43 protein-coding genes (1 of these 43 only partly in view) are annotated in these 57,671 nt (G+C 40.3%); 20 read left to right on the forward strand and 23 right to left on the reverse strand.

Features of this window, described 5'->3' with window-relative positions; all coding sequences use genetic code 11:
* Positions 1 to 66 precede the first annotated feature (66 nt).
* The gene (locus H5161_RS00255; protein ID WP_182768476.1) at positions 67 to 3,507 is read left to right on the forward strand and encodes a PAS-domain containing protein; all 3,441 of its coding nucleotides are present in this window, start codon (positions 67 to 69) and stop codon (positions 3,505 to 3,507) included.
* A 132-nt stretch (positions 3,508 to 3,639) separates the two neighbouring features.
* On the opposite strand, the gene H5161_RS00260 is transcribed toward H5161_RS00255, so the two are convergent.
* The 4 genes from H5161_RS00260 to H5161_RS00275 form a co-directional block, all read right to left on the reverse strand.
* Positions 3,640 to 6,285 carry a DUF2339 domain-containing protein gene (locus H5161_RS00260; RefSeq protein ID WP_182768477.1) on the reverse strand — a complete coding sequence of 882 codons (2,646 nt, stop codon included), beginning with the start codon at positions 6,283 to 6,285 and terminating at the stop codon, positions 3,640 to 3,642.
* 126 nt (positions 6,286 to 6,411) lie between these two features.
* Positions 6,412 to 7,773, reverse strand: coding sequence for a hypothetical protein (locus H5161_RS00265; protein ID WP_076925304.1), 1,362 nt, complete (start codon positions 7,771 to 7,773; stop codon positions 6,412 to 6,414).
* Positions 7,774 to 7,937: 164 nt separating this feature from the next.
* Entirely contained in the window at positions 7,938 to 8,843 is a 906-nt protein-coding gene (locus H5161_RS00270) for a GGDEF domain-containing protein (RefSeq protein WP_182768478.1), read from the reverse strand.
* 98 nt (positions 8,844 to 8,941) lie between these two features.
* Complete coding sequence (locus H5161_RS00275; RefSeq protein ID WP_002961545.1) at positions 8,942 to 9,526, reverse strand: YqaA family protein; 585 nt, start codon at positions 9,524 to 9,526, stop codon at positions 8,942 to 8,944.
* A 552-nt stretch (positions 9,527 to 10,078) separates the two neighbouring features.
* Here H5161_RS00275 and H5161_RS00280 point away from each other — a divergent pair.
* A complete protein-coding gene (locus tag H5161_RS00280; RefSeq protein ID WP_182768479.1) occupies positions 10,079 to 11,314 on the forward strand; it encodes a TMEM143 family protein in 1,236 nt (411 codons plus the stop codon).
* Positions 11,315 to 11,390: 76 nt separating this feature from the next.
* On the opposite strand, the gene H5161_RS00285 is transcribed toward H5161_RS00280, so the two are convergent.
* The 5 genes from H5161_RS00285 to H5161_RS00305 form a co-directional block, all read right to left on the reverse strand.
* Positions 11,391 to 14,528, reverse strand: coding sequence for an efflux RND transporter permease subunit (locus tag H5161_RS00285; protein WP_182768480.1), 3,138 nt, complete (start codon positions 14,526 to 14,528; stop codon positions 11,391 to 11,393).
* An 8-nt stretch (positions 14,529 to 14,536) separates the two neighbouring features.
* A complete protein-coding gene (locus tag H5161_RS00290) occupies positions 14,537 to 15,784 on the reverse strand; it encodes an efflux RND transporter periplasmic adaptor subunit (protein ID WP_182715582.1) in 1,248 nt (415 codons plus the stop codon).
* Positions 15,781 to 17,043 carry a TolC family protein gene (locus H5161_RS00295; protein ID WP_182768481.1) on the reverse strand — a complete coding sequence of 421 codons (1,263 nt, stop codon included), beginning with the start codon at positions 17,041 to 17,043 and terminating at the stop codon, positions 15,781 to 15,783. Before H5161_RS00295 ends, H5161_RS00290 begins: the two co-directional genes overlap by 4 nt.
* A 150-nt stretch (positions 17,044 to 17,193) precedes the next feature.
* Positions 17,194 to 17,502 carry a hypothetical protein gene (locus tag H5161_RS00300; RefSeq protein ID WP_182693098.1) on the reverse strand — a complete coding sequence of 103 codons (309 nt, stop codon included), beginning with the start codon at positions 17,500 to 17,502 and terminating at the stop codon, positions 17,194 to 17,196.
* Between the two features lie 81 nt (positions 17,503 to 17,583).
* Positions 17,584 to 18,402, reverse strand: coding sequence for an AraC family transcriptional regulator (locus tag H5161_RS00305; protein ID WP_182768482.1), 819 nt, complete (start codon positions 18,400 to 18,402; stop codon positions 17,584 to 17,586).
* A 112-nt stretch (positions 18,403 to 18,514) separates the two neighbouring features.
* Here H5161_RS00305 and H5161_RS00310 point away from each other — a divergent pair, with 112 nt between their 5' ends.
* A complete protein-coding gene (locus tag H5161_RS00310) occupies positions 18,515 to 21,601 on the forward strand; it encodes a beta-galactosidase (protein WP_182768483.1) in 3,087 nt (1,028 codons plus the stop codon).
* Positions 21,602 to 21,651: 50 nt separating this feature from the next.
* On the opposite strand, the gene H5161_RS00315 is transcribed toward H5161_RS00310, so the two are convergent.
* On the reverse strand, positions 21,652 to 22,098 hold the full coding sequence (locus H5161_RS00315) for a DoxX family protein (protein ID WP_182693101.1): 447 nt from the start codon (positions 22,096 to 22,098) through the stop codon (positions 21,652 to 21,654).
* Positions 22,099 to 22,581: 483 nt separating this feature from the next.
* On the reverse strand, positions 22,582 to 23,727 hold the full coding sequence (locus tag H5161_RS00320) for an iron-containing alcohol dehydrogenase (RefSeq protein ID WP_002962851.1): 1,146 nt from the start codon (positions 23,725 to 23,727) through the stop codon (positions 22,582 to 22,584).
* 185 nt (positions 23,728 to 23,912) lie between these two features.
* Here H5161_RS00320 and H5161_RS00325 point away from each other — a divergent pair, with 185 nt between their 5' ends.
* Together H5161_RS00325 and H5161_RS00330 are read left to right on the forward strand one after the other, a co-directional pair.
* Positions 23,913 to 24,809 carry an AraC family transcriptional regulator gene (locus H5161_RS00325; RefSeq protein ID WP_182696153.1) on the forward strand — a complete coding sequence of 299 codons (897 nt, stop codon included), beginning with the start codon at positions 23,913 to 23,915 and terminating at the stop codon, positions 24,807 to 24,809.
* Between the two features lie 83 nt (positions 24,810 to 24,892).
* Entirely contained in the window at positions 24,893 to 26,497 is a 1,605-nt protein-coding gene (locus tag H5161_RS00330) for a diguanylate cyclase (RefSeq protein ID WP_182715586.1), read from the forward strand.
* A 218-nt stretch (positions 26,498 to 26,715) separates the two neighbouring features.
* On the opposite strand, the gene H5161_RS20020 is transcribed toward H5161_RS00330, so the two are convergent.
* The gene (locus H5161_RS20020) at positions 26,716 to 26,913 is read right to left on the reverse strand and encodes a hypothetical protein (RefSeq protein WP_259398659.1); all 198 of its coding nucleotides are present in this window, start codon (positions 26,911 to 26,913) and stop codon (positions 26,716 to 26,718) included.
* Positions 26,914 to 27,350: 437 nt separating this feature from the next.
* On the reverse strand, positions 27,351 to 27,770 hold the full coding sequence (locus H5161_RS00340; protein WP_182768484.1) for a VOC family protein: 420 nt from the start codon (positions 27,768 to 27,770) through the stop codon (positions 27,351 to 27,353).
* A 273-nt stretch (positions 27,771 to 28,043) separates the two neighbouring features.
* On the opposite strand from H5161_RS00340, the gene H5161_RS00345 reads away from it, so the two are divergent.
* From H5161_RS00345 to H5161_RS00370, 6 genes are all read left to right on the forward strand, one after another.
* Positions 28,044 to 28,349, forward strand: a complete 306-nt coding sequence (locus H5161_RS00345; protein ID WP_002962854.1) for a hypothetical protein — start codon at positions 28,044 to 28,046, stop codon at positions 28,347 to 28,349.
* The gene (locus H5161_RS00350) at positions 28,346 to 28,735 is read left to right on the forward strand and encodes a hypothetical protein (RefSeq protein WP_002962855.1); all 390 of its coding nucleotides are present in this window, start codon (positions 28,346 to 28,348) and stop codon (positions 28,733 to 28,735) included. Before H5161_RS00345 ends, H5161_RS00350 begins: the two co-directional genes overlap by 4 nt.
* 170 nt (positions 28,736 to 28,905) lie before the next feature.
* Entirely contained in the window at positions 28,906 to 29,388 is a 483-nt protein-coding gene (locus tag H5161_RS00355; protein ID WP_002962856.1) for a DUF3015 domain-containing protein, read from the forward strand.
* Between the two features lie 79 nt (positions 29,389 to 29,467).
* On the forward strand, positions 29,468 to 31,303 hold the full coding sequence (locus tag H5161_RS00360) for a DUF4105 domain-containing protein (RefSeq protein WP_182768485.1): 1,836 nt from the start codon (positions 29,468 to 29,470) through the stop codon (positions 31,301 to 31,303).
* A 206-nt stretch (positions 31,304 to 31,509) separates the two neighbouring features.
* Positions 31,510 to 32,274 (forward strand): ABC transporter substrate-binding protein, encoded by a 765-nt coding sequence (locus H5161_RS00365; RefSeq protein ID WP_182768486.1) that lies wholly within the window; start codon positions 31,510 to 31,512, stop codon positions 32,272 to 32,274.
* A gap of 252 nt (positions 32,275 to 32,526) precedes the next feature.
* Positions 32,527 to 33,624, forward strand: a complete 1,098-nt coding sequence (locus H5161_RS00370) for a polysaccharide lyase family 7 protein (protein WP_182768487.1) — start codon at positions 32,527 to 32,529, stop codon at positions 33,622 to 33,624.
* Here the strand turns inward: H5161_RS00370 and H5161_RS00375 are convergent, their stop codons facing one another.
* Positions 33,625 to 34,026, reverse strand: coding sequence for an NUDIX hydrolase (locus tag H5161_RS00375; protein WP_182768488.1), 402 nt, complete (start codon positions 34,024 to 34,026; stop codon positions 33,625 to 33,627).
* 186 nt (positions 34,027 to 34,212) lie between these two features.
* Here H5161_RS00375 and H5161_RS00380 point away from each other — a divergent pair, with 186 nt between their 5' ends.
* From H5161_RS00380 to H5161_RS00390, 3 genes are all read left to right on the forward strand, one after another.
* A complete protein-coding gene (locus tag H5161_RS00380; protein ID WP_182768489.1) occupies positions 34,213 to 36,096 on the forward strand; it encodes a propionyl-CoA synthetase in 1,884 nt (627 codons plus the stop codon).
* A 175-nt stretch (positions 36,097 to 36,271) separates the two neighbouring features.
* The gene (locus H5161_RS00385) at positions 36,272 to 37,129 is read left to right on the forward strand and encodes an MBL fold metallo-hydrolase (protein ID WP_182696148.1); all 858 of its coding nucleotides are present in this window, start codon (positions 36,272 to 36,274) and stop codon (positions 37,127 to 37,129) included.
* A gap of 216 nt (positions 37,130 to 37,345) precedes the next feature.
* Positions 37,346 to 37,579 (forward strand): hypothetical protein, encoded by a 234-nt coding sequence (locus tag H5161_RS00390; protein WP_182696147.1) that lies wholly within the window; start codon positions 37,346 to 37,348, stop codon positions 37,577 to 37,579.
* Positions 37,580 to 38,096: 517 nt separating this feature from the next.
* Here H5161_RS00390 and H5161_RS00395 read toward each other — a convergent pair.
* From H5161_RS00395 to H5161_RS00425, 7 genes are all read right to left on the reverse strand, one after another.
* The gene (locus H5161_RS00395) at positions 38,097 to 38,771 is read right to left on the reverse strand and encodes a hypothetical protein (RefSeq protein ID WP_182738153.1); all 675 of its coding nucleotides are present in this window, start codon (positions 38,769 to 38,771) and stop codon (positions 38,097 to 38,099) included.
* A gap of 190 nt (positions 38,772 to 38,961) precedes the next feature.
* Positions 38,962 to 40,254 carry a HAMP domain-containing sensor histidine kinase gene (locus tag H5161_RS00400; protein WP_182768490.1) on the reverse strand — a complete coding sequence of 431 codons (1,293 nt, stop codon included), beginning with the start codon at positions 40,252 to 40,254 and terminating at the stop codon, positions 38,962 to 38,964.
* On the reverse strand, positions 40,251 to 40,934 hold the full coding sequence (locus tag H5161_RS00405) for a response regulator transcription factor (RefSeq protein WP_024596691.1): 684 nt from the start codon (positions 40,932 to 40,934) through the stop codon (positions 40,251 to 40,253). Before H5161_RS00405 ends, H5161_RS00400 begins: the two co-directional genes overlap by 4 nt.
* Positions 40,934 to 44,122, reverse strand: a complete 3,189-nt coding sequence (locus H5161_RS00410) for an efflux RND transporter permease subunit (RefSeq protein WP_182768491.1) — start codon at positions 44,120 to 44,122, stop codon at positions 40,934 to 40,936. The genes H5161_RS00405 and H5161_RS00410 overlap by 1 nt, the downstream gene beginning before the upstream one ends.
* A gap of 2 nt (positions 44,123 to 44,124) precedes the next feature.
* Complete coding sequence (locus tag H5161_RS00415) at positions 44,125 to 45,267, reverse strand: efflux RND transporter periplasmic adaptor subunit (RefSeq protein ID WP_182768492.1); 1,143 nt, start codon at positions 45,265 to 45,267, stop codon at positions 44,125 to 44,127.
* Positions 45,264 to 46,625: a TolC family protein gene (locus H5161_RS00420; RefSeq protein ID WP_182768493.1), complete on the reverse strand. Its 1,362-nt coding sequence runs from the start codon at positions 46,623 to 46,625 to the stop codon at positions 45,264 to 45,266. The genes H5161_RS00415 and H5161_RS00420 overlap by 4 nt, the downstream gene beginning before the upstream one ends.
* A gap of 133 nt (positions 46,626 to 46,758) precedes the next feature.
* Positions 46,759 to 47,676, reverse strand: a complete 918-nt coding sequence (locus H5161_RS00425; RefSeq protein WP_220493453.1) for a LysR family transcriptional regulator — start codon at positions 47,674 to 47,676, stop codon at positions 46,759 to 46,761.
* Positions 47,677 to 47,756: 80 nt separating this feature from the next.
* Between H5161_RS00425 and H5161_RS00430 the strand changes: the two genes are divergently transcribed.
* The 3 genes from H5161_RS00430 to H5161_RS00440 all read left to right on the forward strand — a co-directional run bounded on the left by H5161_RS00430 (position 47,757) and on the right by H5161_RS00440 (position 50,577).
* Positions 47,757 to 48,896, forward strand: a complete 1,140-nt coding sequence (locus H5161_RS00430) for an alkene reductase (RefSeq protein WP_024597086.1) — start codon at positions 47,757 to 47,759, stop codon at positions 48,894 to 48,896.
* A 245-nt stretch (positions 48,897 to 49,141) separates the two neighbouring features.
* A complete protein-coding gene (locus tag H5161_RS00435) occupies positions 49,142 to 49,906 on the forward strand; it encodes a DUF6515 family protein (protein WP_182768494.1) in 765 nt (254 codons plus the stop codon).
* 170 nt (positions 49,907 to 50,076) lie between these two features.
* Complete coding sequence (locus H5161_RS00440) at positions 50,077 to 50,577, forward strand: RDD family protein (RefSeq protein WP_002962012.1); 501 nt, start codon at positions 50,077 to 50,079, stop codon at positions 50,575 to 50,577.
* 80 nt (positions 50,578 to 50,657) lie between these two features.
* Here the strand turns inward: H5161_RS00440 and lptG are convergent, their stop codons facing one another.
* Complete coding sequence (lptG, locus tag H5161_RS00445) at positions 50,658 to 51,725, reverse strand: LPS export ABC transporter permease LptG (protein ID WP_182768495.1); 1,068 nt, start codon at positions 51,723 to 51,725, stop codon at positions 50,658 to 50,660.
* Complete coding sequence (gene lptF / locus H5161_RS00450; RefSeq protein WP_002962016.1) at positions 51,722 to 52,834, reverse strand: LPS export ABC transporter permease LptF; 1,113 nt, start codon at positions 52,832 to 52,834, stop codon at positions 51,722 to 51,724. Before lptF ends, lptG begins: the two co-directional genes overlap by 4 nt.
* 309 nt (positions 52,835 to 53,143) lie before the next feature.
* Between lptF and pepA the strand changes: the two genes are divergently transcribed.
* The 3 genes from pepA to H5161_RS00465 form a co-directional block, all read left to right on the forward strand.
* Complete coding sequence (gene pepA / locus H5161_RS00455) at positions 53,144 to 54,655, forward strand: leucyl aminopeptidase (RefSeq protein ID WP_024595639.1); 1,512 nt, start codon at positions 53,144 to 53,146, stop codon at positions 54,653 to 54,655.
* 149 nt (positions 54,656 to 54,804) lie between these two features.
* Positions 54,805 to 55,251 carry a DNA polymerase III subunit chi gene (locus H5161_RS00460; RefSeq protein ID WP_002962020.1) on the forward strand — a complete coding sequence of 149 codons (447 nt, stop codon included), beginning with the start codon at positions 54,805 to 54,807 and terminating at the stop codon, positions 55,249 to 55,251.
* A 53-nt stretch (positions 55,252 to 55,304) separates the two neighbouring features.
* Positions 55,305 to 57,671, forward strand: partial view of a valine--tRNA ligase gene (locus H5161_RS00465; protein WP_182768496.1) — the 5' portion only. It continues 489 nt past the right edge of the window; 2,367 of the gene's 2,856 nt are visible here — the first part of the coding sequence; the start codon lies at positions 55,305 to 55,307; the stop codon falls past the right edge of the window.

Here is a 57,671-nt window from a genome sequence, read left to right on the forward strand (position 1 = left end):
TCTGGTATTGTGTTAATCCCTCATAGGGATGAGGGATTATTTAAAATAATAAGGTTTAATAACAACATGACTGCCGTACTCATTATTGTTGCTTTAAGTTATATAGGTGTGCTGTTTTGGCTTGCCAATTGGGGCGATAAAACAACCCCTTTAGCAAAGCGTATTAGCCATCACCCTTTTGTGTATTCACTCTCACTTGGGATTTACTGTACCTCTTGGACTTATTACGGTTCGGTAGGAACAGCCGCCACCAGCAGTTGGAGTTACTTGCCAATATTATTAGGCCCTGCGTTGCTGTTTTTATTCGGCCAAGGATTTTTACGTAAGCTGGTACTGGTAAGTAAAAAACAAAACATAACCACTATTGCTGACTTTATTTCAGCTCGTTACGGCAAACGTCAAACTACAGCAATAATGGTTACTGTAATCGCATTACTGGCAACCATTCCCTACATTGCACTGCAATTAAAAGCGCTTAGTACAAGCTTTTTACTTTTGCAAAACAGTAATAAAATATCCGGCGATATGCTCGCGCTTTCTGCCACACTAATTATGGCTTTATTTGCTATATTTTTTGGTACTCGCAAAGTTGATGTAACTGAATATCGCTCTGGCTTAATGCTCGCTGTTGCATTTGAATCTATGATTAAACTTATTGCTCTTATTGCCGTTGCGGGGCTTGCAGTATTTACACTTTTTAATTTACCCGAAGCCACCACGAACAAAGTAACTGAGTCTATTTGGGGTCACTGGAGCGATTTTAACTTTTTTAGCTTTAACTTTATTGGCCAGTCTTTAATGGCTGCAGCGGCTATTATATGTTTGCCTCGCCAGTTTCATGTAACCGTGGTCGACAACCAAAACAAACGCCACTTACTTACCGCTCGCTGGGCTTTTCCGCTGTATTTACTACTAACAGCCGCAATGATTTTACCTATTGCGACTGCGGCCATTCATCCTGAAATTGGCAGCGGCTATTCACCCGACAGCTTTGTACTTGCCCTACCGCTAATTAACGACAACGCTTTTTTAACCACCTTTGTATTTATAGGTGGGCTATCGGCCGCCACCGCAATGATAGTGGTAGCAACGCTTACATTAAGCACGATGATCTCAAACGATGTGGTACTGCCGTTAATGCTGCGTAGAAAGTTTAAACGTAACTTAATTACCAGCAGTTATAAGTCTCGTATATTACTTGTAAGGCGCTTTGCTATTGCAGGCATATTAATTTTGGCCTATTTCTATCAGCAATGGTTTGGCCATAGTAGCGCACTGGCCAGTATGGGCTTGGTCGCATTTTCACTTGTTACCCAATTGCTACCCTCTATTGTGGGTGGTTTATATTGGCGAAAAGGTCATGCTTATGGGGTGTATGCGGGTTTGGTAGCAGGCTTTATTTGCTGGATACTATTTTTAATGCTGCCAATACTCGATGCCGGCACAACCCTTGATAGCGAGCTGCAACAAACGCTTATAACGCGTGGAACCTTGATAGCTTTGTTTGCCAATATTGGTTGTTATATTAGTTTTTCACTTGGGGCTGAGGAGCGCTTAATTGATAAAATTCAGGCCGCTGCTTTTGTTAACCCTAAAGATCAGGCTATTTTATCAAGGCGCTTAAATAAAGACGTAAAAGCCACCGTTTACGACTTTAAAATACTACTGCAAACATTTCTAGGTATTCAGCGCAGCCAACAAGTACTGGCCCATTACGCACTCGCCCATCATTTAAGTGATAACAACGCACACCCAGAGCCTGAATTTATAGCCTACTGCGAACGCGCGTTAACAGGCGTGCTTGGTGCATCGTCAGCGCAAGCATTAATACATACGGTATCGTCGGGTAAACGTATGGCGTTTGAAGAAGTTGTAAACTTTTTTGACGAAACCACACAAGCGTTGCAATTTAATCAAAATCTGTTATTTACCTCACTCGAAAATTTAAGCCACGGTATTTCAGTTGTTGATAAAGATTTAAAACTCGTTGCATGGAACAAACGCTACAATGAAATGTTTGGCTACCCTGAAGGCTTTTTAGAAGTAGGCCAACCCATAGAAGACATTATTAGATACAACGCTAACCGTGGTGAATGTGGCCCTGGTGAAATAGAACGCCAAGTAGAAAAACGTGTACAGCATTTAAAATATGGCAGCTCGCATCATTTTATTCGCCACCGTCGTAATGGCCAAGTATACGAAATGATTGGTAATCCGCTGCCCGATGGCGGATTTGTTACCAGCTTTTCAGATATTACAAACCACATAAGTACGCAAAATGCGCTTGAAGAAGTAAACATGGATCTTGAAAACCGCATAGAAGCACGTACTCAAGAAGTGCAAACTATCAATAAAGACTTACAAGCTCAAATAGATAGCCGTGTACAAACTGAGCAAGCACTTACTTTAGCTAAACGAGAAGCAGAGCAAGCCAACGACAGTAAAACGCGCTTTTTAGCACTGGCGAGCCACGACATTTTACAGCCGTTAAATGCAGCACGTTTATACCTTGCCGCTATTGACGAAAAACAGCTCGACAGCACTAACCAAAACAGCTTTGAAAAACTAGGCGACAGTCTCGATTCAACCGTGCATTTAATGTCGGCATTGCTTGAAATAGCTAAGCTTGAGCAAGGCGCTATGACCCCTACCCCTCGCCACTTTTATATTGAAGATATTTTAGCGCCACTACAAAGTGAATACGCTATTTTATCAAGTGATAAAGGCCTTAAGCTTAGTGTGCGTTCAAACCAACAAATTGTGCACAGCGATATAACCTATTTGCGCCGAATTATTCAAAACTTGGTCTCTAATGCAGTTAAATACACCGACAATGGCCGTGTATTAATTGCCTGCAGGAACCGAAAGCACAATTTACGAATAGAAGTATGGGATACAGGCCCCGGTATTAGCGAAGTAGAGCAAGCCAAAATATTTAACGACTTTTACCGTGTGGAGTCGGGCGATAACAAAGGCGTAGGCTTAGGCTTAGGTGTTGTAAAACGTATGGCTGACTTATTAAGTTTGCCGCTTGATGTGCATTCTGAGCCAAATAAAGGTAGCCGCTTTAGCATTGAGGTACCTTATGGTGACGAGCAGTTTGTACAACAAAAAAGTACTACAAACAGCCTAATAGAAAACCGTGCAGCAATTAATATTGTTGCCGTAGACGACGACCCTGAAAATTTAGCAGCAATGGCAAGCTTACTTAAAAAGTGGCAAGCTAATTACACCCTTTTTGATAACGTAGATAATGTACTGACGCATGCTAAAGAAAACGGTGCACCCGATGTTATTTTAATGGACTACCAATTAGGCAATGACTGCGATGGGATAACGCTAATTAAAACCCTGCGCGAAATTTGGCAAAGCCAAGTCCCTGCTATTTTAATTACCGCCGTGCGCGACACCGAGCTTAAGCAAGAAACCAAAGCCGCTAATATTCATTATTTAAGTAAGCCAATTAAACCGGGCAAACTAAAGGCACTGCTTAATCACAGTACATAGTGATCTAGTTAAAAGTGTTCTAGTTAAAAGTGTTCTAGTTAAAAGTGTTCTAGTTAAAAGCTATCAAGTAATAGCGTAAAACAAAAAGCCCAGTATCTTCACTGGGCTTTGCTTTATAAAGTGTTCATAAAATTAAACTGGATTTACTCGGCTTCTAAGCTTTTGGAACAACCAACTTAACCCCACCAACGAAAGCCCTAATCCAATAAACGAAAGCGCTTTAAGTAAGCCCTCCAAGTTAGCCATATCAATTAAAAACACTTTAACAATAACTGCAGCTAGTATGCCTAGGCCTATTTTTTGTATTAATAATTGATTTTTTAAATGACCAAAAATAACAGTACCCGCACCCAATACTAACCAAATAACAGAGTAACTATAAAGCTCTGCATTGCTCGCCCCTTTGGATAAGTAAATATAAGGACCTTGCCAGTACTGACGAATAAAGCTGTTTATTGCCAATAATATAAAGCCACCCGCAACGGCCAATATAAATGGCGTAGCTTTAGCATTTATTGGTTTTACAAGCTTGGCCAGCCAAAGCGTTAATCCTGCAGGAACTAACCACAATAGTAATAACCAGTTAAATATTGGCAGCTCACCTATGTAAAGTGATTCAAATAATGGGTTATCGTCAAGTAGTGTTTTAATAGCAAAAAGCCCTGCTAACCCCGCAAGTGCAAAACCCGCCACTTTATATAACTTAGCTAAAGTACCGGCAAGTTTTGCTCTGTGTAAATACACACACCCTAATGCAAGCCAGTTACAGGTAAGGAGTATTTGTTCGTAAAAGTTAAGTGAATCAAATTGCGGATAATGCCCTACTAGCTGATAACTTGTTTCGGTAGTAATAAAAAGCGCTAAACAATGAAGGGCTGCACCTTCGAGCCATATTTTAAGTTTTGATGAGTCAAAGCACTTAGCTGCGGCAAAAAATAACGCGATACATAACGGATAAACCACAATACTCCAATGCAAACCAAATACCGTTAACGCATCGTAGCTTGGTGTCCAAGGCGCAAGCGTTAAGCGCAGTAATAACGCAGCAACTAAGGCTTTTATAGGCCAATGCGGCATAGGCACGTTATAGCGTTTTATAAGTACGCTTATAAGTAATACTTGTACAGCCAGTGCAATGGTTAGGCCGCTGTCACTTAATAGCATGGTAACTGCTAACGTAATATTGGCATTAGCCCCTACCCAATAAGTAAAACGCTGAAATAGCGTTGTATTATGCTGCGCGAGCTTTATTAAAATAGCCGCCACTACAAACAATGCAACGGCCCAAAGTGGATATGCAGTACTTAACGCAGAATTAGGAATAAGCGTATATAAAGTAGCTATCATTACAAATGCACTAAATGCCCCCGTAATATGAAACGCTAAACGCTTAATCTGTTTTTTACCGTAATAGAGCCCAAAAGCGGTAAGTAACAACCCGAGTAATAAACCCAAACCATACTCATTTTTGAATACAAAGAGGGCGTCATCATATAGATTTGGCGAAAGATGCGTGCGCTCAGCGCCTAATACTAATAGCGTTGAAATAACTAACGCTACGCCCTGCCAAATATCCCAACGGCTATTTTTAAGGACTAAAAACAACACCAATACAATACTTAACACGCCGATTGCTTGCCACTGCATATCAAAGTGACTGATCAACATAGTAAATATTAAGGGCGCAATAAAAGCGAGTAGTAATGCATGATCTGGAAGCACTTTAATTAAGCGTTTTAAACTGTGCGGGCGATGTTCAATAACATTTAGTTTTAGACCTAAGCGCGGTATAGCAATTAACCCTACAATACTAAGTAAAGCAAATGCCCCCATTAACCAAACGGTATTAGCTTTAAGTAGCGTAAAACCAACTAAATACCAGCCAATGTGCCCAACCCATAATAAATACCACAACCAAGCTCGCTGTACTTTATGTGCAACTAACGCAGCCGACAAACTTACAAAGCCAACATACATTAACAGCGCAAATAAGTTACCACTGCCAGTGCTAACCCATAGTGGTACGCTGTAAGCGCCAATAATACCAAGCACGGCCAATAGCGGGCCTAACCTAAGCGCCATCGCGCTTGCACTAATTGCTATAATAGCTAACGCAAAAAATGCCACGGTAGGGCTCAGCATGTCGTAACTGCTGTAAGCTAAAAGCGTTAAAGCAAAACAGGTAATAAACCCGCCGCTTGCAAGCGCTGCGGGTATGTAATTATTAAAGCCTTCAAATACAATGCGTTTATGATGTAAATAAGCCGCGGCTGCAATTAAGCTAAGCCCAAATAAGCCACCTAAACTCAACCTCATTACAGGCGATAGTAATCCAGCTTCTAGGCTGTATTTAGCTAAAAATATGCCCCCAAACGCAAGCGCTATTGCGCCTATCCAGGTCATCCAGTTCTCTTCAAACCCTGCGCGCAATTTATTAAATAGTAATTCTATGGCTGATGCTTTAGCTGGTTTGGCTTTTTTAGGAGGCGCTGATGGCTGATTTATTACAGGTGGTGACGCGCTTTGGGGCGTTAAGTTTGACCGTGCTTTATAAGCGATTGGCTCAGACCTTGAAAGCGCTACCTGAGCAGTAGATGCTTCGCTTTGAGGTTCACTTTGCGATATCGGTTTATGTGTTTGTAGATGTGTTATTTTGGCCCTTAAAACAGCAACTTCTTGTTTTAATCCATTTAACTGCACTAGCGCTATTAAGCCGCAAATAGCACCGGCAACTACAACCAGTATTACTATAACGGCTAACCCAACTAAATCATCCATGGCACACTCTTATTAATTATTATGCCCTGAGTGTACCTAATTATTAATAAGTAGGTAAATTTTGTTCGATAAAAAAGCCTAAGCACTTAAAGTACTTAGGCTTTACGCTACATAATATATTTAGGTTTATTCAACACTATCGGTGATAGTACGCTCTAGGGTCATTTTATAACCTGAGCTTGTTGTTTCATCATGCTCTAAAATCAATATGTAATTACCCTCTTGTGTAAAGTCCATATCGCTTTGTTGAATAAGCACAATTTGCTGACCGTTGTCTTCATATACAGCATAAACAGTGTAAACTTCGTTATCTACAACCTGCTCTTCTTGATCGTATCTATCTAAACCATCAACTACGTTACTGGTGTCGTCTACAGTTTCGCCGTTAAGTGTAAAGTACACATCAACATCTGAAACCGATTGTCCTGCATAGCTTTCAATTAGGTTTACAACCGATACCGTATGGCTGTAACTACTTGGCGTTAGGTTTTCTTCAACGCTCATCATACGTAGACCGTTATCAACGTCGTTATAAAAAATACCCACCGCACTTTGCTCACGCTCTAGCGTCATTAAAAAGTTATCGGCAAGCTTTGTGCCTTCTTCGTCGTACATCGCTACGCTGTAACTATTAGGCGAAAGTTCAACATAGTCTGTATACGAATCACTAGCGACTGTATTTGTTGTATTTACAGTTGTGCCACGTGTAGCCGAAAAGCTAACTGGCGAGTAGTCATCAATCGTATTTATAAAACGTAATTGCCCCAACGCAGATTGGTGCTTAAGCTCAGTAACGTAATTATTATCGGTTACTACATCAAGCGTAATACCGCCTTCTTCTGTTGCATAACTTGGGCGGATCATTGCTACATAGCTTGCTTCGTCGTATAAATAAACAGATGACGACTCGTACACAACATCACTGCTGCCCGCTTGAGTTATATAAATAGTGTAATAACCTTCATCAATGCTTTGCAGGTCTAACTCACTTAAATATTGAGCCGATGAAAAAAGTGTCGCGCTTTCAAATACGCCATCATCAGTTGCTAAGTAAATATCGTAGTTAGTGTCTTCCCCTGCAATATTATAAAACCCTAAGTTAAACTCACCCGTATCGCTTGTGATAGGTACGCTAAGCTCTGTAAATGTAGGTTCATCGAAGTTGCCGCTCATTACTACTAACTGTGTTTTGTCACCTTTAATAGAAATTTCTTGGTCGCTAATTGTTATATAGCTGTCGTTAGCATCTAGGTATTCAAAACTTACATCATAAGTACCTGTACTGTAGTTATGGCGAGTAGTTACATCGGCAAAATCAGCGCCTGAACGCTCTGTTTCTTCAACAAACAAACGCGTGTATGGGCTATTGTAAGAGCCGTTATACAATTGGATGTAACCTGTAGAGCTTGAGCTATCGTCAGAGCCACAGCCCGACAAAATAGTAATTAGACTTAAGGGTAATGCAGCTTTTAAAAGGGAGTTGGTCATTAAGGTTATTCCTTATTATTAATATCTCCATTATGACCCAAACATTCTATTTTAATTTCATGATTTACAAAGCATTACCCTCACTGACACTTCCTTACGAAAACGTTAAAAAGTGTAGTAAATGTGCAAACAATAAGGACGTGTTTTAATATAATTAAAAACGCTTACGGGGCAACTTCAAAATGATCTCGACCATTTTTTTTAGCTAAATATAAAGCTTGGTCAGCGCGCTTCATTACTTTATCTAAAGGCTCATTAGGCGTTTGCATTGCAACACCTATACTTACTGTTAAGTGACGAGAGTTTTGAATATTTATGGTGTGCGCAAGGTCAATTAATTGCTGCGAAAAATCACACGCTTGCGTCATATTATTTGTAGGCAAGTAGCCACCAAATTCTTCACCACCGAGGCGAGCAAATTTGTTTTGGTGCGTAAAAGCATTGTCGTATTTAGTTGCTAGTTCTTTAAGCATTACATCACCAACATCATGACCAAACTCATCATTGATTGCTTTAAAGTGGTCTATATCGATAATTAAAATAACGTAAGGTGAGTGCTGAGCATCTTTAGCGTGCTGATAAAAATAACGTCTATTATGTACCTTGGTTAAATCGTCAATAATGAGCTCACGCGCTAATCGGTTATTAATACTTTGTACAAAGCGCATAGTTTTAAATAAACCATAGGAAGTTAAAAGCATGCCGCTGGTTCTGCATAAGTCCTCAAAATAAATACTTATCCAATAAGGTTGCACAACTAACTCATCAAGCACGTCTGCCGTGGTGCCAATACTCCATAGTAATAAACCAAAACTAGAAAAAATATATGCTTTTTTAGATAGATCAGAGCATTGAACCATCCAAAACAGAAATATAATGACAGTTAAATTAATAAAATCGGTAGTAAAACCGTACACATTGTTTTGAACTTGTAAGGGAGGAAAGCTAGTTAGGGAGTAGGCTGAAAAAATAGCAATATAGATCAATAAAGCTAAACTTAAAACTTTATTGATCAAAGGCATTTTATAAAAGTTAGAAAGTTTAACGGTAAGTTTTACTGTTTCAATCATATTAATTGCTAGGTTTTTCAGTACTTCATTTGAAAACTATAGCACAATAATAAAAACCATCACGAAGATGAAAACCGTAATCCCCCTCAAATTTAAACTTAAACTACGGTACTAAGTCCCCACAATCCCAACACTAAAATAGTAATGCCAATCATCGCTTTAGTTTTATGTTTACTAATAATTCGCTCAGCTTCATTACCGGCATAATAAACAATAATAGCCAGGCCAAAGTAACGAATAGAACGCGCAATACCTGAGGCCAATAAAAATAACCAAATAGAGTACTTAGTCGCGCCCGCTGCAAGCATCGCTATTTGAAACGGAATGGGCACAATACCCAGTGTTATTACAAACCAAAAGCCTTGATCTTGCATTTTTTGTTTAACGTTTTCAAATTGCTCAGGGCTCGAGAGTGTATTAATAATCCAATCGCCTACTGCATCAAATAAATAGTAACCCAATGCATAACCAAACAATGCACCCACTATGCAGCCCAAGGTCGCCATTAATGCTATAAGCCATAGCTTTTCTCGACGAGCCTGCATAAGAGGCACAAGCACTGCTTCAAGTGGAATAGGAACTATGGTTGACTCTAAAAACGACGCCACTGTAATACCGCTAAGCATATGCTTAGAGTCAATAAAATTACGCGTTTTTTCTTTTAGCTTTTTTTGAATGGCCATAGTAAATCCTTTTCACTTATCAGTAAGAACAAGATTATTCAATGAGCTAATAATTACATATTTAGGTTAATACACGCTGAAAACAGTGTAGTAAATCTACAGGTCCTAGGACGTATTGATCTTTGTGGATTGAAATTTGTTCAATCCAAGGAAGATTAAATCGCGACGCGAGGTTTGTAACCTAGTAGGCTCGGTAACTGCTCCTGCGTTACCCTACTGGCTTACATCCATGTAAGAATAAGTAAAAATCGAGCAAAGCTTCCGCGTCCTGCTCACGCCCTTTACCTACATCCATGTAGGCACAAAGAGTTAATCGTCCCTAGAAAGAACCCAGAGGGCAGCGCATTTGGTATTTATGCTGCGTTATCGCCTTATTTATGGGGAATAACGACACTACATAGGCTCTGCCTTGCCTAAAAACCAAACACACAGCTGCAAATTCAACCACCAATGATCAATACGCCCTACTGCATTAACAAATTAGTAATATCCATAAGAATATTTTATTATGTGTCAATGCAGTTAAATACCTACCAAAGCAGTTAAAAACTTATGCAAAGTGCGCGTTTTATTCCTTTTAGAAAGCAAGATATTGTTGATATGTGTAGCGAAGAGCTTAAAAGCAGTACACAAAAAACATCGTTTAAACAATTTTGTGATTTACTAGCAAGCCTTATTCATTACGATTACCACTCAACACTTGAATCACTTAAAAACAACTACGCACCGTTTGATCCCAACAGTGACACGCGATCATTAGCTCCAGTATCGGAGGATCAAAAAGCGCAGTGCCAACGTGATTTTGCTAAAGATTTTGCTAAGGTACTTAATGCAGCTAACTTTGAAGTGATCACCAATGAAGACTTACAAGATGCATTGAACGAAGAGTCACTATTTAAAGTGCGCCTTGAGGTTGAATTTGATGACTTTGAAGAAGTGGTTTTTTATCGCCGTGGCGAGTCGCAACTCACTGAAACCATAACCAGCTTTTGGGGCCTTCGTAAAAAACCGCTGCACTTTACTAATTACGACCGAGTAGCCGTGTTTATTCGCTTTAAAGACAGCGCTTATTTTGAAGCTAAAAATAAAATGCCTTTAGGGTTTGAGCCAAGTTCGACCATAGTTAAGCTGTTTCAAAATGTGCCAAAGGCCGATCTCGAAATGCTATTTCCTAATAGCGAAGTACGCATGCGCCCTATTGATAAAGCAATTATTGGCTCATCGGCTTTAGTTGGCGGTGCAGTGGTACTTATAACTAAGCTTGGCGCATCAATTTTATTGTTATTTGCTCTGTTTGCTTTTTGGGGGGGCTTTAGAAGTGAAGCTGTCGAAATGACGCAACAACACTTTATTACCTTTGCTATTGGCATGGGAGTATTTGGCAGCTTTATTTTTAAAGAGTGGAGTAAGTTTAAAAACCGTAAAATTAAATTTATGAAAGCGCTTAGCGATAACCTCTACTTTAAAAACCTTGATAATAACGCCGGTGTTTTTCACACCCTTATAGACGCCGCCGAAGAGGAAGACATAAAAGAAGCGCTGCTTGCGTATACGTTTTTACTAAAATCAGAAAACGGCTTAACCGCCCAAACGCTTGATGAACAAATAGAGGATTGGTTTAAAAGTAAATATCAGTGCGAACTCGACTTTGAAATTAGTGATGCCCTTGAAAAGTTGGAGCGTATGCGCTTAGTGACGTGTACTAATGATGTGTATAGCGCAATAAATTTGGAACACGCAAAAACTATTTTGGATGAGCGCTGGGATAACCTTTTTCAATATAATTAACCTGCAAAGTTTACTTAACAACAAAAAAGCAGCTGAAACTTCAGCTGCTTTTACGTTATCTAACAGGTGCAATTAGCTAAGCTCTTTGTTGCTTGTTAAATTTTGCATGTACTAGCTTATAAAGTGCAGGCAATATTAATAGCGTAAGTAAGGTTGATGAAATAATCCCTCCTACAACAACCGTCGCCAGCGGCCTTTGTAGCTCAGCGCCGGTGCCAGTATTTAGCGCCATAGGAATAAACCCTAAACTTGCCACTAAAGCGGTCATAAGTACTGGACGCAGGCGCGAAAGTGCACCTGTTTGTATCGCATCGATTAAACTGAGCCCATCGGCTCTTAATTGTTTAATAAACGACAGCATAACCACGCCATTTAATACCGCTACACCACTTAGCGCTATAAACCCCACGCCCGCTGAGATTGAAAGCGGCATATCGCGCAGCAATAACGCAAGCACACCTCCGGTCAGTGCAAGTGGTACGCCGCTAAATATAATTAACGAATCACGAAGTGAATTAAACGCACTGTAAAGCAGGCCAAATATAAGCAATAAAGTAACTGGCACCACCAGCGATAACCGCTTACTTGCCGATTCTAATTGCTCAAATGTACCGCCGTATTCAATCCAATAACCACTTGGTAAATTAAGATCTGAATTTAAAGCGGCTTGTGCATCACTTACAAAGCTTGCTAAATCACGCCCTTCTACATTTGCAGTAACAACAACATTACGCTTACCGCTTTCACGGTTTATTTGATTAGGCCCTTTATCAATACTAATATTTGCAACTTCGCCAAGCGGTACAAATGCAAGGTCTGGGTTGGCACTTTTGGGCACGGCCACTGGCAAACGCGCAAGCTGTGATACATCGTTTGACCAGCGCTCATCTAAACGCACTAATAACGAAAAGCGTTTATCGCCTTCATAAATAAGCCCGGTTTGTACACCGCCTACCGCAGCACTTACACTTTGCTGTATATCGGTTACTGTTAAACCTAACAGCGCCATATGATCGCGAAGCGGCGTTACCGAAAGTGTAGGCAAACCTTCCATTTGCTCAAGGCGTACATCAGTTGCGCCTGTAATGTCTTGCACCAAGGCTGTGGCTTTTTCGCCATACTGTTTTAATGTTGATAAATCATCGCCATAAATACGCACCGCAACGTCGGCGCGCACGCCTGCTATTAACTCGTTAAAACGCATTTCTATAGGTTGCGTAAACTCATAATTATTACCTGGTACTTCATTTACTAAATGGCGAATTTGCTTAACCAGCTCTTCTTTACTTAAAGCGGGATCAGGCCATTGTTCGCGCGGCTTTAACATTAAAAAGGTATCGGCAACGTTAGGTGGCATAGGATCGTTTGCTACATCTGGAGTGCCAATTTTTGAAAATACTTTTTCAACTTCAGGTATGTCTAAAATGGCTTGCTCTAGCTCTTTTTGCATTTTTACCGATTGTTCAATACCGGTGCCGGTAATGCGCAGTGCGTGCATGGCTATATCGCCTTCATCAAGCTGCGGTAAAAATTCAGCGCCCATATTTTTAACTTTAAAGCCAAGTGCAATTACAAGCACAGCAGCAATGCTTAACATTACCCACGGCAACTTAAGCGATAAACCAAGCAGTGGTTTGTAGCCTTTTTTAATAACCCGCATAACCGCATTTTCGCTCTCACTCACCTTGCCACGTACAAATACCGCAATAGCCGCAGGTACAAAGGTAACAGCAAAAATAAGTGCGCCAACTAGTGCGGCTACAACAGTAAATGCCATTGGCTGGAACATTTTGCCCTCTACACCACTAAGCGCAAACAGCGGCAAATACACCAGCATAATAATTAAAATGCCAAACACCGCTGGGCTAAATACTTCTTTAGTAGCGGCGGTTACAACACTTAAACGCTCATTTAATGTAAGTAGCCTGCCATGTTTGTGCTGCGCAAGGCCAAGTTGCCTCAAACAGTTTTCAACCACAATTACAGCGCCATCAACGATTAAACCAAAGTCGATTGCGCCTAGACTCATTAAATTACCCGATACCCGATTACCCACCATGCCTGTTATGGCAAATAACATACTAAGTGGAATAACCATTGCCGTAATCAATGCGCCAGTTACGTTACCCAGTAGTAGCAGTAAAATAACAATCACTAATACCGCGCCTTCGAACAGGTTGGTTTTTACGGTTGCTATGGTTTTATCAACAAGGGTTGTGCGGTCATAAACTGCTTCTACCACAACACCTTCAGGCAAGCTTAGTTGTACATCTTTGAGTTTATCTGCCATGGCTTTTGCCACTACGCGGCTGTTTTCGCCAATTAGCATCATGGCGGTGCCAAGCACGGTTTCTTTACCGTTATAAGTAGCAGCGCCGGTTCTGAGTTCTTTACCTAGGCGCACATTTGCTACATCCTTAATGCGTACTGGTGCATCATCGCGCTTAGCAACTACGGTATTAGCTATATCATCAATGGTTTTTAATTGCCCTGGCGAGCGCACTAAATATTGCCCGTCAAAACGCTCTATAAATCCTGCGCCTTGGTTACTGTTATTTAATTTAAGTGCAGTAATTACATCGCTTAGCGTGAGCTTATAAGCGAGTAGTTTTTCTGGCATGGGCGCTACTTGATATTGGCGCTCAAAGCCTCCTTGGCTGTTTATTTCGGTAACGCCTTTTACTTTTAATAACTGCGGGCGAATAACCCAATCTTGCAGGGTACGTAAATCTTCTGCATTAAATGGCGTACCATCATCTTTTAATGCACCGTTATTTGCATGCACAGAATAAGTAAAAATCTCCCCTAGCCCGCTGGCAATTGGCCCTAAGTTTGGTTCAATATTGGCTGGCAAGTCTGATCGAATACTTTGTATGCGCTCTGATATTTGCTGGCGCGCCCAGTAAATATCGGTCCCTTCATTAAAAATAACGGTAACTTGCGAAAGCCCATAACGCGAAATTGAGCGGGTGTAATCAAGCTTAGGAATACCCGCCATTGCAGTTTCAATCAAATATGTAATGCGCTGCTCGGCTTCAAGCGGGGTAAAGCCCGGCGCTTTGGTATTTATTTGAACTTGCACGTTAGTTATATCGGGTACGGCATCAACGGCTAAATTTTGTGTGTTGTATACGCCAAACCCAGCAAATAAAAGTGTGAGCGCAAGCACCATCATGCGGCGCTTAACCGCAAAAGAAACTATCCAGTTAATCATGCTGCCTCCTAGTGTGAGTGGCTTGCGCCGCTTTTTAATATATCGGCTTTAATTACATAACTGTTTTGCGTTACGTACTCACTATTTGGCGAGAGCCCCTCAAGTACCTCTACCCACTCGCTGTTTTTAGCACCAAGCTTTACAGGGCGTACTTCAAATACATTGCCGCTTTTAATAAACACACTAGGTTTGCCGTTAAATTCCTGCACAGCTGTAGCCTTTACTCGCACTGCAGCATCTACTTTTGCAGTACTAATGTCGCTATTAACATGCATACCAGGACGCCAATGACCATCAGGGTTTGTAAGCTCGATTCGCGCACGCGCAATATGCCCGCCGCTCATCATCGGGGCTATGTAAAACACCTCACCTTGCGCATTTAAATGATGATGTAAATCGTACACTTTTGCGCTTTGTCCTATGGCGAGCTTTTCAATATTTTCAGGAAAAGCCGAGAGCTCGACCCATACGGTTTCAAGGTTTACTATTTGCATTAATGCGCTGTTGGCAAGCTCACCGCGCTTTAAATATTGCTCGGTAATAACGCCTGTAATTGGGCTTTTTATGGTGTAATTTTGTAGGGTCTCGCGGTTGGTAATACTGGCAAGTTTATCGCCTTTTTTAACGTTTTGACCAATGCTTACAAAGATATCGTTAACTAAGCCGGTATAAGGCGCCATTACTTCAACGGTGCCGTGCGCGGTGGGTGCTATAACACCAAATAAAGTATCTGTTAGTTCAACGCTACCTGCTTTTGCAATGTCGGTTTTAATTCCTGCGCGTTCAATTGCTTGGGAGCTTAGCGTTGTACGCCCTTCTTCTTGCTCATAATGATAATTTATTTCAACGCCTTTATAGCGTGCCATTACATCAAGCTTAAAAGAATGCGGCTCGTTTACGCTCACGGTACTTACTAAATAGTCATCTTCAGCTTTAAAACGAATAAGCTGTGGCTCTTCACTTAAACGCTGCACGTTTATGGTTACGTCTAACTGGTTTATATCAATGGCTTTATTGTTATTAAAGCCATATATTCGCAGCTCGGTATTACCTGCAAACTGGGTTAACTTAAGCTCTAAATCAAGGGCGTTATTGGTTAGTAAAAATCCGCCGTGTGGGCCTTTTTGTGTGTGTTCGTCTTTGTGGCCTTCTTCGTGGCCTTTTTCGTGATGGCTATCTGATGCCATAGCCGTGCTACTTAATAATGGGAGTGCAAATAATTGCGTTATAAATAATGCGATAAGAGTGTTATTCATGATTGATGAGTCTCAATTAAAGGTTGGCCAGTTAAACGCTCAAGGGTAAGCAGTACTTGATATAGCTCGCTATGGATGTTGATAAGTGCGCGTTTAGAATCAAATAAAGCTTGCTGTGCGTCGAGTAATTGCAACACCGATATTTGCCCTTGTTGATAGCTTTTTAAACTTTGTTTTATAAGCGTTTGTGCTTGTGGAATAACTTGCTGTGTTAATAGCTGTGCCTGCGCAGTTTTACCTTGGTAATACGCATACAAAGTGCGTATTTGCTGGCGTAGCTGAACACGTAATTGCCCTTGTTGCTCATTAAGTAGCGTAAGTTGATGCTTTGCAGCCTCAATATTACCGCTATTAGAATTGCTTAATTGCAGTGGCATTGAAAAAGAAAACACCAACGAGCTGGCATCAGTTTGCTGGTTATATCGCACGCCACCACCCAGGGTTAAATCGCTTTGCCCGCTTGAGCGTTGCAGCGACAAATTAGCCGTTTGCTGCATATATTGCTGCTGCAGCAGTGCAAATTCAGGTGCTGTATTTACCGCATCAAGTAGCACTGCTTCACTTTTAACAGCAGCTATTTGTGATAAATCGCCAGCATAGTAATCACTCACTTGCGGCTCTTGCCAAAGCTCGGTTAGAGCTAAGCGCGCACGCTCAAATTCGCTATTTAGCATCAGCGTATTTAAATCTACTTGGCTTAATGCATAACGCATGCGGGTTACATCAGCACTTGAGGCTGCACCCGCTTTAGCGCGTTTTTCAATTGCGTTAAGTGCCTGCTTAACGGTGTTTTTACGCTCACTATTTAAAGCAATTAACGCCTGAAATTTAAGTATTTGGTAATAGCGCTCAGCGGTGGTTGCTAAAAGTGCTAACCGAGTATTTTTATACTCAATTGTTTGCGCTTTTATATTTGCCGTGGCGTAGTTAATGCGGTTTTGGCGTTTATCACCCAGCTCTATTAATTGGCTTAAAGCCAGCGTGTACTGCGCCCCCGAAAACGCATGAGAGCCGTGAGTTCCAAAAAAATTTTCAGCTTCAAAACTCAGCTCAGGATTAGGTGAAAGCGCAGCTTGGGTTTTAAGCGCCGTTAATATTTTTTGATGATACGGGTAGCGTTTAAGTTCAGCATTTTGCTGCTCGGTATTTTTAAGCGCTTGCTTTAGCGTTAATACGTTTTGAGGCTCATTTTTTGCCAAAACGCTCATTGCAGGTAATGCGCACAGTAGCGCCACCAGCATAAGTGGTTTTTTGTTCATATAGCATGTCCGTTTTTTAACAAACAGAGTTGACTTAATCACTACGCCTATTTTAAAAACAAGCGCAATTAAGCAACCTAAATATGTACATAACTAGCCTTATAGCGCACAGGCGCAGGCAGTTATTTACAAAGTGTTTAAAATTAAAAACTAGCTATAAAAATTTGGTGGCGGAACATCTGGTGGATAGTTTAAACCGCTATAGCACGCAGGCAGTGTAGCTTGGCTTTGCTCAGGGCTTATAGAGTGATTTAGCGTACTGTAGTAACCACAGTGGCAATGCTGATGGGCATGTATTTCAGTAGGTGATTGCGCATCTTCATCGTTTACATTTGCTTGAGAATGAACATGCGTAGCATGATCAACTTCTTCTTGCAGATGATACGCCGCCGCATCACAGCTAATAAAGCTGTGCACAAGCACTAAAAGTATCACGACTAAAAAGTAGTTTGAGCGCATTACCTACCTAAAAACTCTAAAATGCAATTTAAGAAATCGCACAATACCTTAAATTTATTCAAATGTAGAGAGCCGCTTACGTTATTTTCTAAATTCAGTTGGTGATATACCCACTGATTTTTTAAACCGTTTAGAAAAATTAAATATATTAGGATACCCCACGTAAGCAGCAATATGGGCAACAGGCCAGCGGGTATTTAGTAGTAAGCTTTTAGCTCGTTTAATGCGTAAATAAATAAGCTGCTGCATAGGGCTTTTACCAAATTGCGCTTGGCATAACCTATGTAAATGCGGTGCTGAGTAATGCACGTGCTCGCACATAACCTCTATAGTCCAATCAAACTGTAAGCGCTCTTCTACCTCTAAAAACAAGCTGGTTAATCTGTTTTGCCCACCTATTTGCGGCTCGCTTTGAAGCGTAGTGTTTAAATAGTGGCTTAAAATAGGCATAACACCTTCGCGCAAAGTAGCGTTACTTTCGCTATATAAAAGCTCCATAGCTAAATGTAATGGCGCTAATTGCTGATTAGTTAATACCTTAGCCTGTGCTAAATTTAAATGTTGCCAACGTTTAGTGTTTGCAAGGTTTAGCCAAATCACATCCCACTTTTCGCTTGCTATTTTAACCTCAAAACTTTGCCTTGCAGGCAATATAGCTAAGCTATTTTCAGTTAATGAGTATTGGTTATTAACTGTTTTAAGTGTGCCCTGACCAGCCAAAGTATAAAAAAGAGTGTGTTCAAGCGGGTTAGTACGTGCAACACAATAGTCACCCAATAAATTAGAGCAACCTGCCAGCTCTATTTCAAGGTTTGGCATTTGCGAAAGCGTGGTTAAATCAATAAACCGCTCTGTACACTCTGGGCCAATATCGAGTACATCTACAATAGTGTTGCGCATAATTTAAAATGATAGTTTTGGACAAATAAAAGAGAGCTTTAAGCATAACCCCAACGCATTATTTTAGCTATATTTAAGCCACTATAATTGCCATACATGCAATAGGACATTAATGAACTCACTACAACACATAATTAACCGCCGTGATTGGGAAAACCCAATTTCAGTACAAGTTAATCAAGTAAAAGCGCACAGCCCACTCAATGGATTTAAAAGCGTTGACCATGCCCGTACTAACACACAATCACAAAAACAAAGTTTAAACGGCCAATGGGATTTTAAATTATTCGATAAACCCGAAGCGGTTGATGAATCACTGCTAAGTGAAACACTAAGCAAAAATTGGCAAAGTATTCCTGTGCCTTCTAACTGGCAATTACACGGCTTTGATAAACCTATTTACTGTAATGTTAAATACCCATTTGCAGTTAACCCGCCATTTGTACCAAGCGATAACCCAACAGGTTGCTACCGCACTGAGTTTACTATTACAGCGGATCAATTAGCGCAGCGTAACCATATTATTTTTGAAGGCGTAAACTCGGCGTTTCACCTTTGGTGTAACGGTCAATGGGTGGGCTACTCGCAGGATAGCCGCTTACCGAGCGAGTTTGATTTAAGCGAACTGTTAGTAGTAGGCACCAACCGTATTGCGGTTATGGTTATTCGCTGGAGCGATGGCAGTTATTTAGAAGATCAGGACATGTGGTGGCTAAGCGGTATTTTTCGCGATGTTAACTTACTTACAAAACCACAAAACCAAATACGTGATGTGTTTATAACCCCCGATTTAGACGCTTGCTATCGCGATGCAACGCTACATATAAAAACCGCGATAAATGCGCCAAATAACTACCAAGTAGCAGTACAGGTTTTTGATAATGAGCAAGCACTCTGCGAGCCAGACATACAAAGCACTAACAATAAACGCGTTGATGAAAAAGGCGGCTGGAGCGATGTTGTATTTCAAACAATTGATATACAAAGCCCTAAAAAGTGGACCGCCGAAACCCCATACTTATACCGCTGCGTTGTAAGCCTGTTAGATGAGCAAGGCAACACTGTAGATGTTGAAGCCTATAACATTGGTTTTAGAAAAGTGGAAATGCTTAACGGGCAGCTTTGCTTAAACGGCAAACCGCTACTAATTCGCGGTGTTAACCGCCACGAGCATCACCCAGAAAACGGCCATACAGTTACTACCGCCGATATGATTGAAGATATTAAGCTGATGAAGCAAAATAACTTTAACGCCGTGCGTACTGCTCACTACCCTAACCATCCACGCTTTTACGAGTTATGTGACGAGCTAGGTTTATACGTAGTGGACGAAGCCAATATAGAAACCCACGGCATGTTTCCTATGGGGCGTTTGGCAAGCGATCCACAGTGGGCTGGTGCATTTATGTCGCGCTATACACAAATGGTTGAGCGCGATAAAAACCACGCCTCTATTATTATTTGGTCACTGGGTAACGAATGCGGGCACGGTGCCAACCACGATGCTATGTACGGTTGGTCAAAAAGCTTTGACCCATCGCGTCCAGTGCAATACGAAGGTGGCGGCGCAAATACCACCGCAACCGATATTATTTGCCCTATGTATGCCCGTGTAGATACCCACCTTGCCGATGACGCAGTACCTAAATACTCTATTAAAAAGTGGCTAAGCCTACCGGGTGAAACTCGCCCGCTTATTTTATGTGAGTACGCCCATGCAATGGGTAACAGCCTAGGTAGCTTTGACGATTACTGGCAAGCATTTAGAGAATACCCTCGCCTGCAAGGTGGCTTTATTTGGGATTGGGTAGACCAAGGTTTATCTAAAACTGATGAAAATGGTGAGCATTATTGGGCTTACGGCGGCGATTTTGGTGATGAACTAAATGACCGCCAATTTTGTATTAACGGCTTATTATTCCCTGACCGCACGCCGCACCCTAGCCTGTTTGAAGCAAAATACAGCCAGCAGCATTTACAATTTACGCTGCGCGAGCAAACTAAAAATCAATACACCATTGATATATTTAGCGATTATGTATTTAGACACACAGATAACGAAAAACTGGTTTGGCAGTTAATGCAAAATGGCATCTGTGTTGAACAAGGCGAGCATGTACTTAATATTGCTCCGCAAAGTACACACACGTTAACAATTAAAACTAAAACAACGTTTGAGCAAGGTGCGCAATACCACCTTAATTTAGATGTAGCACTAATTAACGATTGTAGCTTTGCAAGTGCCGAGCATGTATTAAACACCGAGCAGTTTAAGCTTATACATAGTAATAATTTAAACAGTGAATCATTTGCATCAACTACAGAGCAAAGCGCTATAAGTGTTAACGAAACCGACTCCCACCTATGTATTGAAAACGATAAATTTAAACTTGTTTTTAGCAAGCAATCAGGGCTTATAGAGCAGTGGTTACAAAACGATACTCAGGTTATTAGTAGCCCACTGGTCGATAACTTTTATCGCGCCCCGCTTGATAACGACATAGGCGTAAGCGAAGTAGATAACCTAGATCCTAATGCATGGGAGGCACGTTGGTTACGTGCAGGTATAGGGCAATGGCAGCGCACATGTAGCTCAATTCACGCAGTGCAATCAAGCGTTGATATACGTATTACTTGTGTATTTAATTATGAATTTAACGGCGTGCTACAAGCAAAAACACAATGGCTATATACACTAAATAATACCGGCAATATTAGCTTAAATGTTGATGTGCAACTAAACGATACTCTACCGCCAATGCCGCGTATAGGGCTAAGTACAACGCTTAACAAGCAAAGCGATACAAAAGTAAACTGGCGTGGTTTAGGGCCTTTTGAAAACTACCCAGATCGCAAAGCCGCAGCACGTTTAGGTTATTACAGCTTAAGTTTAAATGAGCTACATACCCCGTATATTTTCCCAACCGATAACGGCCTGCGTAGTGATTGCCAATTACTGCGTATTAATAATTTAACCGTAACCGGTGCGTTTTTATTTGCAGCCAGTGAGTATTCGCAAAGTATGTTAACGCAAGCGAAACACACAAACGAACTCATTGCTGATGATTGCGTAAATGTACACATTGATCATCAACATATGGGGGTTGGTGGCGATGATTCATGGAGCCCAAGTACCCATAAAGAATATTTACTTGAGCAAAAGCAGTACAGTTATTCTTTAACTTTATCTGCTGAATAATTTAAACAAAAATAGCGGCCAAATTGGCTGCTATTTTTAATTAACACACACTATTTATTAGCTAGTTTTTTAGCTAATACGTTATCAAGAGAAAAGCTTCCCGCTCCTTGAATTGCTAAAACTAAAGTTACTACAAGTAACGTTAATGCGTATTCATAGCCATTGTTTGCCATAAATAAGCCATTACTAATATGTACGCTAAAAATAGCAATCAGCATAGTAAACGCCGTAACTACAGCTGCTGGGCGAGTTAACAAACCAATTGCTAATGCAATGCCACCAAAAAACTCAGCGCTACCTGCCATCATTGCTAACCAATAGCCAGGCTCTAAACCAATACTCGCCATCCATTGGCCTGTACCTTCAAGCCCGTAACCGCCAAACCAAGCAAATAGCTTTTGTGCACCATGCGCCGCTAAAATAAGGCCAACTGGTACTCGTAAAATTAATGCTGCTACGCCTGCTTTTGAGCTAAGTAATGTGTTTAGTAATTTCATGAGTTTTAGTCCTGTTTTAATTTATTTAATCGTTAGGTTTTTCCTAACCGTTGAACACAGTTTACTATCATCATTAAAAAACATTAATACGGAACTCATTGGTTAATTAGCAACGCAGTATTTATAATAACCCATAAAAAAACCGCCAACCCAAAGGTTGACGGTTTTTTATTAACGTATTACTTAGGGCGTGTTGATCTTTGTGGATTGAAATTTGTTCAATCTAGGGGCGATTAAATCGCGGCGCGAGGTTTGTAACCTAGTGGGCTAAGTAAAAACCGAGCAACAAAGAGTTAATCGTCCCTAGAAAGAACCCAAAGGGCAGCGCATGTTTGGTATTTATGCTGCGTTATCGCCTATTCATGGGGAATAACCACACTACATAGGCTCCGCCTTGCCTAAAAACCAAACATACTGCTGCAAATTCACCCACCAAAGATCAACACGCCCTAGTATATTTAAGTAAGCGCTTAGCTTTGAAAATTAAGCAACCGCTTGCTCTAAAATTTCGCGGCTTTCTTTAAGCGTAATAGCTTGGTTTTCACCAAGAGCAACCATGCCGTGAGCTTCAAGTTTGCCAATAATATTGTCAATAGCAGCGGCTTTATCATCGCCATGTTCAGTAAGCTGGGTCGCTACGTCGAGGCTATGGTAAAACGCCTCAATTGCTGCAATTGTTTTCTCTGCTAAATCTTCAGATTGCTCAAGACCAAATACGTTTTTACCCATTTGCTCAAGCTTTGCTTTTTTAACTGCAAATTGGTTACGTAATAAAGAAGGCTGAACAATAGCAAGTGAACGTGCATGATCAACACCGTAAGCGGCTGTAAGCTCGTGGCCAATCATGTGTGTTGCCCAATCTTGCGATACACCAGAACCAATTAAACCATTAAGTGCTTGGTTAGCAGCCCACATAAGGTTTGCACGCCATGCGTCATCTTGGTTTTCAAAGTTATCACCTAAAGTTTTAAGCGTTCTTAAAAGTGCTTCAGCGTAACCTTCTTGAACTAATGCTGTTTCAGGGAATGTTAGGTACTGCTCACAGGTGTGAACCCATGCATCTACTAAGCCATTCACAAGTTGGCGCTGCGGTAATGTTTTCATTACATCAGGGTCCATAATCGCAAATTTAGGAAGTACTTCTGGTGATGCAAACGGTAGTTTTTGCTTCGTTGCTTCTTTGCTCACAACTGAGTTTTGGTTAGATTCAGAACCCGTTGCAGGCAATGTTAATATTGCACCGATTGGTAATGCACTAGTAATAGTATGCTTACCAGTAGGAATATCCCAACCTTCGCCATCATAAACGGCTGATGCGGCAATGTATTTAACGCCGTCGATTACTGAACCGCCGCCTACGCCTAATACAAAGTCGATGTCTTGTTCTTTACAAATTTTTACTGCTTGGTCTAGCACTTCAATTGTTGGGTTAGCGCCAACGCCCGAAAACTCAACCCAGTCAAAGCCTTCAAGTGCTGCTGCAACTTGGTCGTACACGCCGTTCTTTTTAATTGAACCGCCGCCGTACACTACAAGTACTTTTTGATCTTTTGCGATCAAATCAGATAGTGCCGCAATTTGTTGCTGACCGAATTGGATAAGAGTTGGATTTACGTAGCTAAATTTCATTATTTTGCTCCTAGGTGACGGTTAAATACTAAATAGAATGCTTAGTTACTAGCTAAGCTAAATTCCAATGAGTGCATATTAGTAGCAAAACAAACATAAAAAAAGCCCAATAACTCGCAAAAGCTTGCCTAAAACTACCAACATTGTTATTTTACGCAAAATACACTCAATTAAAGATGCCTTTTATGCCCACCATAGCCAATATGTTGCAACAATACGCCGAGCATAATCAATTACTCAGCTTTGAAGGCACCATGGAAACTATCATTCCAGGCGTGTATTTTCATCGAGCAACTAAAAGCTCGCCGCGCCAGCCGCTTATATATAACTCAGGTATTATTATTGTTGGGCAAGGTCATAAAATAATTCACTTTCCTGAACATCAAATAAAATACGGCGCAGGCGACTACTTAGTCCTTGGCGTACCGGTGCCATTAGAGTGTGAAGCATTTACTGATAACGACTTACCCGTTATGGGCATTGCCATAGATATAAACCCTGCAATGCTACACAAACTCGTTAATCAAATAATGCAGCATAAGCCTCTTTCAGCGTCATCGTCGTCAGCACAAATTGGCGCAGTGCAGTCGGCAACTCTAGATACAGCAATGGAGCTCGTTACTCACCGGTTATTAGCTGTTTTAAATAACCCTATTGAGGCTGACATTTTTGGCGAGGATATAGTAAAAGAATTGGTATATCGCGTACTTTGTGGTCCACAAGGACATACTTTAATAGGGCTTGCTATGCATGATGGGCATTATGCACGTATCGCCCGTACGCTCTCAACTATGCACAGTAGTTATGCCAATCAAATTACGGTTGAAGGGTTAGCTGAAGATGTAAACATGAGCGTATCGTCGTTTCATCGTGCTTTTAGGCAAGTAACGTTTGAATCCCCTCTACAGTATTTAAAAAAAGTACGCTTAGCTAAGGCTAAAGAACTTATAACCACTAGTGGAAGTAAAGCCAACGAAGCTGCATTAAAGGTTGGCTATACCAGCCCATCGCAATTTAGCCGCGAATTTAAACGCCACTTTAATAAAACACCTAGCGAAGTATTAACTCAATTACACAGTTAATTTAACTAATTAACTAATTAACTAATAGCTAAATAGGTGGGCTCTGCTAGTATAAAAAAATGTAGTTAGGCTTGGAAGTGCTTATGGCTGACAAAAAACATCATAAAAATACAGTTCCTAATATTTTACACGGAGGTGCTAAATACGTATTTCTTTTTTTTATTTACTTAATAGCATTTAATAGCAATGCAGGCGATTTTTGCGATATTACCCCCTTAAATAGTCAGTCCCCTCCATCATCTTTACAACCTAATACAACTTCTGAACTTCAGGCAAAACGCGGTACAAACCAATTTCAGCTTAACTGCTTGTTAAAGCGTGGCGGCGTACTTTCGTTTTTGCGCCCAGGTCTTGATGATTTTACATGGCAGCAAAACGGTGTAATAAAGCAGCCATTAAAATCGGCACAAGTGGCATTTTTAATGGACTCAGGAAACTTTACAGCCATTATTACAGTTGAGTCAAAACTTAACTATACACCACGCTTTAAGTGGCAAAATACACAAGTTTTTTTTAAAGAAACACAGCAACATAATCTCATTATGGGTGCTTTTTATGGGCTGTGTATCACACTCATTTTTTACGTATTTATAATGGGCTACAGGCTTCACGACAAGATATTTAAGCTATACAGCGCTTATATTTTTTGTATTGGCAGCTTTATTTTGCTTCAAGAAGGCCAACTCTATTTATTTATAACTGACCACGTTTCATCACTCCTATTTGATTTATACTTACTCAGCATAGGTTTAACAGTACTCAGTGCTACATGGTTTATGTGCGCATTACTTGAACTAAACAATAGATGGCCAAAAACAAGTAAGATTTTAAAAATTATGGCCGGTATTGTTATGTGCTTTTCTTTAATAAAAATATTGTTCAGTAACACTTTGATTTGGCAAATAGCTGGCAACATCATGGCTTACGGCTCATTAATTATTGTGACTGTTATTTTTGTTTTAGCGGCACAACAGGCTCGCAAAGGAATACGCGAAGCAACGCTTGTTTTTGTAGCATTGAGCTTGGTGCTCGTAAGCATGATATTTAGAGTATTACTTATTAATCAAAGCCCATTTATGCAACGTTACGGATTTATTTTGGCTTTCGCTGTGGAGTCATTTTTACTAGCAGTAGCTGTTTCTAGGCGTATTAGCCGTATGCGAATCGCACAAAAACGCGCCGAAACTGAAGCCGATTACGATCACCTTTGTGGCATTTTAAACCGCCGTGGCTGGGGTAAAAAATCATCAGAGCTGATTGAGCTGCATGCAAAAAAAGGCGGAGTTTTATGTTTAATGTATATAGATTTAGATGACTTTAAACAGATAAACGACAATTATGGGCATGCCGTAGGCGATGAAGCTTTATGTAAAGTAGCCGCCAGTTTAAAAAGTATTGTACGCACCAGCGATGCAGTCGGCCGCTTAGGCGGCGATGAATTTGTAGTACTTGCCCACTTTTACAGCAAAGCGCAAGTAAGCCCAAAAACACACCATCTAAAAATAGAGTTAGATAAACTCGCCATCACGCATAACGACCAGCCTATTGCTATAAAGGCAAGCATTGGTAGCAGCGTATTTAGTGAGCCTCCTAAAAATATTGACGAAATTTTAAAAGCCGGCGACACCGCTATGTATCATGAAAAACTACAGCGTAAAGTAAAGCCGCTCACTTTAGTTGATAGCTAGCTTTAAGTATTTAAAACCGTAGCTGGCTTAGCAAACTGCTTACGGTTTATATAGTGGCTAAAAATAATAGTAAATAACGTTGAGGCTTGTTTGCCAATAAAGTGGGCAACACTACCCATTACCGCTAAAATAACCGGAAAGGTAGAGATTACCGCTCCACGCAGACCCTATATGCTGTGATATAAACGTAACAAGTACGATAAAGCCCGTCACTAATATCATTTTACCAAAAGCTCCCAGCGGGCATTTAATGGTTTTGCATCAACTGATATATTTAGCCTTGTAGAGATAATAGCTAAACCGAGTAAAATACAAAGCGAAATCACCCTCGCCACAATAATATTCACTGGTAAAAATAAAGTAATAACGCTAAATACACACCAAGTACTCAACGCTGTAAAAAGCGATTTAAGCATTCCAAATCTTTGTGAAACAACCAAGTAACTAAAACAAAATAAGCCTATACCGCTCATACCATAAAGAGAGGCCACCGCTGAGTTAGCTGCAAATAATTTACCTTGTTCTAATGCTATAAAATAAGAAATAGGCCAGAGGTAATAGGCAAACCAGGAATTATGCCGCTAACAAAACTACCAAAGCGTTTTTGGGCGAATGTTATTAGTAAAATAAGCAAAGGTGCAATTATGAGTTTAAGCAGCATAAATAACAATAAAATATGAGAGCTGACATTAAGTCTAGGTGTCTATACTTATATTGTAGAGTGAATAAAAATCATGTATGTAGCGTAATTTTTTTACCTGTAAATATTAACTAATTTATCAAAACACTGATTAATAGTTATAAAAAAACCACTTATTGAAGTGGTTTTTTAGCTTAACTTAAACAACAGCATTTATACTTTTTTAAATAAAACCTCTGGGTTTACCATGGTTTTCATTTCAAGCACATTGCCATTTGGATCTTCAATAAAAAACGTTTCTTGCTCAAACTCATCACCAATAAAACGGCGGTATGGTTTATCTAGGTATTCAATACCCGCATCTTCAATACGTGTTTTTAACCCGTTAAATTCATCTTCAGATAGGTGAATCCCAAAGTGAGGTACTGCTACAGCTCCCATATCAACATCATGGCGAACTGTTGGTAAGCGCTCAACGCTTTGGTGTAAGGTAAGTTCATTGCCCCAAAAATCTATATCTATCCAGCGACCTTCTTCACTATTACCCGTTTTACAGCCTAGTACGTCACAATAAAACGCTTTAGCCACTTTTAAATCGCCAGCCGGAATAGCCAGATGCAAACAGTTAGACATAAATAACCCTTGGTTAACACTTTAATACATTAAATTATCGCCATTATACATAATTTGTGATTTATAGAACATTAACAGCAACGCTATTAAGCATATTTAATCCCTAAAAGTCGTTTAAAAAACACGCTTTTTAAATGTGTAATTACTTATAACATTTATTTGTTAGAGAGTATTAGAAAGCGCAAAAGGATTAGTTTAAAATGCGCCGCTATGATTAAATTCTTACTTTTAAAATTCATTACTTTCTTTTTAGGCTTTGTAGCTTGCTTTGCTATGCACACTACTTTTGCACTGCCTTTAGTAATTTCTGCCGCGCTAACGGGGCTTATTGGCTCTTTTATTCCTTTTCCTGCGCGTTATAAAAACCATCCTTATGCTGCAATTTATGCTGGTAGTTTTGCCGGTATGTGTTCAACCCATTTAATTACCAGTTACTGGGAAATTGCTATTATTTCGCTTATTGGCTCAAGTTTGTATGTGCTTACTATGAATATGTTTACAGGCTTTGGTGGCAAACTTGGTAGTGTCGCTTTTGCAAGCGTGGCACTTTTTGTATTAGCTAAAGGAATCGTACTATGAGTATTGAATACCCATTACTTGTACTGCTTGGTGCTTTTTTAACGTTTTACCTAGCTAAACATAGTCGCTTTGATGGTATAAGAGCATCCTCTTCACTTTCTATTATTGCTTACTTAATTTTTAGCGCATTGAATTTAAACCCCGATTTATACGCGATTATATTTTTTGGCGGTACATTTATTGGCATGAGCGCCCCGCATCGTTTTGGTATTTATACCGTAGCAAGCTCATCTGTTTTATTTTCAATATTATTTGAATTTCTTGTACCAAAACTTGACGGCTACGGTGGTGCACTAGGTATTAGTGCATTTTTATCTGTATGTATTTGCCATACCTGTATTTTGTTAGGTGCCCCAAGAAGTAAAAAACCACCACCAGTTCAATAAAAAATTATTGAACTGGTCTAGTTTCTCCCTGCATTCGCTTTAAAATAGTAGAAAAATTAGAGTGTAAAATATTCATGTTTTAAGCTGTTCTTTTTCTTTGCAAGTCTGTTAGAATCTTTCGCGAACTTTATTTACCCTAAATAAAGACAATCATATATGGATTTATGAAAATGAAAAAACTAATCGCAGTAGCAGCTCTATCTTTACTTCCTTTCTCAAACGCAATGGCTGACCAAGATATTGGTTGTGGTCTTGGTTCTATGTTATTTGCAGGTCAGCAAGGTAAAGGCGTTAAAATTTTAGGCGCTACAACAAACGGTACTTCTGGTAACCAAACTTTTGGTATCACTTTTGGTACTTTAGGTTGTGATGGTACTGGTACAGTAACTTCTTCAGAAAAAATTGCTTTATTCATTGACGGTAACATGGAGCAACTTGCTCGTGATATGTCAAAAGGTGAAGGCGAAACTTTAGCTACTCTAGCTGAAGCTTGGGGTGTTGCAGATCAAGATAAAGCAGCATTCAACGCGCTTGCTCAAGCACAGTTTTCTTCAGTATTTACTTCTGAAAACGTAACTTCGCAAACAGTTTTAGAAAACCTAAACACTGTTCTTGCAAGTAACGCACAACTTGCTTCTTATACTCTTTCTTAATCAGCTAAATTAGCCGGTTTTATACGTATAAATAAAGCCGCTGGAGTATTTCTCTAGCGGCTTTTATTGTTTAGTGATTATGAAAAAAATATTCTTTGTTTTATCAATTGCGCTGTTTAGTACTTACGTAAACGCTCAAAGTTTTAAAAATGACACCTTAGCAACCGACCCTTACTGGCTCAAATTAGGTCATTACCGTGGGGCCACATTAGGTGGTTGGAAAAGTGAAGTAGATAGTGCTGAGTTTTTTTTATCTCCTATAGGTAAAACAAGTCCACTGGACGAACTTGAAGCCACTATAGCCGCATTTAGTGGTAAAAATACTGACCCAAAAACAACACAATCTCGCTGTCGGTTTCCAGCACGCTATAAATGGCTAAAAACAAAAATTAAAAATAACTGGCCCGCGCTTAATTGCCCAGAGCTTCAGGCGTGGCAAAAAATAATAAACCCAAAAGGGGTTACGTTAGTTTTTCCTACTGCATTTATGAATAGCCCATCATCAATGTTTGGTCACACCTTACTTCGTATTGATGCAAAAGATCAGACCCGCCATAAAGAGTTGCTCGCATTCGCAGTTAATTTTGCAGCAGAACCAAACGGCTCAGACAATGCAGCTATGTACGCACTAAAAGGCCTGATTGGCAGCTATCCTGGTAAATTTTCGCTTATGCCGTACTATAAAAAAGTACGCGAATATAATGATTTAGAATCTCGTGATATTTGGGAATACAAACTTAATTTATCTGAGCTACAAGTAGAGCTTATTTTATTGCACTTATGGGAGCTACAATCAGCTACATTTGATTACTTTTTTATTGATGAAAACTGCTCTTATCAATTACTTGCATTATTACAACTCGCACAAGAGGATCTTGATTTAACATCGTCATTTAATATGCAAGCTATTCCCTCTGATACCGTTGCAGTACTAAGAAATAACAACTTACTACAAACTCCTAATTACCGCCCTGCTTTTGGCACTAAGCTTTACCATTACTCTACTCAAATGACTAACGAACAACTTGATGATGCAAGAGAGTTAATGCAAGGTGGCTCCCTCAATACTCGTAATTACTCACAGTCGCAATTAGTCGCAATATTAGAAATGGCGTATGAATGGTTAAATTTTGAATTTTACGATAAAGCATTAAAGCGTGAAGAAATTGCACCGCGACTAACTAAGCTACTACTAATGCGCAGCAAATATAAAGTAGCTTCGCCATTTACTAAGCCAAGTCGTCCTATTGCTTCTCCAGAGCAAGGTCATGGATCTTCTAAAGTAACGTTTGGAAGAACTGAGTACGCCCATCAAAGTGACTTAACAAGCTTTGCGTATCGCCTTGCATACCATGATTTATTAGATAGCTCAGCTGGATTTATTCCTGGTGCTCAAATTAGCTTTTTTGATATTGAAGGTGCCATAAGCGACAGGGGTAACACACGCCTTGAGCATTTTTATTTATTAGATGCTATGTCACTTGCACCCGATAACCGCGTGTTTGATAGCTGGTCTTGGAACTTTAAAATGGGCTTTGATCGTCAGCCTAATAATATTCAACAAGGTCGTTGGTTTGCTAAAGGTGGATACGGAAAATCAATCGGTAACCCAAACACGTTACACGGCTATTTACTTGGCCAAGTTGAATTTAATAATGGTGACATAACAGACAACCTAACAACAGGCATTGGTAGTGAAGCTGGTGCAATATGGCAAATAAATAACAGTCATAAACTCGCTCTTACAGCAAACATAACATGGTTAATAGATGGCCAAGCAGATAAACACAGTGACTTTGCAATAAAGTGGAATTACTCCTTATCACGTAATTTATCTATACGTACTGAGCTTAAAAACCAACATTGGTATACAAGTAGTACATCGGCTAAATTTGCAATTCAATACTACTTTTAATCATTGCATATACCCACAAGCGCTTAATTATTTTTACAGTGCTTGTGGGTATATAAAACTTTACTCAATACACGTTCAATTTTCACTTCTTTAATTATGCAATAGACTCTCTACATACCCATTCATTTACTTATTTTATACATTTGAGTATATATTTCAGACAAGACCCTTTAAACTCAAAGTATTGTAGTTAGAAAGATTCTCTTATGTATCTGCGTGTTGTAGTTTTCATTTTCGTTTTTATTTTTTGCAGTAATGTAGGGGCAGTAAGCTCTCTTACTTTTATTGCCGAAGATTTACATCCTTACCATTTTAAAAACAAAAGCGGTGAAGCTGACGGAGCTTCCGTTGATATTGCTAAGGCTGTTTTAAAAGAAGCAAAACTACAAGCTAAATTTGAAATAATGCCAATGGCACGAGCCTTTCATCAACTAGCAGCTAATCCAAACACAATTATGCTCTCTTTATTAAAAACTCCCGCTAGGCAAAGTCAGTTTAAATGGTTAGGAGCGGTATATTTTACTGATGCCTACCTAGTTAGTTTAAAAAGCCACAAAGACGAAGTAACTCATTTTAATCATGCAAAATTTTATAAAGTAGGCACTATTCGTGGATATTTGAGTGCCAAATATTTAATAAGAATGGGGTTTGAAGAAGATAAAAATTTAATACTAGCTAGTTATTATCAGCAGGCATGGCAAATGCTTTATAAGGGTAGAACTGACTTTGTCCTTATGAATACACTCACCTTAGATAATGAACTAAAAATGTCAGGGCTCGACCCAGACTTAATAACTAAACGACTTCATTTAGCTGATTTTCCTTCAAGACTCTATTTTGCTGCTAATAATCAGCTTGACGATAAAACAGCAAACTTAATCTCGCAGGCATTAAAAACTATAAAAGTAAGTGGCGAATACCAAGCCATTTTAAAAAAGTGGCAACTCCCTCTTCCTCCTTCTATAAATTAAACCTATTTAAATAAGTATATTAGCAAACATCAAGCGCTACCAAATATGATGAAAAACACCTCTGTTTAACAATTTTAAATAACATAATAACGTTAACCAACCCTATTGGTTAACCAAAACACCGTCATTAAAATAACAATTAATTATAAAAAACTACAAATTGGTAAGTTTTAATTTTTAAATTGGTATGTTAGATTGAAGTTAAGCGACGCCTGTACCGCGCAATTTTTACTTCATCACACAGAGACAATAATGATAAAAAATACATCCACATTTAAACTTACGGCTTTAGCCGTTATCACACCTCTACTTTTTACGGCTTGTTCAAGTACCCAAAGCACTAATCAGCAAAGCGATGCGCCGGTACCTGCAACAAAGTTTGATTTATCACACTGGAAAATAAATGTACCAGTTGATTTAAACAACGACGGTAAAATTGATGAAATAGATGTAGAAGAAATTCAGACTTACGCACACCCTGATTTTTTCTATCTTGATGATAAAGGCTACATGGTATTTACCTCGCCTAATAAAGCGCTTACAAGTGCTAACTCTACTAATACCCGTAGTGAACTTAGACAAATGATCCGTGGATCAAATACTAAAATTAAAACTAAACACTCTAAAAACAACTTTGCTTTAGCTGTTCACCCGCTATCTGACCGATTTGGCTCTGTTGGTGGAAAAATGGAAGCAACGTTAAAAGTAGATCACGTTGCGCTACGTGCTACTGATCCTGATAAAAAAGCGGCTTACTCGGTTGTTGTAGGGCAAATTCACGCAGGTAAAGATCAGGCACTTATTGATACCAAGCTTGGTTATGGCTGGGGCAATGAGCCACTTAAAATATATTACAAAAAATGGCCAGGGCATAAAACAGGCTCAGTTTTTTGGAACTACGAACGTAACTTACCTAAAACCAATCCTGACCGTAAAGACATTACTTACCCAGTTTGGGGTAATACATGGGAAAACCCTAATGAGCCTGGCAGTGCCGGTATTGCACTAGGTGAAGAATTTAGCTACACGGTCAATGTGTATAAAAATGTTATGCACCTTACATTTAGCGCACAAGGCAAAGAAGACGTTAACTACTCTATTAACTTAGGTAATAACGTAGATGCTTATGGCAAAGTGGACGAAAAAGACCATCCACATGGTTACGCTGCAGATTGGCATTACTTTAAAGCCGGCGCTTATAACCAATGTAGCACTAAGAGCGCTAAAGGTATTTGGTACCCAGGTTGTTTAGGCACTGGCGATTGGACTACAGATAAACAAAATGGCGATTACGCTCAAGTAAGCTTTAGTAAACTTGCGTTAAGCCCAGCGACACCGCCAACAAAATAACTAGGCTAGTACAGCCTCAGATAAGTAATTTTTTAGTGATGTAAACAGTGGCGTTGGTAGATTATTAATATCGCACCAGCGCCACTTTAAACGTTTATTAGGCTCTTTAAGCTCAGGCTCTCCGCCTTCAAAATCAGCTTTTACATACAGCGTAATATAGTGCTTGTTCTCTGCTGTAAAAATATCATTGGTAAAATCAAGCTTAGTAATTTTACTTACCTTTAAACCTGTTTCTTCAAACACTTCTCGTATTGCACATTGTTCAACACTTTCACCAAACTCTAAATGTCCACCAGGTGTTGCCCATGTATTAGCACCATGCGCGCCAATGCGCTCACCTAGTAAAATTGTGTTTTGATGCTTTATGATAACTGCAACCCCTACTCTTACTACGTTACTCATATCGTGTTTTCTCTTATTTTTACTGCCCGCCATGCTGAACCACACGCTTTGTGTTGTCAATTTTGTATTTTTAAAACCAGTGTATTGATTAACTTTTAACCGACCAAGGTCGAATAGCTTGCTTGCTAAAAAAAGCCTACATTTTGTAAGGTCTCTCACACACAAATTTAGCTTTAGGAGCCTTACATGTCAGGCGAATATAAACAGCAATATAATGCCTTTAAGCAAAACCCAGCCCAATTTTGGCTCGAACAAAGTAAAAATATTCCATGGTACAACCCCCCCACAAAAGCATACACACAAGACGACGACGGGCTTTACCATTGGTTTAGCGACGGGCAATTAAACACCAGTTTTTTAGCGCTAGACCAACACGTTATTGCCGGATTTGGCGAGCAAACTGCACTGATTTACGACTCCCCAGTCACTAATACAAAGCAAACTTATAGCTACTCACAACTACAACAAGAAGTTGCTAGATTTGCAGGCGTAATACAATCGTTAGGTGTTACAAAAGGCGACCGCGTTGTTATTTATATGCCAATGATCCCACAAGCTGTTATTGGTATGTTGGCGTGCGCTCGTCTTGGTGCTATTCATTCGGTGGTATTTGGTGGGTTTGCTGCACACGAATTAGCTGTACGCATTGATGATGCCAAGCCCAAACTTATACTTAGCGCCTCATGCGGTGTTGAAGTAAACAGCGTTATTGAATACCAACCACTTATTGATAACGCAATAGACTTAGCTGCGCACAAAGTAGAACACTGCGTTATTTATCAGCGTCCACAAGTAACCGCCACTCTTAAGCCTAAACGAGACATAGATTGGACTCAGGCAATGCAAACGGCTGCAAGCGCAGATCCGGTGCCTGTAAATGGAGATGATCCGCTTTATATTTTATATACCTCAGGCACGACAGGCACACCCAAAGGCGTAGTACGCGAAAATGGCGGTCACGCAGTGGCAATGCAATACAGCATGGCAACCGTTTATGGTATGAAGCCCGGCGACGTATTTTGGGCAGCGTCTGACATTGGCTGGGTAGTTGGGCACTCTTATATAGTTTACGCACCGCTAATGTATCGCTGCGCGACCGTATTATATGAAGGTAAACCCGTTAAAACGCCCGATGCTAGTGCATTTTGGCGCGTGGTAGAAGAATATAAAGTAAATGCATTATTTAGTGCCCCCACCGCATTTAGAGCAATCAAAAAAGAAGACCCAAATGCCGATGGCTTTAATCAATACGATACCTCAAGCTTAAAACGTTTATTTTTAGCTGGCGAGCGGTTAGATCCTCCCACTTATGAGTGGCTTAAAGAAAAAACCAAACTGCCAGTGCTCGATCATTGGTGGCAAACAGAAACCGGCTGGGCTATTGCTTGTAACCCTGTAGGGCTTGAGTACTTAGCAACAAAACCTGGCAGCTCTACCGTGCCTACTCCAGGTTTTGACGTGCGGATATTAGATATGGATGGCAATGAATGCGCAGCTAACGAGCAAGGCGCCGTGGTAATTAAACTGCCACTTCCACCGGGTTGCCTACCAACAATTTGGCAAGATACCCCGCGCTTTAAAGCAAGCTACCTAAATGAATACGAGGGTTATTATTTATCTGGCGATGGTGGTTATATTGATGAAGACGGCTACCTATTTATTATGGGCAGAACCGACGACGTTATAAATGTAGCAGGCCATAGGCTTTCTACCGGCGAAATGGAAGAGATAGTAGCCGCGCACCCTGCTGTTGCTGAATGCGCTGTTTTTGGTGTGAACGATCCTCTAAAGGGGCAACTTCCTATGGGAATGATCGTGCTTAAAAATGATTTTATGGGCTCAAGTACCGACGTAGAACAAGCGCTTGTTTTAAGTGTTCGTAATCAGATTGGCGCTATTGCGTGCCTTAAAAATATAGTTAGCGTAGATAGGTTACCTAAAACTCGCTCGGGTAAAATACTGCGTAAAAATTTGCGCCAACTAGTCGATGGCGAAGAGCTACAAATACCTTCAACCATAGATGATGCCAGCATCTTTGAAGAAATAAACCAACAACTAACGCAAAGATAAACCCAACCAAGCTATCTAAAGCCATTTTTATAATGGCTTTTTATTTCATCCTTATATTTGATCCTTTTACTTAAGCTTAAGCTTTAATTTAACCAATAGCTGAAATTTTTTACTGCTTAATGCTTTCTTCCTTTAATAGCGTTATTAATTTAATCAATTTAAAAAGGAATGGTGTATGCCCCGCTTGCTACAAAAACTATTAACCACAGCCCTATTGTTTATAGGCTTTGCCACACAAGCCTATGAAATAGAAGACTTAGGAGATGGCTTACACCGCTTTATAGACGACAGACACCGCTCAGTATTTTTAATCACTCCTGAGGGTGCAATAGTTACCGACCCACTTAATAAAAAAGCCGCCACGTGGTTAAAGGAGCAAATTAAAACTCGCTATAACGTACCGGTAAAATATGTTGTATATAGCCATAATCACAGCGATCATATTTACGGCGCCGAAGTATTCAAAAGCCCGCACACCACTTTTGTGGCGCATAAACTCGCCGCGCAAGATATTAAAAACACACAAATGAAAACGGTAATGCCCAGCCTTACTTTTGATAACGAGCTACTACTTACCCTTGGTGATTCAACAGTAAAGCTTAACTACCATGGTCCAAACGATGGTCGTGGTTCGGTTAGTATATTATTCGAAAAGCAAAAAACCTTGTTTGTGGTTGATTGGATTGTTATTGGCAGAATGCCGTGGCAAAAACTGTGGAGTTACGATATTCAAGGCATGATTAACTCAACTCAAGCGGTACTCAAATATGACTTTAATACTTTTGTAGGCGGACATGCCGATATTGGCAGTAAAGCAGATGTAGCGCGTTACTTAAGTTATTTAGAGCTTTTGTATAGCCAAGTAACCGCAGGCGTTTTAGCCGGTAATACGCTTGACGAAATTAAACAAAATGTAAAATTAGACCAATTTAGTGACTTTAAACAGTTTGATGCATGGTTACCACTTAACATAGAAGGCGTGTACGAGCGTTTAATGGAAGAGTCTGGTATGGGTTGGCGCAGCGATTTATAAGTTTGAACTCAGTGGACTAAGCTCTGAGCTCTAAACTCAATATTGTAAGCATTGGTATTGGCGTATTTAACGCAGTACCAATGTACTTATTAATTAGTTAAATAGACGTCAAAAGCCATATAAGTCACCTTTACAATATCCTTACGTTTGCTTACAGCACTATACAAAAAAAAGTTTATCCTAGGCTTTGTGTTAAGCTACATAGGACTAATAAACATGAACTTATCTTTAAAAGTAGTTTTAGTAATGACGACCGCGCTTATTATGAGCGGCTGCACAGTATATCAACATGGTCCCAGTGCGCATAAACCACATAAAAAAGTCGTTAAAGTAGTTACGCCTGCTTTAGTAACTGAGCACAACTCTCCCAACATTGTGATCGTAAAAGCCAAGCCCACAAAACAAGCCTGCACTAAACACGATGATCATTGGCATTGTAAGGCTCGATAAAAACTCTTTGATTGAGTAAAATTAGCAATCTAAACGTTACTAATATCCGCTTGCGATCTTATTTTCAGCTACTTCCATACTTTTCTAAAATACTGAAAAAACCTGACTAGCAAAACTCGAAAGCATGGTTAATTAGCGTTCATACTTTTAATTTCCTCTATTGTGTACGGAAGGCTCTTCCTATGCGCGACTGAGTAGTAATTAGAGCATAACGGGATCAAATCTTTTATTGGGCAAACTACATTATTTTTAGTTATGTCATATCCAGTTAAAGCTCCTTTAAGTTCGCCTTTAACATAAGCATGGAGTATTTTCATTGTTTCGTAGCCACCACCTCTTTCAGGAGCAACTATTTTTAATACATTTCCTGAATCCAGCGATGGCTCTTAGACTCAACGAGAAAAGACTTTAAAACTTTAAACTCGATATCCTCCATAAGACTTCCGTGAGCTAATTAATAGCAGCAAGAGCAGGTTTACTTTAAGTGCTTTAAAACCGTTCATATTGATTGTTTATGCTAGATTTTTTCAGAATAGAACTTAAGGAAACGATAGTAAAACTCGGCTCTCCCACTATCACAAGATACTACCAAACTTCCGTCATATAAGTATTTAAGTGCATTTTCAACCGAAGCTTCAATTAAGTCTACCAACATCACAGGATTGACAATCGTAGACATGCTGTTATTTAGGTTATTAAAATCACCATCCCATGGTATGTCTGGATACTTTATCAAATCATCTGAATTTTTATCAAATACGAAACTATGATTTGGTTGGTTAGGTCGTTCAGCTTTCGATAAACATGATGCCGTATGCAAAAATGAATTTCTTAATGCATATAATGTTTTTGTATCTCTATCATTCTCAGAAAAACCACAAAAATAATATAGAGACTTTTTTATTGAGCTTGCATTAATGTCACTATAAGTAGGGATATCACTTCTTGAATAACAAAAACCAAGCTGATCTAAAACAGTGAATGCTGAAGCAAGGGGTAGAAAATTCTGAGAATATCTATAAAATTTAGCGTGCCTGATCTCTCCTATAACTAAAGGAAGAACAGATTGTATTTGTCCATGCTTTATGTCGTTATAGTCTCGAGCATTTAGATGAACAAATGCTAGTTCATTAAAAGTAAGCTCTTTTAGAACCTTATCTTTAATTGAATTATAATAGTCGATATATTGCATGTTACTCCATTAACCCTAATAATTTAGTAGCACATAATTCACGTGTATTTCCATTCGCGCTACACTCGCATCCTTTCTATTTATAGTTTTAGCAAATTACTTAACACATTACTATCACTAAGTTTTTTATATTCTCAGCGTTAAATTAAATATTTTTGAATGTAAAAAACCTAAGTATTAAGAAAGTCTATTAACTAAAATCGACCACCACTTCATAACGCCCAGGCATGTCGTTTACTTCGTATACCCAACCGTGTCGTTTTATTATTTTTTCGCTTAACTCTAATCCTAAACCGTAGCCAATATTAGCGGGCTTGTTTGTGTTATTAGCACTGTGTGGCGTATCTGTTTGTGCGCTGCTATTTACTATAATCACACGGCTACCCTGCTGAGTAATTCGCACTTGCCCTTGTTGTGTATGCTGATACGCATTACGTATTAAGTTAGTAAGTACAATGTGACATGCGGTAGCTTCGGTATTAATAGTCGTATTTTGGTTATCGGTATTTATAAGTACATCAACTTGTTTTGAATTGAGTAAATAATCGAGTTCGTTACTCAAGGTCGTTATTTTTTCGGCTAGGTTTACGGGCTCTGGTGCACTTTGCTGGTCGTCATTTCTGCTAAGCCACAATAACGTCTCGGTTAAATCGCTCATGGTTAAACCGGCGCGCTCTATTCGCTGCAGTGTAAGGTGTTGTTTATCGCTTAAAGGTGCTTTTTCGCTTAAGCGGTTAAGTAATTCAACGTTGCTACGAATAACCGAAATTGGTGTACGTAACTCGTGGCTCGCATAACTTAAAAAGCGCTGTTCTCGCTCAAGGCTGTCGTGAGCAGAAAGCAAGCTACTGCGTATTAACGTTGCCAAGGTATTTAGTTCGTTATAGGTAAAGTCGGGCGGCGTGTTTTGTAAATTCTTTTGATTTAACGACTTAGCCCAACCGCGTAGTGACTCTACTGGCTTAGCTATTTTTTTCATTACCATAAACAAAAAGAAGGTAAATAAAGCAATTGCCGTAACCCCTGTTAACGCTATCCATGCCAACTTTTTTATAGGTTTATCGGGTGAGCTTTGTTTTTTAAGGCGCTCTTTTTCAAGCATAATACGTGATACGTAACGGGGCTCCCCTGCAGGGTTTTGAAAATACGCTACAAAATAGAGGTCTTCCGGCATTGAAAAAAACGATGGTTTTACTTTGCTTTTTTGCAATACGCCAATCTCTGTAGGCTTTGTAAAGCGTTGCTGAATTTCGCTTGGCATGTCTTCCCAGCGACTCGCTATTTTAAAGCCAATCATTTCTGCAGGTTCACCGTTTTTAACCTCAGTAGATTGCGAAAGCGCATGCATTACGCCATTTAACCCTCGGTCTAAGCCATCAATAAAATAATTAACACTTAAAAACGAAAAACCAATTGCCATTAATGAACTTAAAAGCACCATGGTGGCAAAAAAATACAACCTCAGGCTGGGTCTAATTTTCATGCTTGTGTCCCATTTTTTAATTTTAGCGCAAACCCTACACTGGGTATTGTTTCTAGTACGGCTTGGCAATGCGCTTGCTCTAGCTGTTTACGCAAATGATGAATATGCACTTTTAAGCTATTGCTGTCTGGCTGATCGTCTCCCCATATTGCTTGCATAATTACCTGTCGGGTTACCGGTTTTTGCTGCTCTCGTACAAGCACTTCTAATAACTTAAAAGTAATGGGTGATAACTTTAAACTGTGCGCAGCCACTGTTGCTGTATGCGCGGTTAAATTAAGTGTTAAATTAGCAAAGGTAAGTCGCTTAACCTCTCCACTTTTACGCTTTGCTAATACTTGAACCCGCGCTACTAGCTCTTTCATCGCAAATGGTTTTACTAAATAGTCGTCACTACCGGCTGCAAACCCCTCTAGCTTATTGTCGAGGCTATCGCGCGCTGTCAGCATTAATACAGGTATATCAATGCCTTGCTCACGCAATGATTTACACATGGTTAAACCGTCCATTTTGGGCATGTTTACATCTAATATAATCATTTGATATTGATTACGTTCTATTAAATTTAAACCCATTACGCCATTGCTTGCATGGTCACACTCTATTGACTCAATTTCGAGATAATCAACAATGGTGGTTGCCAAATCTATGTCGTCTTCAACCAGTAGTACGTTTATCATTAAGAGGCTACTTCCTGCGTTTTATTTTTAGCACCTAGCGATATTAGCACAGCATCAATACCGCGTTTAGCATCGGTTTGAATCATCAATAATGCCGGTATAAGTATTAAGGTAATAACCGTGGCAAACAAAATACCGTAGCCAAGTGATGCCGCAGCAGGAATTAAAAACTGTGCCTGCATTGAGGTTTCGCTAAGTAGCGGCACTAAGCCTGCGTACGTCGTAATTGAGGTAAGTAATACCGCACGTAATCGGCTCGTACACGACTCAACTATGGCATCGTGCGTGCTCATGCTCTCTTCTTTTACTAGTTCGTTAAAGCGTGAAACAAGTAATAAGCTGTCGTTTACAACTACCCCACTGAGCGCCAAAATACCATTTAACGACAATATACTAATGGTTAAGTCGTTCCACCAATGTCCTAAAATAGCGCCCACAATGCCAAACGGAATTGCTACCATAATCAACATAGGTTGAATGTACGATTTAAGCGGAATAGCCAGCAACACGTAAATAACTAATAAAGCTGCTACAAACATAGTGCTCATTGAGCTGGTGGTTTCGCTTTGTTGCTCTGCCTCTCCTGCAAAATACACACTTAAGTTAGGAAATTGCTGTGTTAACTCAGGAATTAAGTCGCGCTTTAAGTTAGCAACTAACTCGTTTGGAGCAATCACGTTTTTATCTACTTGGGCGCTTAAATAAATTGCACGAAGTCCATCAATGCGGGTTATTTCATCTTGCTGATATTCACTGCTTACTGTGGCTACGTTAACTAAAGGGACAACGGTGCCATCGGGTAGGCGAATACGCGACTGCATTATATCGGCAGGTGTTTTACGAGCATCTTCTGGGTAGCGTACACGTACTTTAACTTCGTCTTTATTACGTTGGTAGCGCTGTACAACTGCACCACCAAAGGCTTGCAGTACTTGCTTTGATAAACTGGCTGTATCCATGCCAAGCGCGCGCCCTTGTGCATTTAGGGTAAATTTAAGCTGTGGCTGACCTGGGTTTAAGTTGTCGTCTATTCCGTTAACGCCTGCGGTATTTTGTAAGCGCTCCTTAAATAGTACGCCCGCCGCCATTACGGTTTCGTCGTCCCACGCTTTAAGCTCAACTTTAAAGTTATCAACCATTTTACGCGTGGCTAATATTTGTAATTTTTTACTGCCCTCAAGGCTACCTGCTACGCGCTGCCACTCTTGAGCAAATTCGCTTGCTGTAAAAGCGCCTTCGTTTAATAGCTCAACACTTACTTCACCGCTGGTGTCGCTGCTACTAATGACTTGTAGGCTGGTTATTTCGCTTTTGTCAGAGTTCAACTTAGTCATTAAGTTTTGCTCAGCTTGTAATGCACTTTGCTCAAGCGTTAGTAAGTTTGTGTTTGTTTGCCCATAAGCGGCGTCGTTTTGCATAACCAAATCGGCTGTTACGGTATCGCCTGCAATACTTGGGAAAAAACCAACTTTAACTGTGCCTGTCATCGGCATGCCAATAACTAATATAAAAAAGGCGATAAACGCAGCCACTACGGCGTATCTAAAGCGCAGTGAAAATTCAATAACCTTGCAGTAAATGTTTTTACTAAACCAGCTTAAGCCGCTATCAGCACCATGTTGTATTTTTGACCACAGACCTGCTAAGCCTTTTTTAACTTGGCGTTTAGTACTAATGTGGGCTAAATGCGAGGGTAAAATAAGTTTTGATTCAACAACTGAAAGCAGTAAACAAATGGTCACTACAGTGGCAAATTGAGAATAAATTTTACCTAAGTTGCCCGACACATTCGAAAGCGCTACAAACGCAGCCACCGTGGTTAACACCCCAAATATTGTTGGCACAGCAACCTTCATGGTACCTAAAACTGTATTATTTAATGTATCGCCATGCTTTTTACGTGTGGTGTAAATACTCTCGCCTACAACAACGGCATCGTCTACCACTATGCCCAGCGCCATAATAAAGCCAAAGGTGGTCATTTCGTTTATGGTTAGTGCGGTGTAGCCATCGGTCATAAAATAAAGCGTACCAAAAAATACAAACGGCAAGCCACCAGCAACCCACAGCGCTACGCGTACGTTTAAAAATATGGCAAGTATTACAAACACCATAATAATACCGGTCACCGCATTTTTAGTAAGTAGCGATAAACGCTCGGTGATCATGGTGCTTTTGTCGTGCCAGCTTTCAAGCTCTACATTTTGGGGTAATAAACCGCTTTCGTGCCATTTATCTATTACGCTATTAGCTTGCTTAACAATGGTAGTTATATCGCTGTTATCGCCCATTAAAATTTCAACGCCTACGGCATTTTGTTGGTTATAACGGCTTAATGAGTTGCTATCTTCGGCAAATGAGTCGGTAACGGTTGCTACATCTCCTAACTTAATTTGTGTGCCTGATGCGGTTGTTAACAATACAATATTGGCAAAGTCGCGCTGCCAGTAAGCTTGGTCGGCGGCTTTTAAGCGTATAATTTTACTGCTATCGCGCAAACTAGTCGAAAGCGGGCTTGATGACTCATTATTAATGACCTCACTTACATCACTAATAGTTAAGCCATATGCTTGTAATTTACCTTCGTCGATTTCTATGGACATCATCGGGTCGAGCACACCTGATTGCTCTACGTCGCTAATGCCTGATTGCGCTAATAAATCGGCTTTAAGTTTTTCACCCAGGTTTTGTAATGTATGGCGATCTGCATCCCCAAAAAGTTGCAGCGTTAATGCATGATCTTGCCTACGGGCTTTATCAATAACAGGTTGCTCAGCATCTGCCGGAAAGTTATTAATAGCGTCAACTTGGTTTTTAACGTCAACAAGTAACTCATCGAGTGAGTAATCAGTACTTTTTTCAATGCTTACATGGCTACCGCTAGCATCGGATGTAGAGGTAATACGTTTAATACCCGATACGGTTTCGAGCGCTTCTTCTATTTTTAACGCTATTCCTTCTTCGGCTTGCAATGCATCGCCACTGTCGTAAACCACCGATACCGAAATAGTATCTGGCTCTAAACTCGGAAAAGCCTCTTTACGTAAAGTCGTAAGCGACATAATACCCATTACAATCACACTAACTAACAATAAGTTAGCGGCAACAGAGTTATTTGCAAACCAATTAATAATACCGTGCAGCGGGTTATTATTACTGGGTATTTGAGGTGGTTGATGAGGGCTCATTATTATATCTCCTCAACTATTGGATTTACTTTCATGTCGTTTAAGTAACTAACAAGTGGGCGCGCCACCACTTTTAGATTTTTAGCACCATCTACTGGCGTAATATATACGTAATCCCCACGCTCAAATACTTTATTAGCGTGTGTGCTTACTAAGCTATTTTGATCATTTACGTACCAAATTAAGCCATCTTGAGATACCGCCGAAGCAGGCAGTTTTATTACGTTAGTTAACTGCTTACCGGCAATTTCTACCGCTAAAAATGTACCAGGCAGTAACGGCGTTGTTTGCTCAAACGGTTTATCTAAGGCAACAATTACGCTGCGTTGGCGCGAGCTGTCATCAAGGTGTTGCTCAAAACGTGCAATATAACCGTTCCATTTAGTATTAGTGGTTACATCAGTTAAAATAACATCGCCTGATTTATTATTTGCTAGGTTTTGCCACTGACTTAATGAAAGCGGCACCGTTATTTCTACTTTGTCAGTGCTGTTTAGCGTGGCAAGCGTATCGCCAATACTCACATAAGTACCTAAATCTATATCGCGCGATAAAATAACAGCGTCAAATGGTGCACTTAACTGGGTGTTATTTACATCACGCTGTGCGGTTTTAAGTGCATATTGTGCTTTATCGAGCGTAGCTTGCGCGGCTTCTAACTGCAGCGTTCTAAATACAAGCGGCGAGCTTGGCGCTTGCGTAACGCCTGAGCGATCCCATTCACGTTTTGCTTGATTACCTAAATCTTGTTCTTCTTGCAGTGCTAGTTTTGCATCAGCCAATGTTGCTTTTGCGCTAGCTAGAGCTTGTAAGTATTCGGTGTCATCAATTTGTGCAAACACCTGCCCTTTAGTTATTAAGTTACCGGTCGAAAATTGCTCGCTCATACTGGTTACTTCGCCTTTAACTTGTGCTTTTAAGCTAAGTGACCAATGCGCTTTAGCTTCACCGTGGCCGCTAACATAAGCCTGATAAGTGCTCGGAGCTGCATTAATTACCGATACATTTGGGGCAATAGCTTTAATAGCGGCTGGTTGTGGACTATTTGCTTTTTCAACCATTTTTTGACCGTTATACATAATAGCAAGCCCTATACAAACAATAGCAACAAGCGTTACAACAACCGGTGTTGGCGAAATTTTCATGACGATACTCCAAGGCCCAAAGCGAGGCCTAAATCTATGCGGTTAGTTAAAAGGGTGTAGTTTATTTGGCTAAGCTGCGCTTGCAGGTCGTATACTTTTTGTTGCACTGTTAGCAAATCTAAAATATCAACCAAACCTTGTTGATACTTACTTTGATAGTTACTAAAGCTGCGTTTAGCGCTAGCAAGTGCATTGCTAATTTGCAGTTGCTGCTCGGTTAATGATTGCTCCTGCCCGAGTGCATTTTCAACTTCGTTTACAGCACTTAGCAGCGTATCTTGGTACTGCCAAAACGCTTGCTCGGCATTTAATTTTGCAATATCAACTTGCGCACGCAGTGCTCCACCTTCAAATAAAGGGGCACTTAAACTGCCTAATAAACTCCACACTGGGCTGGTTAATAATGATTGGCTTGGCGTGCTTGCAAAATCACTCAGTGATGCCGAAAGCGAAATACTCGGTAGTAGCTCTTTGTACGATACATCAACCAAGTAATGCTTTGCCTGAATGTTGTAATAGGCACTTTGTAAGTCAGGTCGGCGCGCTAAATCTTGCTCTGGTAAGGTACTTAATGGCTCAATAACGCTTGGTAGAGTTAATGTACTTGGCAGGTTTTGAAGTTTATCAGTGCCTACAATTAGCATTAAAGCACGCTTTGCTTTTGCTATTTGTTCTTTGTAATCGGCAATGGTCGCGCGGGTAGATGCCGTGCTAGTACGGGCGGTATCAAGCGCTTCTAAATCACCTAACCCATATTGGTAGCGCTCTACAATACTTTGCTCATTATTTTGTAAAACAACTAAACGTTGCTGCTCTATATCGAGCAAATTTTGCTGCAAAATAATATTTAAATAAGTACGAATAACACTCGCTACTAATGTGTCTTTAGCACCTTGATAAGTAGCTTGGTTACTGGCAATAGTCATATCTTGCGCGGCTACATTGTCAGCAATTTTTTGCCATATATCAGCTTCCCAACTTATACCTACTGATGAGCTGTATTGCGTGCCTTCGGTTTTACTGCGCTGCGCGTCAAATCCTGCATCTACACTAAACCACTGACTTGCAGCAGTTACATCACGCTGCGCATAAGCTAGTTTTAATGCAACATGCACTTGATTAAACGATGGATTATTAGTAACAGCTTGCTCAATAAGCGAATCAAGCCCTTCTATATTCACCAAATCGGTAATGTAATTTACGTGCTGTGCGTTACTTTGCGTGTACTGCCAGTTTGTATGTTGTTTTAGCGACTGCTCAGTACTATTACCTTGATAGCTTGGCTGACTACTACATGCAGCAAGCGTACAACTAAGTGCAAGTAAAAAACCGGTTGAGTGCTTTTTAAAATAAACCATTTAACTATGCCTAATTCGTACTATTACACATAGCTTATTAGGTCGAGGGTTAAGGAGGGGTTAAATGATTTAATCTAAATATTGGGTTGCTAATTTAACAGTAAAAAGTAGTCACTTTAGATGTTTTATATCGTTATAAGTTTTGTAATTGCTCTATCAACCATTTATGAATAGGGCTGTTATTAGTACGCGGATGCCATGCGGCTATTACTTTAAATGTAGGGGGCAGAGCTTCTATTTTTAGCTGTTTAACTTTGCTGTTAGGTAATAATCTTGATGGGTAAAATGCGAGCATATCGGTTGTATATAAAATGTCGGGCACCGCAGAAAAACTTGGTACCGACATTACAATATTACGTTTTAGCCCTTGGCTTTCAAACCACTGATCGTGCGATCCGCGCAAATTTGCACGAGATGGCGACACCACTAGCTGTGGATGCTTTGCAAATTGCGCCAAACTCAAAGGTTCAGTGTAAGTAGTGTTACCTATACCGGTAATACACAAATGCTGTTCTTCAAACAAGGTGATATAAGAAAGATTGTCGGGTATAAATTCTGGAAAGCTTATCAGCAAATCAAGCTCGCCTGCCGTTATAAGTTGATTAACGTTGTCGGATGCAAAGTCGCGCACTATCAGCTTTAAACCTGGCGCTTCGCGGCGGGTAATATTAAATAATTGTGGCAATAAAGCCTGCGTGGCGTAGTCGGTTGCGCTTATGGTAAACACACCTTTATAAGTTTGCGGGCTAAACTGCTCGGGCTCTAGTAACGACTCTAATTGCTTTAAAATATGATTAACAGGCGTCTTGAGTCCTTGCGCTTTAGGAGTAGCAACCATGTTATTACCTTGGCGAATAAACAAGCGATCGTCAAATAAGTCTCGTAGCTTTCGTAGTTGCTCACTAATAGCTTGTTGCGTTAACCCCATTTTTTTGGCTACTTGTGAAAGATTTTGCAGTTCTAATAAGCTACTGAGTACTCTTAACTGTTTTATATCGAGCCGACTGATACCATTCATAATTGTATGCTGCACAAAAAAGTGTTGTTTCAAATTGTATCCTTAAATCTCTATGCTGCCAATGTTGCTTAACCACTATTTAAGCCTTTGTTTGCTTTATAAGAGAATTTAAAATGAAATCAGATTTAGTTAATACCGCTCCTTTATTCTCATCAATTGAGCTTGGCCCTTTTACACTTAAAAACCGTATTGTGATGCCTCCTCTTACTCGCTCTCGCAGCACTCAGCCTGGCAATATTCCTAATGAATTAATGGCTGAGTATTACTCGCAGCGTGCATCGGCTGGCTTTATGGTTACCGAAGGCACACAAATAGAACCTCGTGGGCAAGGTTACGCTTGGACCCCAGGTATTCACTCGCAAGCACAAATTGAAGGCTGGAAAAAAGTAACACATGCAGTACACGCTAAAGGCGGCGTTATTTTTGCTCAGCTTTGGCATGTAGGGCGCGTATCGCACGCCACACTACAACCAAATTCAGGTAAACCGGTTGGCCCTTCAGATATTATTGCTGACAATGTAAAAGTATTTATTGAAACCGCACCTGGTGAAGGCGCATTGGCTGACCCAAGTGAGCCTCGTGCATTAAGTACTACTGAGGTTGGTGAACTGGTAAACATGTACGCTCAAGCTGCACGCAATGCTTTAGAAGCTGGCTTTGATGGTGTGGAGCTTCATTGTGCTAACGGGTATTTAGTTAATCAGTTTATTTCTGAGCATACTAATAACCGTGACGATCAATACGGTGGAACGCTTAGTAATCGCCTGCGCTTTTTAAAAGAGATAGTTGAAGCGGTAAGTGACGTTGTAGGCTCTGATCGTTTAGGTGTTCGCTTTGCTCCTTTATTTGAAAGCACAGATGAAACACGAGTGTATTTAGGACTTGTTGAATCAAACCCTCATCACACTTATATCCAGGCCGTTAAAGTGCTTGAGCAAGCAGGTATTGCTTACTTATCGATTGCGGAAGCTGATTGGGATAACGCTCCCGATTTACCACAAGAATTTTATAAAGCAGTCCGAGCTGAATTTTCAGGGCGCATTATTTATGCAGGTAAATACACAGTAGAAAAAGCAGTGCGTATTTTAGGTGAAGGTTACGGTGACTTATTTGCATTTGGTCGCCCATTTATAGCTAACCCTGATTTACCAGAGCGTATAGCAAATAATTGGACGTTTAACGAAGCTGATGCAGCCACTATGTATGGCGGTACTGAAGTAGGTTATAGCGATTATCCTTTTTATCAAAAGTAATTAACCTGCAAAGCCAAGGAAGGCTTAATTACTAATTTCGTATCCATTTTTTGTGATACCACTAATCATTTTGGTGTATCAAAATATTCCTAAAATCGTCAAAAACTAGAGATTATGTCAAGAACCGTCAGTAAAATGTAAAAAGCTGTAAGCATAACTCCGTTTGCTGTTGTATGTCAGTTAACATTCAGTTTGAGCCGCTAGTATTGAACCCAGTTATGTAAAAACATAAACGAGGCAATACTATGAAACTTACTTTTTTACTACCTGCCCTGCTCGCTATTGGCGCAGTATCAGGCTCTGCGCTTGGAGCACAAAACGAGCGAGAGAATGATAAAAGCTTTAAACGCGATCACGACAAACGTGTTGAATATAAACGCGATGAACGCCGCCATGAAAAAAAGCAGCGTATTGAGCATAAAAAAGAAAAACGAGAAGACCGTAAGCAAGAAAAACGTAAACTTGCTAAGTACAAACAGGAAAAGCGTGAACAATACCGCTACAACCAGCGAAAATATAACTACTTAACAAGCCATCACAATTCAGTCGCTTACAGACAAAATCGATTTATAAACCATTTACCACGCAATAGCGCATCAATCAGATTTAATGGTATTTCGTTTACGTTTAACGACGGCCTTTATTACCGTAAAGCTAAAAGAGGCTACCATGTTGTTAAACCACCTAGAGGCCTGCGTATAAATACGCTTCCAAGAAATTACAGGCATTTTAAACACCATAATACGACTTACTACACTTATCAAAATGTGTACTACATTGCAGCTAATAATGGTTATACGGTTGTTGATGAGCCATCAACTCGCCTTAATCAGGCAATAAAAGTGGGTAATGTGAATGACTATAGCTTGGGCCAAACTTACGATTCATTGCCTCAGACAGCACAGGCCGTAATAATTAACTCACAGCAGTATTTTAAATACGGCGATATTTATTTTTTACCGCAAATAAGTGGTGACGACATAAAATACCTTGCTATTAAGCTAGGTTAAACTCGCTATAAATTAAAAGGCCTTACTGTAAATAGTAGGGTCTTTTTCATTCCCCTCCGTAGGTAGTAATTTACAGCAATAAAATCAATTCTCTCTAAACATTAACATGTCTTAGTATTTGTAAGCTTTTTTGTTAAACTAGCTCGCATATTAATAGTGAGAGTGTATTTATGTCGGGTGAGTTTCCACGTGCTGGTTTTTGGCGCCGTTTTGCGTCGTTGGTCTACGATACGTTAGCCATTATTGCGTTTGCGATGTTAACTGTAGTGCTGTATTTATTTGCAGTACAGGGGCTTATTTCTCTCGATGTAATTAGTTTAAATGGCGCAGAGGATGTATCTGCATTTATTCAAAATTCAAATCTTCTTTCGGGTATTCGTACCGCTCTTTTAATTATTGTTAGCTTAGTATTTTTTGGCTACTTTTGGACTAAAAGCGGGCAAACCATTGGCATGCGTGCATGGCGTTTAAAAGTACAAACTCTTGAAGGTAATTTAATTAGCTGGCCGCAATCAATTATCCGCAGCGTTAGCGCTTTACTCGGTTTAGGTAATTTGGTGGTGTTAGTCGATTTTAAAAACAAAAAAGCACTGCAAGATTACATCTCTAAAACAGAAGTTATTGCACTTACTAAAGAAGAAAACAGACGTATTTATAGTGAGCTTGATTAATACCAGCTTTCCAAAACTGGAAATTAAAAAGCAAAAAGGGTGACCACTGGACACCCTTTTTAATGCTTTGAATAGGTACTCTATACCCGTTTATTCATCAAATATGTCGCAAAACCTATAAATATAATACTGGGTAATACCGCCCCTATAATGGCAGGTATTTGGTAAACCATAACTACAGGGCCAAATATTTCATTAGTTAAGTGAAACACAATCCCCGTTACAACACCCATAATAATACGTGCGCCCATAGTAACGGTACGCAGTGGGCCAAATATAAACGAGAGCGCCACCAGCAGCATTACCGCTACAGATACAGGCTGCATAAGCTTACGCCACAGAGCAAGCTCGTAGGTACTGGTGTCTTGTTCGTTTTGCTCTAAGTAAGTTAAATACGACCAAAGCCCAGTAAATGAAAGTGACTCTGGTTTTACCGAAACAACCCCTAATTTTTCAGCGGTCAATTGTGAAGGGTAAAACTCTTCTGGTAGTTGCTCTGTTGTGGTTTTTTCGCTCGTAATAATAACCTTATTTACATCACGAAGTAGCCAGCCTTCTTTTCGGCTCAGTGCATCTTTTGCTTTAGTGATTTGGGTAAGCTCTAACGATTTGTCAAAGTGGTACATGTGTACCCCATTGAGCCTGCCGTTTTCGTCAACATCTTCAATATTAATAAAATTGCTGCCGTCTTTAGCCCATACACCTTTTTGTGTGTTAAATACATCGCCGCCATGTATTGCTTGGTTACGCATTTCTTTAGCGTGTAATTGCGCTTCAGGTGCACCCCATTCGCCAAGTGCCATCATGCATACAGCCATAAATATGGCCGTTTTCATCACAGAGCCAATTATTTGTAAGCGCGACATACCAGCCGCTTGCATCACTACCAGCTCACTGTTTGAGGCAAGTGCCCCCAACCCCGTTAAGCCACCAATTAGCGCAGCCATCGGAAAAAACACCACTAAATCGCCAGGTATTGTGTAAAGCGTGTAAAGCATTGCGGCCATTAAATCGTAACTGCCACGCCCTACCGACTTTAGCTGGTCGATAAACTTAATTAAGGTGCTAATACCAACAAGTACCAACAATGCAAAGCCGGTAGTTTGTAAAATACTGCGGCCTAAATACCAATCAAGCGTTTTCATCATGAGCCTAACTCCCGCTTAGTTACAACGGCTTTAAGCCAAGCGCCCAGCGGCCGCCCTTTTATAATTAATAATCCACCTATAAACAAGGCACTTAGGTGAATCCACCACAAGCCAATTGAAGGCGGAATTTTGCCATCTTCAACTGCAAATTTAGCGGCATTTAGTAAAATAAAATAGCCTAAGTACAAGCTTATAGCAGGCACTAGTTTTGCAAATTTACCTTGACGAGGATTAACCACACTTAGCGGTACTGCCAGTAAGGTAAGTAACGGAATTGATAACGGAATAGCGAGTCGCCACTGCCATTGAGCAATAGATTCTGGAGTATTAATGGCGAGTAATTGATTAGTAGGCACAGCCTCTAATTTACGGCGTTGATGCTCTATTTCTTGTTCTCGTATTTGTACACTGTAACCATCAAATTCTGTTAAATTAAGTGCAGGCGTTGTGCCATCTGTTTCGTAGCGCTTTCCATCAGTAAGCACGAGCTGTTGCTCACCATTTACGGCTTCAACCACAACACCTTGTTCTGCATATACTAAGCGCGCTAGGTTGCCTTTTTCGCTATCGGGTAACTGTGCAACAAATACCTTATTGAGCTCTTTGCCACCCTTTTCAATATTATGAATAAATACCACGGCTTTTTCGTTACCGGTTTCTTGGAACCGCCCAGCTCTGAGTGCAGATAACCCCGCATCGGCTTTGGCTTGTTCTTTTAATTGATACTCTTGCTCGCTTGCCCACGGCGCAATATACATAGTCAGTGCTGCGGCTAATATAGCAAGCCCTACACTTGATATAAGTGTTACGCGCACAACATACCATTCACTTACGCCACAGGCTTTAAGTACGGTCATTTCGCTATCGGCGTAAATACGGCTGTAGGCTAAAATAATGCCTAAAAATATACTCAGCGGAAGTATTAGCGAGGCTAGTTGTGGAAGTTTTAGTGCAATCATCGATAGCACTAATTTAGCAGGAATGCTGCCCTCAGAGGCATCACCTAAAATACCAACTAACTTTTGTGACAAAAATATTGTCATCAAAGTTAAAAATACGGCGACCTGCGATTTTAAAACCTCAGCGGTCAAATAACGGAAAATTAGCAATGCTCGCCCCTGTTAAACATGGAATTTCACTACGATAGTGAGAATTGAATAGTTAAATAGCTATTTTACCCAATTAATACCGGCAAATAGGCTATTATTATAAGCCATCAAAATTAATTATCCTACCTAAGTGCACGATATAATGTTGCATTAGTAGCCCTTAAGCATATAAAGTTCAATTACACAGTAAGAGTCTAACAAAATCAGCTAAAATAAGAATTATCCTTACATAAGTTACGTAGATAAGACTAGAAAATACTTTTTTAGCCCCAACTTAGTAACTTAAACGACTCAAAACCAGGAGTAACAATGGAATTTAACGTAAAAAGTGGTAGCCCAGAAAAACAGCGCAGCGCATGTATTGTGGTTGGCGTTTACGAGCCACGTAGGTTATCCCCCATTGGTGAACAACTCGATAAAATTAGTGATGGTTATATCTCTAATTTACTTCGCCGTGGCGATTTAGAAGGTAAGCCAGGCCAAGTTTTATTATTGCATCATGTACCTAATGTATTAAGCGAGCGCATATTGCTTGTTGGTTGTGGTAAAGAGCGTGAGCTTGATGATAAGCAATATAAACAAATCATTTCTAAAACTATTAATACCTTAAACGAAACGGGCTCTATGGAAGCAGTCTGCTTTTTAACAGAGCAACACGTTAAAGGTCGCGACACCTACTGGAAAGTACGTCAGGCAGTTGAGACAACGCAAGACTGCTTATATACGTTCAACCAACTGAAAAGTAAAAAAGTAGACCCTCGCCGTCCACTGCGTAAAATGGTGTTTAACGTACCAACACGACGCGAACTAACTATTGGCGAAAGCGCTATTGAGCATGGTTTAGCCATTGCAGCAGGTAGTAAGCTATGTAAAGACGTAGCTAATATGCCACCAAATATTTGTAATCCTGTGTACTTAGGTGAACAAGCACAAGAGCTAGCAACTGATTTTGACAACATCACTGTTGATCTTATTGACGAAAAGCAAATGGCAGAACTTGGTATGAATTCTTACCTAGCTGTTGGCCGAGGTAGTGATAACGAATCGATTATGTCGATTATTAACTACAAAGGCGCCGCTGATGACCAAGCCCCTATTGTACTTGTTGGTAAAGGTCTAACGTTTGATTCAGGCGGTATTTCATTAAAACCAGGCGAAGGCATGGACGAAATGAAATACGACATGGGCGGAGCAGCAGGTGTTATTGGGGCAATGCGTGCACTTGCACAAATGCAATTGCCGATTAACGTTATTGGTGTTTTAGCGGGTTGTGAAAACATGCCTGGCTCAAATGCGTATCGTCCAGGTGATATTTTAACAACAATGTCAGGGCAAACAGTTGAAGTATTAAACACCGACGCTGAAGGCCGCTTAGTATTATGTGACGCACTAACATATGTTGAACGCTTTAATCCAGATACGGTTATTGACGTAGCAACGCTAACTGGCGCGTGTATTGTAGCCCTTGGCGCGCATGCTACTGGTTTACTATCAAACCATAACCCACTTGCGCACGATTTATTAAAAGCGTCTGAGCAAAGTGGCGACCGTGCATGGCAGTTACCGTTATGGGATGACTATCAAGATCAACTAGAAAGCCCATTTGCTGACTTTACGAACTTAGGTGGACGCTCTGCGGGTACTATTACTGCGGCATGTTTCTTATCTAAATTTACTAAAAAGTATAATTGGGCACATTTAGATGTTGCCGGTACAGCGTGGCGCAGTGGCGCTAAAAAAGGCGCAACGGGCCGTCCTGTTCCTATGCTTACTCAGTATTTATTAAATAGAGCGGGTGTAAGCGAAGCTACGCACGATTAATAATCTATTTAGCTATTTATAAGGCGCCATTTGGCGCCTTATTTATTTGTGTATTAATTGAAGCAAACCCCGTTATATGGCAAAATCTGCCTCTTAATTTGTGTATATCAATTTGGTATACATTCAATGTCATGGGAAACCCCGATACAATGAACATGAACGCTAAATTTTTCGTTCTAAAGCAACAAGATGAGTCTAAAGCGAAGGCTGACGATCATTTTGCATTGGCAGCTCAAATTGCGGCCGATCAGTATCGAAATGGGCAGCGTGTGTTTATTTGTGTTAACGATAACGAAGCAGCCTGTGCCATTGATGAAATAATTTGGGCATTCGATCCAGATAGTTTTGTGCCACATAATTTACAAGGTGAAGGCCCTAAAGGCGGCGCACCTGTAGAAATTGGTATTACGCCACCTGTTGGCAATCGTAAAGTTTTAATTAACTTGGCTACTCAGTTACCGGATTATATTCGTCGATTTAACCAAGTTTTTGATTTTGTACCCGTAGAACCAGCTGCTAAGCAAGCAGCCCGCGAGCGTTTTAAAAAGCTACGCCAACTCGGTGCCAATCTCACCACGCAAGATATTAATAGCTAGCCAATCAGGCAAACTAACCAACTAATTTAAGTACTTATTTAAGGTTCTGTGTAATGGATAAAACCTACAATCCGCAAGATATTGAACAGTCTCTATATCAAGACTGGGAACAAAAAGGCTACTTTAAGCCATCTGGCCAAGGCGTACCATATTCAATTATGATCCCGCCGCCAAATGTCACTGGTAGCTTACACATGGGCCACGCCTTCCAAGATACAATAATGGATACCCTAACGCGTTTTAAACGTATGCAAGGTAACAACACATTATGGCAAGTAGGTACTGACCACGCAGGTATTGCAACGCAAATGTTGGTTGAGCGTAAACTGCATGCCGAAGAAGGCAAAACACGCCACGATTTAGGCCGCGAAGATTTTATTAATAAAATCTGGGAATGGAAAAAAGAATCTGGCGGCACTATCACTAAGCAACTTCGTCGCCTTGGCGCATCGGTTGATTGGGATCGTGAACGCTTTACCATGGATGATGGTTTATCTGAAGCTGTTAAAGAAGTGTTTGTACGCCTCCATAAAGAAAACCTAATTTACCGAGGCAAGCGCCTAGTAAACTGGGATCCAAAATTACACACGGCTATTTCTGATCTTGAAGTTGAAAACAAAGACAAGCAAGGCCACATGTGGAACTTACGTTACCCATTAGCTGATGGCGTTACAACACAAGACGGAAAAGACTACATAGTAGTAGCAACAACACGTCCTGAAACCATGTTGGGTGACTCAGGTGTTGCAGTAAATCCTGATGATGAGCGCTACACAGATTTAATCGGTAAAGAGATTTTATTACCCATCGTTAATCGTCGTATTAAAATTGTTGCTGACGAACACGCCGATAAAGATAAAGGCACGGGCTGTGTAAAAATAACCCCAGCGCACGACTTTAACGATAACGAAGTGGGCAAGCGTCATCAAATGCCTATGATCAACATTTTCGATAAAGACGCAGCTATTCTTACCCAAGGTGAAACATACACCTTTGACGGTAAAGAGCTTGAGTTTGATGCACCAATACCTGAGCGCTTGCACGGCCTAGATCGTTTTGCAGCGCGTAAAGCAATTGTGGCAGAATTTGAAGAACTAGGCCTACTTGAAAAAATTGAAGACCATGGTTTAACGGTTCCTTACGGCGATCGCTCTGGTGTGGTAATTGAGCCACTGCTTACCGACCAATGGTATGTACGTGTTGCACCACTTGCTGAACCTGCAAAAGACGCTGTTAAAAACGGCGACATTCAATTTGTACCTAAGCAATACGAAAACATGTACTTCTCGTGGATGAACGACGTACAAGATTGGTGTATTTCACGCCAGCTTTGGTGGGGTCACCGCATTCCAGCTTGGTACGACAGTGAAGGCAATGTATTTGTTGGTCGCGACGAAGCCGAAGTTCGCCGTGAAAACAACATTGCAGATAACGTAACGCTAAGCCAAGACGAAGACGTACTTGATACGTGGTTCTCATCAGCGCTTTGGACGTTCTCTACACAAGGTTGGCCTGAAAATACCGATGATTTAAAAACCTTCCACCCGTCTGACGTGTTGGTAACTGGTTTTGATATTATTTTCTTCTGGGTTGCGCGCATGATTATGATGACGCTACACTTTGTAAAAGACGAAAATGGCAAACCACAAGTTCCGTTTAAAACCGTATATGTAACGGGCTTAATACGTGATGACAATGGCGATAAAATGTCTAAGTCAAAAGGTAACGTACTTGACCCACTAGACATGATTGACGGCATTGAACTTGAAGACCTAGTACAAAAACGTACTGGTAACATGATGCAGCCAAAACTTGCCGCTAAAATTGAAAAAGATACGCGTAAAGTATTTGCAGGCGGTATTGAGGCACACGGCACCGACGCCCTTCGCTTTACACTTGCTGCAATGGCATCTACCGGTCGTGATATTAACTGGGACATGAACCGCCTTGAAGGTTACCGTAACTTCTGTAATAAATTATGGAACGCGAGCCGTTACGTATTAATGAATACAGAAGAGCAAGACTGTGGTTTTGCAAACGATGCACAAAAAGAGCTTTCATTAGCTGACCGCTGGATTTTAGGTCAATTTGAGTCAACAGTTAAAACATACACTGAACACCTTGATAACTATCGTTTTGACTTAGCTGCTAACACGCTTTACGAATTCACTTGGAACCAGTTCTGTGATTGGTACTTAGAGCTAACTAAGCCGGTATTATTTAAAGGTAATGAAGCACAGCAACGTGGTACACGTAATACACTTATTACCGTACTTGAAAGCTTACTGCGTTTAATGCACCCAATGATGCCGTACATCACTGAAACTATTTGGCAACGTGTTGCACCTCTTGCAGGCCTTGAAACAACAAACACCAGCATTATGGTTCAGCCGTTCCCTGTATATAATGAAGCAAGCGTT

The sequence above is a fragment of the Pseudoalteromonas sp. SG43-5 genome, assembly GCF_014164345.1.
Taxonomy (GTDB): domain Bacteria; phylum Pseudomonadota; class Gammaproteobacteria; order Enterobacterales; family Alteromonadaceae; genus Pseudoalteromonas; species Pseudoalteromonas distincta.

What these genes read in the sequence shown, in the direction of transcription:
- H5161_RS00405 (WP_024596691.1), bottom strand. Translation starts at nt 40,934, where the DNA reads ATGATAAACGTACTACTGGTTGAAGACGACATAGATTTGGCAACCACC.
- H5161_RS00290 (WP_182715582.1), bottom strand. Translation starts at nt 15,784, where the DNA reads ATGAATAACACTCTTATCGCATTATTTATAACGCAATTATTTGCACTC.
- H5161_RS00315 (WP_182693101.1), bottom strand. Translation starts at nt 22,098, where the DNA reads ATGAAATTACTAAACACATTACTTAGCTCAAAAGCAGGCGTAGCAGCA.
- H5161_RS00310 (WP_182768483.1), top strand. Translation starts at nt 18,515, where the DNA reads ATGAACTCACTACAACACATAATTAACCGCCGTGATTGGGAAAACCCA.
- H5161_RS00345 (WP_002962854.1), top strand. Translation starts at nt 28,044, where the DNA reads ATGCACACTACTTTTGCACTGCCTTTAGTAATTTCTGCCGCGCTAACG.
- H5161_RS00320 (WP_002962851.1), bottom strand. Translation starts at nt 23,727, where the DNA reads ATGAAATTTAGCTACGTAAATCCAACTCTTATCCAATTCGGTCAGCAA.
- H5161_RS00415 (WP_182768492.1), bottom strand. Translation starts at nt 45,267, where the DNA reads ATGAAAATTTCGCCAACACCGGTTGTTGTAACGCTTGTTGCTATTGTT.
- H5161_RS00280 (WP_182768479.1), top strand. Translation starts at nt 10,079, where the DNA reads ATGCAAAGTGCGCGTTTTATTCCTTTTAGAAAGCAAGATATTGTTGAT.
- H5161_RS00355 (WP_002962856.1), top strand. Translation starts at nt 28,906, where the DNA reads ATGAAAAAACTAATCGCAGTAGCAGCTCTATCTTTACTTCCTTTCTCA.
- H5161_RS00390 (WP_182696147.1), top strand. Translation starts at nt 37,346, where the DNA reads ATGAACTTATCTTTAAAAGTAGTTTTAGTAATGACGACCGCGCTTATT.
- H5161_RS00300 (WP_182693098.1), bottom strand. Translation starts at nt 17,502, where the DNA reads ATGCGCTCAAACTACTTTTTAGTCGTGATACTTTTAGTGCTTGTGCAC.
- pepA (WP_024595639.1), top strand. Translation starts at nt 53,144, where the DNA reads ATGGAATTTAACGTAAAAAGTGGTAGCCCAGAAAAACAGCGCAGCGCA.
- H5161_RS00360 (WP_182768485.1), top strand. Translation starts at nt 29,468, where the DNA reads ATGAAAAAAATATTCTTTGTTTTATCAATTGCGCTGTTTAGTACTTAC.
- H5161_RS00385 (WP_182696148.1), top strand. Translation starts at nt 36,272, where the DNA reads ATGCCCCGCTTGCTACAAAAACTATTAACCACAGCCCTATTGTTTATA.
- H5161_RS00440 (WP_002962012.1), top strand. Translation starts at nt 50,077, where the DNA reads ATGTCGGGTGAGTTTCCACGTGCTGGTTTTTGGCGCCGTTTTGCGTCG.
- H5161_RS00435 (WP_182768494.1), top strand. Translation starts at nt 49,142, where the DNA reads ATGAAACTTACTTTTTTACTACCTGCCCTGCTCGCTATTGGCGCAGTA.
- H5161_RS00430 (WP_024597086.1), top strand. Translation starts at nt 47,757, where the DNA reads ATGAAATCAGATTTAGTTAATACCGCTCCTTTATTCTCATCAATTGAG.
- H5161_RS00260 (WP_182768477.1), bottom strand. Translation starts at nt 6,285, where the DNA reads ATGGATGATTTAGTTGGGTTAGCCGTTATAGTAATACTGGTTGTAGTT.
- H5161_RS00380 (WP_182768489.1), top strand. Translation starts at nt 34,213, where the DNA reads ATGTCAGGCGAATATAAACAGCAATATAATGCCTTTAAGCAAAACCCA.
- H5161_RS00420 (WP_182768493.1), bottom strand. Translation starts at nt 46,625, where the DNA reads ATGGTTTATTTTAAAAAGCACTCAACCGGTTTTTTACTTGCACTTAGT.
- H5161_RS00460 (WP_002962020.1), top strand. Translation starts at nt 54,805, where the DNA reads ATGAACATGAACGCTAAATTTTTCGTTCTAAAGCAACAAGATGAGTCT.
- H5161_RS00270 (WP_182768478.1), bottom strand. Translation starts at nt 8,843, where the DNA reads ATGATTGAAACAGTAAAACTTACCGTTAAACTTTCTAACTTTTATAAA.
- H5161_RS00365 (WP_182768486.1), top strand. Translation starts at nt 31,510, where the DNA reads ATGTATCTGCGTGTTGTAGTTTTCATTTTCGTTTTTATTTTTTGCAGT.
- H5161_RS00305 (WP_182768482.1), bottom strand. Translation starts at nt 18,402, where the DNA reads ATGCGCAACACTATTGTAGATGTACTCGATATTGGCCCAGAGTGTACA.
- H5161_RS00350 (WP_002962855.1), top strand. Translation starts at nt 28,346, where the DNA reads ATGAGTATTGAATACCCATTACTTGTACTGCTTGGTGCTTTTTTAACG.
- H5161_RS00400 (WP_182768490.1), bottom strand. Translation starts at nt 40,254, where the DNA reads ATGAAAATTAGACCCAGCCTGAGGTTGTATTTTTTTGCCACCATGGTG.
- H5161_RS00295 (WP_182768481.1), bottom strand. Translation starts at nt 17,043, where the DNA reads ATGAACAAAAAACCACTTATGCTGGTGGCGCTACTGTGCGCATTACCT.
- H5161_RS00275 (WP_002961545.1), bottom strand. Translation starts at nt 9,526, where the DNA reads ATGGCCATTCAAAAAAAGCTAAAAGAAAAAACGCGTAATTTTATTGAC.
- lptG (WP_182768495.1), bottom strand. Translation starts at nt 51,725, where the DNA reads ATGATGAAAACGCTTGATTGGTATTTAGGCCGCAGTATTTTACAAACT.
- H5161_RS00330 (WP_182715586.1), top strand. Translation starts at nt 24,893, where the DNA reads ATGGCTGACAAAAAACATCATAAAAATACAGTTCCTAATATTTTACAC.
- H5161_RS00395 (WP_182738153.1), bottom strand. Translation starts at nt 38,771, where the DNA reads ATGCAATATATCGACTATTATAATTCAATTAAAGATAAGGTTCTAAAA.
- H5161_RS00370 (WP_182768487.1), top strand. Translation starts at nt 32,527, where the DNA reads ATGATAAAAAATACATCCACATTTAAACTTACGGCTTTAGCCGTTATC.
- H5161_RS00340 (WP_182768484.1), bottom strand. Translation starts at nt 27,770, where the DNA reads ATGTCTAACTGTTTGCATCTGGCTATTCCGGCTGGCGATTTAAAAGTG.
- H5161_RS00375 (WP_182768488.1), bottom strand. Translation starts at nt 34,026, where the DNA reads ATGAGTAACGTAGTAAGAGTAGGGGTTGCAGTTATCATAAAGCATCAA.
- H5161_RS00410 (WP_182768491.1), bottom strand. Translation starts at nt 44,122, where the DNA reads ATGAGCCCTCATCAACCACCTCAAATACCCAGTAATAATAACCCGCTG.
- H5161_RS00255 (WP_182768476.1), top strand. Translation starts at nt 67, where the DNA reads ATGACTGCCGTACTCATTATTGTTGCTTTAAGTTATATAGGTGTGCTG.
- H5161_RS00325 (WP_182696153.1), top strand. Translation starts at nt 23,913, where the DNA reads ATGCCCACCATAGCCAATATGTTGCAACAATACGCCGAGCATAATCAA.
- H5161_RS20020 (WP_259398659.1), bottom strand. Translation starts at nt 26,913, where the DNA reads ATGCTTAAATCGCTTTTTACAGCGTTGAGTACTTGGTGTGTATTTAGC.
- H5161_RS00285 (WP_182768480.1), bottom strand. Translation starts at nt 14,528, where the DNA reads ATGATTAACTGGATAGTTTCTTTTGCGGTTAAGCGCCGCATGATGGTG.
- H5161_RS00265 (WP_076925304.1), bottom strand. Translation starts at nt 7,773, where the DNA reads ATGACCAACTCCCTTTTAAAAGCTGCATTACCCTTAAGTCTAATTACT.